The sequence below is a fragment of the Kitasatospora sp. NPDC127067 genome (assembly GCF_042724755.1).
Classification (GTDB): Bacteria; Actinomycetota; Actinomycetes; order Streptomycetales; family Streptomycetaceae; genus Kitasatospora; species Kitasatospora lactacystinica.
Genome location: NZ_JBHXEM010000001.1, coordinates 195,720 through 252,457, shown reverse-complemented (window position 1 = coordinate 252,457; position 56,738 = coordinate 195,720). Strand labels below are relative to the sequence as shown.

Annotated in this window: 48 protein-coding genes (2 of these 48 cut by a window edge); 22 read left to right on the top strand and 26 right to left on the bottom strand. The window is 74.3% G+C overall.

Annotation, left to right across the window (positions count from 1 at the left end):
* The 4 genes from ACFWJ4_RS01080 to ACFWJ4_RS01065 all read left to right on the top strand — a co-directional run.
* Positions 1-121: the 3' portion of a hypothetical protein gene (locus ACFWJ4_RS01080; protein ID WP_380349161.1), read on the top strand. Its footprint begins 5 nt before the window's first position; 121 of the gene's 126 nt are visible here — the last part of the coding sequence; its start codon lies beyond the left edge, outside the window; its stop codon occupies positions 119-121.
* Between the two features lie 82 nt (positions 122-203).
* Complete coding sequence (locus tag ACFWJ4_RS01075) at positions 204-917, top strand: hypothetical protein (RefSeq protein ID WP_380538042.1); 714 nt, start codon at positions 204-206, stop codon at positions 915-917.
* Entirely contained in the window at positions 914-1,867 is a 954-nt protein-coding gene (locus tag ACFWJ4_RS01070) for a DUF6895 family protein (protein ID WP_380538041.1), read from the top strand. The genes ACFWJ4_RS01075 and ACFWJ4_RS01070 overlap by 4 nt, the downstream gene beginning before the upstream one ends.
* Complete coding sequence (locus ACFWJ4_RS01065) at positions 1,864-2,919, top strand: serine hydrolase domain-containing protein (RefSeq protein WP_380538039.1); 1,056 nt, start codon at positions 1,864-1,866, stop codon at positions 2,917-2,919. The genes ACFWJ4_RS01070 and ACFWJ4_RS01065 overlap by 4 nt, the downstream gene beginning before the upstream one ends.
* A 49-nt stretch (positions 2,920-2,968) precedes the next feature.
* Here the strand turns inward: ACFWJ4_RS01065 and ACFWJ4_RS01060 are convergent, their stop codons facing one another.
* Entirely contained in the window at positions 2,969-3,631 is a 663-nt protein-coding gene (locus tag ACFWJ4_RS01060) for a LysE family translocator (protein ID WP_380538037.1), read from the bottom strand.
* A 156-nt stretch (positions 3,632-3,787) separates the two neighbouring features.
* Between ACFWJ4_RS01060 and ACFWJ4_RS01055 the strand changes: the two genes are divergently transcribed.
* On the top strand, positions 3,788-5,134 hold the full coding sequence (locus ACFWJ4_RS01055; RefSeq protein ID WP_380538035.1) for a PLP-dependent aminotransferase family protein: 1,347 nt from the start codon (positions 3,788-3,790) through the stop codon (positions 5,132-5,134).
* Positions 5,135-5,255: 121 nt separating this feature from the next.
* On the opposite strand, the gene ACFWJ4_RS01050 is transcribed toward ACFWJ4_RS01055, so the two are convergent.
* From ACFWJ4_RS01050 to ACFWJ4_RS01040, 3 genes are read right to left on the bottom strand one after another with little or no spacing between them, the layout of a single operon-like run.
* Positions 5,256-6,161, bottom strand: coding sequence for an SDR family oxidoreductase (locus tag ACFWJ4_RS01050; protein ID WP_380538033.1), 906 nt, complete (start codon positions 6,159-6,161; stop codon positions 5,256-5,258).
* Positions 6,158-7,150, bottom strand: coding sequence for an alpha/beta fold hydrolase (locus ACFWJ4_RS01045; protein WP_380538031.1), 993 nt, complete (start codon positions 7,148-7,150; stop codon positions 6,158-6,160). Before ACFWJ4_RS01045 ends, ACFWJ4_RS01050 begins: the two co-directional genes overlap by 4 nt.
* The gene (locus ACFWJ4_RS01040) at positions 7,147-8,721 is read right to left on the bottom strand and encodes a flavin-containing monooxygenase (RefSeq protein ID WP_380538029.1); all 1,575 of its coding nucleotides are present in this window, start codon (positions 8,719-8,721) and stop codon (positions 7,147-7,149) included. The genes ACFWJ4_RS01045 and ACFWJ4_RS01040 overlap by 4 nt, the downstream gene beginning before the upstream one ends.
* 213 nt (positions 8,722-8,934) lie before the next feature.
* Here ACFWJ4_RS01040 and ACFWJ4_RS01035 point away from each other — a divergent pair, with 213 nt between their 5' ends.
* On the top strand, positions 8,935-9,711 hold the full coding sequence (locus ACFWJ4_RS01035; protein WP_380538027.1) for a MerR family transcriptional regulator: 777 nt from the start codon (positions 8,935-8,937) through the stop codon (positions 9,709-9,711).
* A gap of 59 nt (positions 9,712-9,770) precedes the next feature.
* On the top strand, positions 9,771-10,775 hold the full coding sequence (locus ACFWJ4_RS01030) for an ABC transporter substrate-binding protein (RefSeq protein ID WP_380538025.1): 1,005 nt from the start codon (positions 9,771-9,773) through the stop codon (positions 10,773-10,775).
* 88 nt (positions 10,776-10,863) lie between these two features.
* Here the strand turns inward: ACFWJ4_RS01030 and ACFWJ4_RS01025 are convergent, their stop codons facing one another.
* The 5 genes from ACFWJ4_RS01025 to ACFWJ4_RS01005 all read right to left on the bottom strand — a co-directional run bounded on the left by ACFWJ4_RS01025 (position 10,864) and on the right by ACFWJ4_RS01005 (position 18,466).
* Positions 10,864-11,820, bottom strand: a complete 957-nt coding sequence (locus ACFWJ4_RS01025; protein WP_380538023.1) for a CPBP family intramembrane glutamic endopeptidase — start codon at positions 11,818-11,820, stop codon at positions 10,864-10,866.
* A gap of 417 nt (positions 11,821-12,237) precedes the next feature.
* Positions 12,238-13,875: a M4 family metallopeptidase gene (locus ACFWJ4_RS01020; RefSeq protein WP_380538021.1), complete on the bottom strand. Its 1,638-nt coding sequence runs from the start codon at positions 13,873-13,875 to the stop codon at positions 12,238-12,240.
* A gap of 500 nt (positions 13,876-14,375) precedes the next feature.
* Positions 14,376-16,439 carry a serine/threonine-protein kinase gene (locus ACFWJ4_RS01015; protein WP_380538019.1) on the bottom strand — a complete coding sequence of 688 codons (2,064 nt, stop codon included), beginning with the start codon at positions 16,437-16,439 and terminating at the stop codon, positions 14,376-14,378.
* 115 nt (positions 16,440-16,554) lie between these two features.
* Positions 16,555-17,532, bottom strand: coding sequence for an alpha/beta fold hydrolase (locus ACFWJ4_RS01010; RefSeq protein WP_380538017.1), 978 nt, complete (start codon positions 17,530-17,532; stop codon positions 16,555-16,557).
* Between the two features lie 175 nt (positions 17,533-17,707).
* A complete protein-coding gene (locus ACFWJ4_RS01005) occupies positions 17,708-18,466 on the bottom strand; it encodes a dienelactone hydrolase family protein (protein WP_380538015.1) in 759 nt (252 codons plus the stop codon).
* 191 nt (positions 18,467-18,657) lie between these two features.
* Here ACFWJ4_RS01005 and ACFWJ4_RS01000 point away from each other — a divergent pair, with 191 nt between their 5' ends.
* The gene (locus tag ACFWJ4_RS01000) at positions 18,658-19,080 is read left to right on the top strand and encodes a DUF6191 domain-containing protein (protein WP_380538013.1); all 423 of its coding nucleotides are present in this window, start codon (positions 18,658-18,660) and stop codon (positions 19,078-19,080) included.
* On the opposite strand, the gene ACFWJ4_RS00995 is transcribed toward ACFWJ4_RS01000, so the two are convergent.
* Both ACFWJ4_RS00995 and ACFWJ4_RS00990 read right to left on the bottom strand, forming a co-directional pair.
* Positions 19,041-19,442, bottom strand: coding sequence for a VOC family protein (locus tag ACFWJ4_RS00995; protein ID WP_380538011.1), 402 nt, complete (start codon positions 19,440-19,442; stop codon positions 19,041-19,043). The genes ACFWJ4_RS01000 and ACFWJ4_RS00995 overlap by 40 nt on opposite strands.
* 66 nt (positions 19,443-19,508) lie before the next feature.
* Entirely contained in the window at positions 19,509-20,342 is an 834-nt protein-coding gene (locus ACFWJ4_RS00990) for a (2Fe-2S)-binding protein (protein ID WP_380538009.1), read from the bottom strand.
* A gap of 245 nt (positions 20,343-20,587) precedes the next feature.
* Between ACFWJ4_RS00990 and ACFWJ4_RS00985 the strand changes: the two genes are divergently transcribed.
* The 7 genes from ACFWJ4_RS00985 to ACFWJ4_RS00955 all read left to right on the top strand — a co-directional run bounded on the left by ACFWJ4_RS00985 (position 20,588) and on the right by ACFWJ4_RS00955 (position 30,360).
* Complete coding sequence (locus ACFWJ4_RS00985; protein ID WP_380538098.1) at positions 20,588-21,610, top strand: iron chelate uptake ABC transporter family permease subunit; 1,023 nt, start codon at positions 20,588-20,590, stop codon at positions 21,608-21,610.
* Between the two features lie 172 nt (positions 21,611-21,782).
* A complete protein-coding gene (locus ACFWJ4_RS00980; protein ID WP_380538007.1) occupies positions 21,783-23,009 on the top strand; it encodes an acetyl-CoA carboxylase biotin carboxylase subunit family protein in 1,227 nt (408 codons plus the stop codon).
* Positions 23,006-24,973, top strand: a complete 1,968-nt coding sequence (locus tag ACFWJ4_RS00975) for an IucA/IucC family protein (protein ID WP_380538005.1) — start codon at positions 23,006-23,008, stop codon at positions 24,971-24,973. The genes ACFWJ4_RS00980 and ACFWJ4_RS00975 overlap by 4 nt, the downstream gene beginning before the upstream one ends.
* Before the next feature lie 2 nt (positions 24,974-24,975).
* Positions 24,976-26,187 carry an MFS transporter gene (locus ACFWJ4_RS00970; RefSeq protein ID WP_380538096.1) on the top strand — a complete coding sequence of 404 codons (1,212 nt, stop codon included), beginning with the start codon at positions 24,976-24,978 and terminating at the stop codon, positions 26,185-26,187.
* A complete protein-coding gene (locus ACFWJ4_RS00965; protein WP_380538003.1) occupies positions 26,184-28,031 on the top strand; it encodes an IucA/IucC family protein in 1,848 nt (615 codons plus the stop codon). Before ACFWJ4_RS00970 ends, ACFWJ4_RS00965 begins: the two co-directional genes overlap by 4 nt.
* Positions 28,028-29,293 carry a type III PLP-dependent enzyme gene (locus ACFWJ4_RS00960; protein WP_380538001.1) on the top strand — a complete coding sequence of 422 codons (1,266 nt, stop codon included), beginning with the start codon at positions 28,028-28,030 and terminating at the stop codon, positions 29,291-29,293. The genes ACFWJ4_RS00965 and ACFWJ4_RS00960 overlap by 4 nt, the downstream gene beginning before the upstream one ends.
* Before the next feature lie 269 nt (positions 29,294-29,562).
* Complete coding sequence (locus ACFWJ4_RS00955) at positions 29,563-30,360, top strand: inositol monophosphatase family protein (RefSeq protein ID WP_380538094.1); 798 nt, start codon at positions 29,563-29,565, stop codon at positions 30,358-30,360.
* A gap of 127 nt (positions 30,361-30,487) precedes the next feature.
* Here ACFWJ4_RS00955 and ACFWJ4_RS00950 read toward each other — a convergent pair whose 3' ends face one another.
* The 4 genes from ACFWJ4_RS00950 to ACFWJ4_RS00935 form a co-directional block, all read right to left on the bottom strand.
* A complete protein-coding gene (locus ACFWJ4_RS00950; RefSeq protein WP_380538092.1) occupies positions 30,488-31,999 on the bottom strand; it encodes a pyridoxal phosphate-dependent decarboxylase family protein in 1,512 nt (503 codons plus the stop codon).
* Positions 32,000-32,034: 35 nt separating this feature from the next.
* Entirely contained in the window at positions 32,035-33,528 is a 1,494-nt protein-coding gene (locus ACFWJ4_RS00945) for a diaminobutyrate--2-oxoglutarate transaminase (protein ID WP_380537999.1), read from the bottom strand.
* 208 nt (positions 33,529-33,736) lie between these two features.
* Complete coding sequence (locus ACFWJ4_RS00940; RefSeq protein WP_380537997.1) at positions 33,737-34,465, bottom strand: response regulator; 729 nt, start codon at positions 34,463-34,465, stop codon at positions 33,737-33,739.
* Complete coding sequence (locus tag ACFWJ4_RS00935; RefSeq protein ID WP_380537995.1) at positions 34,462-36,432, bottom strand: ATP-binding protein; 1,971 nt, start codon at positions 36,430-36,432, stop codon at positions 34,462-34,464. The genes ACFWJ4_RS00940 and ACFWJ4_RS00935 overlap by 4 nt, the downstream gene beginning before the upstream one ends.
* Positions 36,433-36,629: 197 nt before the next feature.
* On the opposite strand from ACFWJ4_RS00935, the gene ACFWJ4_RS00930 reads away from it, so the two are divergent.
* On the top strand, positions 36,630-38,087 hold the full coding sequence (locus ACFWJ4_RS00930; RefSeq protein ID WP_380537993.1) for a cation:dicarboxylate symporter family transporter: 1,458 nt from the start codon (positions 36,630-36,632) through the stop codon (positions 38,085-38,087).
* A gap of 199 nt (positions 38,088-38,286) precedes the next feature.
* On the opposite strand, the gene ACFWJ4_RS00925 is transcribed toward ACFWJ4_RS00930, so the two are convergent.
* Positions 38,287-39,342: a hypothetical protein gene (locus ACFWJ4_RS00925; RefSeq protein ID WP_380537991.1), complete on the bottom strand. Its 1,056-nt coding sequence runs from the start codon at positions 39,340-39,342 to the stop codon at positions 38,287-38,289.
* 97 nt (positions 39,343-39,439) lie between these two features.
* Positions 39,440-40,006 (bottom strand): RNA polymerase sigma factor, encoded by a 567-nt coding sequence (locus ACFWJ4_RS00920; RefSeq protein ID WP_380537989.1) that lies wholly within the window; start codon positions 40,004-40,006, stop codon positions 39,440-39,442.
* Between the two features lie 361 nt (positions 40,007-40,367).
* Here ACFWJ4_RS00920 and ACFWJ4_RS00915 point away from each other — a divergent pair, with 361 nt between their 5' ends.
* Positions 40,368-40,739 (top strand): hypothetical protein, encoded by a 372-nt coding sequence (locus ACFWJ4_RS00915; RefSeq protein ID WP_359898613.1) that lies wholly within the window; start codon positions 40,368-40,370, stop codon positions 40,737-40,739.
* 137 nt (positions 40,740-40,876) lie between these two features.
* Here the strand turns inward: ACFWJ4_RS00915 and ACFWJ4_RS00910 are convergent, their stop codons facing one another.
* The 7 genes from ACFWJ4_RS00910 to ACFWJ4_RS00880 form a co-directional block, all read right to left on the bottom strand.
* Entirely contained in the window at positions 40,877-41,506 is a 630-nt protein-coding gene (locus ACFWJ4_RS00910; protein WP_380538090.1) for an ATP/GTP-binding protein, read from the bottom strand.
* Between the two features lie 103 nt (positions 41,507-41,609).
* A complete protein-coding gene (locus tag ACFWJ4_RS00905; protein ID WP_359898661.1) occupies positions 41,610-41,957 on the bottom strand; it encodes a DUF742 domain-containing protein in 348 nt (115 codons plus the stop codon).
* A 125-nt stretch (positions 41,958-42,082) separates the two neighbouring features.
* Positions 42,083-42,493, bottom strand: coding sequence for a roadblock/LC7 domain-containing protein (locus tag ACFWJ4_RS00900; RefSeq protein ID WP_359898615.1), 411 nt, complete (start codon positions 42,491-42,493; stop codon positions 42,083-42,085).
* The gene (locus tag ACFWJ4_RS00895; protein WP_380537987.1) at positions 42,490-45,546 is read right to left on the bottom strand and encodes a nitrate- and nitrite sensing domain-containing protein; all 3,057 of its coding nucleotides are present in this window, start codon (positions 45,544-45,546) and stop codon (positions 42,490-42,492) included. Before ACFWJ4_RS00895 ends, ACFWJ4_RS00900 begins: the two co-directional genes overlap by 4 nt.
* A 140-nt stretch (positions 45,547-45,686) precedes the next feature.
* The gene (locus ACFWJ4_RS00890; protein WP_380537985.1) at positions 45,687-46,550 is read right to left on the bottom strand and encodes an MHYT domain-containing protein; all 864 of its coding nucleotides are present in this window, start codon (positions 46,548-46,550) and stop codon (positions 45,687-45,689) included.
* 447 nt (positions 46,551-46,997) lie between these two features.
* Positions 46,998-48,404 (bottom strand): cytochrome P450, encoded by a 1,407-nt coding sequence (locus ACFWJ4_RS00885; protein ID WP_359898621.1) that lies wholly within the window; start codon positions 48,402-48,404, stop codon positions 46,998-47,000.
* 119 nt (positions 48,405-48,523) lie between these two features.
* A complete protein-coding gene (locus ACFWJ4_RS00880) occupies positions 48,524-49,591 on the bottom strand; it encodes an RNA ligase (ATP) (RefSeq protein WP_380537983.1) in 1,068 nt (355 codons plus the stop codon).
* 379 nt (positions 49,592-49,970) lie between these two features.
* Here ACFWJ4_RS00880 and modA point away from each other — a divergent pair, with 379 nt between their 5' ends.
* The 3 genes from modA to ACFWJ4_RS00865 all read left to right on the top strand — a co-directional run bounded on the left by modA (position 49,971) and on the right by ACFWJ4_RS00865 (position 53,033).
* Positions 49,971-50,819 carry a molybdate ABC transporter substrate-binding protein gene (gene modA / locus ACFWJ4_RS00875; protein ID WP_380537981.1) on the top strand — a complete coding sequence of 283 codons (849 nt, stop codon included), beginning with the start codon at positions 49,971-49,973 and terminating at the stop codon, positions 50,817-50,819.
* Positions 50,820-51,001: 182 nt separating this feature from the next.
* Positions 51,002-51,817, top strand: a complete 816-nt coding sequence (locus ACFWJ4_RS00870) for an ABC transporter permease (RefSeq protein ID WP_380349367.1) — start codon at positions 51,002-51,004, stop codon at positions 51,815-51,817.
* A 139-nt stretch (positions 51,818-51,956) separates the two neighbouring features.
* A complete protein-coding gene (locus ACFWJ4_RS00865) occupies positions 51,957-53,033 on the top strand; it encodes an ABC transporter ATP-binding protein (protein WP_380537979.1) in 1,077 nt (358 codons plus the stop codon).
* An 82-nt stretch (positions 53,034-53,115) separates the two neighbouring features.
* On the opposite strand, the gene ACFWJ4_RS00860 is transcribed toward ACFWJ4_RS00865, so the two are convergent.
* Both ACFWJ4_RS00860 and ACFWJ4_RS00855 read right to left on the bottom strand, forming a co-directional pair.
* Positions 53,116-53,775 (bottom strand): response regulator, encoded by a 660-nt coding sequence (locus ACFWJ4_RS00860; RefSeq protein WP_380349370.1) that lies wholly within the window; start codon positions 53,773-53,775, stop codon positions 53,116-53,118.
* 44 nt (positions 53,776-53,819) lie between these two features.
* The gene (locus ACFWJ4_RS00855; RefSeq protein ID WP_380537977.1) at positions 53,820-55,175 is read right to left on the bottom strand and encodes a sensor histidine kinase; all 1,356 of its coding nucleotides are present in this window, start codon (positions 55,173-55,175) and stop codon (positions 53,820-53,822) included.
* A 201-nt stretch (positions 55,176-55,376) separates the two neighbouring features.
* Between ACFWJ4_RS00855 and ACFWJ4_RS00850 the strand changes: the two genes are divergently transcribed.
* Positions 55,377-56,294 (top strand): ABC transporter ATP-binding protein, encoded by a 918-nt coding sequence (locus ACFWJ4_RS00850; protein WP_380537975.1) that lies wholly within the window; start codon positions 55,377-55,379, stop codon positions 56,292-56,294.
* 65 nt (positions 56,295-56,359) lie between these two features.
* Positions 56,360-56,738: the 5' portion of an ABC transporter permease gene (locus ACFWJ4_RS00845; protein ID WP_380537973.1), read on the top strand. The gene runs 371 nt beyond the window's last position; the window shows 379 of its 750 coding nt (coding positions 1-379); its start codon is at positions 56,360-56,362; its stop codon lies off the right edge, out of view.

Sequence of the window (56,738 nt, the reverse complement as noted above, 5' to 3'; positions counted from 1 at the left end):
GGAGGAAGAGGCCGTCGTGTCCGACGCGCCCACGTACTCGCCCGAGGCCGCGGGGCTCCTGCTCCTGCTCGGCCTGGTCCTGCTCTCCCCGAAGGGACCGAAGGAGAAGCCGATCAGGTAGCCGGGGCCCCCGCCCCACCGGGCCGTGCGCCCCTGGGGCCCCCGCGCCCGCCCCGAGTCTCCTGAAGGAGTAGCTCACCACCATGCCGTTCGCCGAAACCCCTCTCCGTGACGAGTACGCCGCGGCGGTCGAGCGGGTGGCCGGCCGGACCCTCGACGCCCTCCGGGGCGCCGGGGGTGCGGCCGCACTCGCGGACCCGGACACCGCCGCGCCCCGCCCACTGCTGGCCGCGGTGCGCGTGCTCGGCGCCGACCTCTTCACCCCGCAACTGCTCGCCGGGGCCGAGCCCGACGGACCCACCGCCGCGCTGCTCGCCGAGGCCCGACGGGCCTTCCCCGCCCCGGCACCGGCATCCGCCGAGGCCGCGCTGGTCATCGCCTGGCAGGACTGGGCGATCGACCGGTTGCTCGCCCGCACACCGTACGGGGACGCCGCACCGGCCTCACCGCCCTCCCCCATGCCCGGACCGGCCGACCTGGGCTGGCAGTCCTGGTCGGTACGGATGGCGCAGTTGTCCGTGCTCGCACTGCCCGGACTGGACGGTCCGGTGCACGACGCCGCCCGCTCCGGAACCCTGCACCTCGCCCACGGCACCGTCCGCTCCATGCTCCGACGGGACTTCACCACCGCCGTACGGCTCGCCCGCTGGCTCGCCTGGACGAGCGCCGAGGGGCTCCCGCCACGGCTCGAGGTCGAACCGGTCCTGGACCGGACCCGCCTGGTCGGCATCGGAGCCGTCCGGACGCGCCTCGAACTCGCCGTCGCCCAGCGCCTGTTGGAGGGAAGCCCGGCATGACCGACACCCAGACGCTCACCATCGCCCAACAGCTCGGCACCCGCGCGCTGTCCTGGCTGCACACCTCGTACCAGGGCAGCTACGGCAAGTTCGCGGACAACAGCGTCATCAACCTCTCCGAACCGGACGACATCTACAAGCCGCTCTGCGAGGTCGCGATGGCCTCCTCCCTGGTGCTGCGCGACGGGGTCGCCGGACCGCACGACATCCATGCCGCGCGCGACCTCCTCACGACCGCCTGGGGCCAGCTGCGCGAGGGCGACATGCTCTACGAGCGCCAGCTGCGGTACGTCACCATCACGGACCCGCTGGAGACGTACGCCCACTTCGCCCGGCTCGGCCACCGGCACGCCGCACTGGAGGAGTTGCTCGAATCACTCAGCCGGCTGCGGGCCGTGCACGCCGTCGAGATCCAGGGCAGCCGGCACCTGGCCGTGGCCAACGCGCGTCGGATCATCGGACTCAGCCACCGGCCGGACTGGGCCGCGCTCGCCGCCCGCACCTGGCTCGGCGCGCTCCCCGAGCCCTGGACCGTCTCCTGGTCCACCGCCTACCAGGTCACCCACACCGTCTTCCACCTCACCGACTGGGGCGCCCGACCCCAGGACCTGCCCGAACCGATGCGGGACTACCTGCACGACTGGCTGCCGGTCTGGCTCGACATCTGGCTGGAGATCGGGGAGTGGGACCTGGTCGGCGAGTTGCTGATCGTCGACTCGTGCATCGGGGAACCCATCACCGGGCGGACCGGCTGGGAGGCCCTGGCCTCGGTGCAGAGGGCGGACGGCCTGGTGCCCCGGGACAACGAACCGATCGAGGACGACGAGGAGTTGGCCATCCGCGCACACGAACACACCGCCGTGGTCGCGGTCGTGGCCTCGACGGTCGCACTCTCCCGGGCACTCGGCGGCGCGGACGGCGCCGAAACCGCTGACATCGCGGCCGCATGAACGAACTCGACACGGCCGTCCGTGCGGCAGTGCGGGCGGCCGCGCCGTACGCGACCGCGGTCACCGTGGCCGTGGCGCGCGAAGGGCATGGGGACGTGCGATGCTTCGGGCGCCTCGCGCGAGGGCGGGCGGCAGCATGCACCCCGGACACCGTCTTCGAACTCGGCTCGGTCAGCAAGACGTTCACCGCGCTGCTGCTCGCCGACCTGGCCACGCGCGGCGAACTCGCCCTCGACGACCCGGTCGAACACCGACTGCCTCCCGACTGGCGTCCGATGACCGTCCGCTCCCCCGAGCCGATCCGGCTGCTGCACCTCGCCACCCACACCTCGGGGCTGCCCGGGTTGCCCCCCGGACTGCTCGCCGGAGCCGTGCCCACCTGGCAGACCAACCCGTACGCGGCGTTCGGCGACGACCGGTTGAGAACCGCTCTGGCCCGAACCACCGTGCGCGGCAGGCCTGGCAGCATGTACCGGTACTCCAACTACGGGGTCGGACTGCTCGGGCGACTGCTGGCCGAGACGGGCGGACTGCCGTACGGGGAGCTGCTCGCCAAGCGGGTCCTGGTGCCACTGGGACTCGATGCCACCACTTGCGCGCCGGACGAACCGGACGAGCCGGACTCGCCGGACGAGCCGAGCCGGGCGACCGGTTACCGGCGTGGACGGGCGATGCCGACCTGGCGGATCCCCGGACTGCCGGGCGCGGGCGCGGTACGGGCCAGCGGAAGCGACCTGCTGCGCTACCTCCAGGCCCATCTCGGCCAGAAGGGCGGCGAGTTGGGTACGCCGCTGGCCGAGGTCCAACGGGTCAGGCTACGGCTTCCGCACTCCCCCGACGAGCTGTGCCTGGTGTGGAACCACCGCCGCTCGGGCGGGCGCGAGCTGTACTTCCACACCGGCGCGACCCGGGGGTTCACCGCCTTCGTCGGGTTCTCTCCAACGGGCGCGACCGCCGTGGCGGCCCTCGCCAACACCGGCCCGAAGCGCGGCGGACGCTTCGTCCAGGCGGGGTACGAGGTGCTGCGGACCGCCACCGGCCATAGCACGTAACACCTCGCACCTCGCACCTGGACCGCTGCGGCCTCGGAGCACCATGGCTTCAGACCGCCACGGCCTTGGCGCGGTCGGCGGCGATGTGCACGGCGAGGCCGGCGAGGACGGTGCCCATCGCGTAGCGCTGGATCCGCAGCCAGCCGGGGCGGCGGTTGAGGAAGGCCGCGATGCCGCCCGCGCTCACCGCGATCAGGCCGTTGACGGTGATCGCGATCGCGATCTGAACCAGACCCAGCAGCAGGCTCTGCACGGCGACGTGGCCGCGCTCCGGGGCCACGAACTGGGGCAGCAGCGAGATGTACATGATGGCGATCTTGGGGTTGAGCAGGCAGGTCAGGAAGCCCATCGCGAACAGCCGACGCGGCGGGTCCGGCGGCAGCTGCTGCGGGGCGAAGACCGCCGTGCCGCCCGGCTTGACCGCCTTCCAGGCCAGCCAGAGCAGGTACCCGGCGCCGGCCAGCTTGATCGCGGTGTAGAGGGCGGGCACCACGGAGAACACCGCGGCCACTCCCGCCGTCACCGCGACCAGGTAGACCAGGAAGCCGGCCGCGACCCCGGTCAGCGAGATCAGCCCGGCGCGACGGCCCTGCGCGATCGAGCGCGAGACCAGGTAGATCATGTTGGGCCCGGGCGACAGCACCATGCCCAGGGCCACGGCGGCGATCCCGAGTACGGCCCGGCCGTCCACGGCCGATGTCAACGCGTCCATGCGAGGAGGCTAGGACGGACCATCGGGTCGATGCAATGATGACTTTGCACTCGGTGCAATGCGGACCGGGCCGGCGCATGGGCTGGTGCTTGGGCTGGTGCTTGGGCTGGTGCGCGAGTCAGCGAGCAACGAGGGACCTCTGGAGGCCGACCGCCGATGGACGACTACCGCCTGATCGCCGACCGGATCGCCGCCGAGATCGCGGACGGGCGACTGCGGCCCGGCCAGCAGCTGCCCACCCAGCGCGCCTTCGCGCGCAGCCGGGGCATCGCCAACTCGACCGCCGGACGCGTCTACCGGGAACTGGCCCGGCGCGGGCTGACCGTCGGGGAGGTCGGGCGCGGGACGTTCGTCCGGGCCGGGCGCGCACCGGACGGCGCCCGGGTGCCGCTCGCGGAGCCGGCCGCCGCCCCCGTGGACCTGGAGCTCAACTACCCCTCCGTCCCCGGGCAGGCCGAGCTGCTGGCGGGCGCCCTGGCGCCGCTGCTGCGTCCGGACGCGCTGGGCGACGCCTTGCGGCCGGTCGGCGCGGCCGGGACGGTCGCGGCCCGGCGGGCGTTCGCGGGCCTGGTGTCGGCCGGCTCCTGGGAGGTCGGGGCGGAGCGACTGCTGTTCGCCGGCAACGGGCGGCAGGCCATCGCCGGGGCCCTGTCCGCGCTGGTGCCGCCCGGGCAGCGGCTGGGCGTGGAGGAGCTGACCTATCCGGTGGTCAAGGCGGTGGCGGATCGGCTGGGCATCGTACTGGTGCCGCTGGCCGTGGACGAGCACGGACTGCTGCCGGAGGCCGTGGCCGCCGCCCACCGGGCCGGGCCGCTGCGCGCGGTGTACGTCCAGCCGCGCCTGCAGAACCCACTCGGCGCGAGCCTGCCGCAGGAGCGGGCGGTGGCACTCGTCGCGGTGCTGCGACGGCTCGACCTGCCGGTGGTCGAGGACGCCATCTGGTCCTTCCTGCGGCCCGAGCTCGCGCCGCTGGCCGCGCTCGCGCCGGAGCGCACCGTGCTCGTGGACAGCCTCTCCAAGCGGCTCGCCCCGGGGCTGACCACCGGGTTCGCGGTCGTCCCGGCGGCGCTGCGCGAGCGGGTGGCGGGGGCGCTGCGCTCGGGCGGGTGGACGCCGAGCGGTTTCGCGCTGGAGGCGGCGGTGCGCTGGATCGGGGACGGCACGCTGGCCTCGGTGGAGACGGCGAAACGGGCCGACGCGAGGGCCCGGCAGCTGCTGGCCCGCGAGGTGCTGACGGGACGACGGCTGCGGTCCGACCCCTGCTCGTACTACCTGTGGTGGGAGCTGCCGACGGGCCGACGGGCGGAGGCCTTCGTCGCGGAGGCCGCGCGTGCCGGGATCTCGGTCACGCCCGCGGCGGCCTTCGCCGTCGACCCCCGGCGCTCGCCCTCCGCCGTCCGGGTCGGGCTCGCGTCCCCGCCGCTGCCGGTGCTCGCGCGGGCGCTGGAGACGCTGGCGGGGATCGCGGAGGGGGCGGGTGAGCGGCGAGCGGCTGACAGCTGACAGATTTCAAAATCTGTCAGCTGTCGTCCGTCATCTGTTCGCTGTCGTCCGTCGGCTGTCAGCAGTCAGCAGTCCGCTGTCCGCCGTAGGCCCTTGGCCCCCAGCCCTCAGTCCTCACCCGTCAGTCGCCCGCGTCGCTCCGGCTCCCCCGGACCGCGGTGTCCGCCGCGCCCCCGGCGCCGACGGCGCGCAGGCGGCTCGCCGCGGTGGCGGCGAGCTGGGGTGCGATCCGGGCCACGTCCCGGGAGCCGACCACCGCGATCAGGGACGGCAGCAGCCAGCGGACCGGCTGCATCCCGCGCAGCCAGGCCTGCGCGTAGACGTGGGCGGACCGGCGGGCGATCCCGGCGACGATCCGGTCCACCGCGGGCTCCAGCGGATACGTCTTGTTCGCCGGCCACGGCAGCCGGGAGCGCATCTGCTTCAGCACGGCGTCCTGGTCGGCCCCGCGCACCATGTCCGTGTCGGTCCAACTCAGGTAGCCGACACCGACCTTGACCCCCTGGTAGGCCACCTCCGCACGGATCGAGTGGGCGAAGGCCTCCACCCCGGACTTGCTGGCGCAGTACGCGCTCATCAGCGGCGCAGGGGTCAGCGCCGCGAGCGAGGCGATCTGGAGCAGGTAGCCGCGGCTCTCGGCGAGCGCCGGCAGGAACGCCCGCGCGGTGGCCACGCTGCCGAGCAGGTTGACCTCGATGACCCGGCTGAACGCCTTGTGGTCGCTGTCGGTCAGCGGACCGCCGATGGCGATCCCGGCATTGGCGACGACGGCGTCGATCCGACCGTAGTGCTCCTTGATCCGCCGGGCGGTGTCCTCCAGCGCGTCGAGGTCGGTGACGTCCACCTCCCAGCTGCTCGCGGACGGACCGCACTGCGCGGCGGCGGCCTTCAACTCCTCCGGCTCCAGTCCCAGCAGGGCGACCTTGGCCCCGCGCCGGGCGAGCTTGCGGGCCAGCGACGCACCGACGCCGCGCGCGGCACCGGTGACGACGACGACCTGCGCGGACAACGGCGGGATGGCGTTCATGCGACGGCGGTCCTCTCATCGACGGAAGCGGAAGCAGCACCGGCGGGAGCACCACCGGCCGAAGCAGCACCGGCGGGCGCGGCCGCCAGGTACGCGGCGGCCATCCGGTGGATCTCGGCGGCGACCTCGTCCGGGCGCTCCAGCGGCGACATGTGGCCGACCCCGGGCAGCAGCAACAGCCCCTGCGGGTCCTGGAGTTCGGCGACGATCCGATGGGCGTGCACCGGCGGGGTCAGCCGGTCGCCGGTGCCGACCACCACCGCCGTGGGCGCGGCGAGCCGGGCGAGCCCGGCGTGGACGTCCAGCCGGTCCAGCACCGCGGCCCAGTTGGCGCGGACGGCGGTCGGGCAGGCGTGCACGATCCGGGCCGTCGCCTCGACCTGGCCGGCGGACGAACCGGGTCCCATGGTGGCGTACTTGAGCGCCATCCGGCTGACCGGCGATACCGGCCCGAGCGGCATCCGGGAGCGCAGCAGCTGCCGGCGCAGGAAGCGCCGCAGGCCCCGGAGCCGTACGGCCGGTGGCAGGACGGTGAGTTCGGCCACGAGGTCGCCCGGCCCGGTGGAGATCAGGACGGCCGCCGCGGTGCGGTCGGCGACCTCGGGGCGGCCGCCGGCGGCCATGATGGTCATCCCGCCCATGCTGTGCCCGGCGAGGACGGCCCGTTCGCCCGCCGGAACGGTCCGCGCGAGTACGGCGGACAGGTCCTCGGCCAGCGCCCGGGTCGAGTAGCGGGCCCGGCTCGGCGGGATCTCGCTGTTCCCGTGGCCGCGCTGGTCGTAGGCCACCACCCGGTAGCGGTCGGACAGTCGGCGGATCACCGGGGCCCAGAAGACGGTCGAGCAGGTCCAGCCGTGGGCGAGCACCACGGTGGGCGCTCCGGGCCGGCCGTGCACCTCGACGTGCAGCCGGATGCCGTCCGCCGAACGGACGCTCAACTCCTCCACCGGAAGCTGCGGTTCGTAGTCCTCGGGCAGCCGGGCGCTCACGCGGAGACCCCCTGGGCGGTGGTGCGGGTGGCAGCCGGTGCGGCGCGCATGATCAGCTCGTACTCGCCGAGGTCGACCTTGCGGGTGGCCCGGCGGAACGAGGTGGTGGAGCCGGGCCAGAGCACGGTGTTCTTGCCGTTCGGGTCGAGGTACCAGCTGAGGCAGCCGCCGGTGGTCCAGACGGTGCGGTCCATCCGGTGCTGGAGTTCGAGGTTCCACTGCCGCTGGGCGCGCGCGGTGGGCTGCATAGCGGCGGCACCGATCGAGCCGAGCGTGGTCAACGCGTCGATCATGTAGTTCAGTTGGGACTCGATCATCAGGATCATCGAGCTGTTGCCGAGGCCGGTGTTGGGCCCGATGACGAAGAAGAGGTTCGGGAAGCCGTGCACGGTCGAGCCGCGCAGCGCCTCCATGCCGTCCTTCCACTCCTCGGCCAGGCTGGTGCCGTTGGCGCCGAACACCCGGGCACCGATGGGCATGTCGGTGACGTGGAAGCCGGTGCCGAAGACGATGGCGTCCACTTCGTGCTCGCTGCCGTCGGCCGCGACCAGGGTGGAGCCGTGCAGTTCGCGCAGGCCGGAGGAGACGACCTCGGTGTTGGCCGCCGCGAGGGCCGGGTAGTAGGTGTTGCTGAGCAGGATGCGCTTGCAGCCGATCCGGTAGTCCGGGGTGAGCCTGGCGCGCAGCTCCGGGTCGCGGACGCCCTGGGCGATGTGGCGCTCGGCGAGCCGCTGGACCAGGCGCAGTAGTCCGGGGCGGCGCACGAAGGCGTCGACCTGGATCTCCCGGAGGGCGAAGAGCGTGCCGCGGCGGATCTTCGTGGTGACCGGCAGGCGGCCGTGCAGCCACTTCTCCAGCTGGGTGATCTCGCGGTCGCGACGGGGAAGCACCCAGGCCGGGGTGCGCTGGAAGACCGTCAGCTTGCCGACCCTGGGCTGGATCGACGGGATGATCTGGGCGGCGGAGGCGCCGGTGCCGACCATCGCCACGCGCTTGCCGGTCAGGTCGAAGTCGTGGTCCCAGCGGGAGGAGTGGAAGACCTTGCCGGGGAAGCCGCTCAGTCCGGGCAGGTCGGGGATCTGCGGGTCGGCGAGCGGTCCGGCGGCGGAGACGACGGCGTCGGCGGTCCACTGGCCGGCCGAAGTGGTGATCCGCCAGCGGGTCTGCTCGCTCTCCCAGCGGGCTTCCAGTACTTCGGTGTTGAAGCGCAGGTGGGGGCGGAGGCCGAAGACGGTGGCGACCTTCTCCAGATAGGCACGGATGTCCGGCTGGCCGGAGAAGCTGCGCGGCCATTCGGGGTTGGGCGCGAAGGAGAAGGAGTACAGGTGCGAGGGAACGTCGCAGGCGCAGCCGGGGTAGCTGTTGTCCCGCCAGGTGCCGCCGACGGAGTCCGCCCGTTCCAGCACCACGAAGTCGGTGATCCCGGCACGACGCAGTCGGACCGCGGCGCCGAGGCCGCCGAAGCCGGAGCCGATCACCGCCACCCGGACGTGCGGGACGGGCTCCTGCGCAGCGGCGGTGTCGGTCGCTGCGGACGCGCCGGAGCGGGGGCGCTTGCTGCTGGGTGCCATGCGGCAAACCTCCTGAGGGTGGGACGGTGATCGTCGCGCTCTCCCGGGGTCGCGGCCCCGGAACCTCCCGGGGGCTCGCCTCCGGGACCCTGCCAATCGCGCCAGTAATCACTGGCATGGTTGGCAGGGTAGCCCTTGCTGACACCGGATGGAAGAAGCACGACGGCTCCGGTTCGGGGAACCTTCCGGGCCGGCGGTCCTATGCTGATCGCCGTGGACAAGGTCAGAGCTGCTGCGGGCGACAGAAAACGCGAGTACCGGGTGGAGGAACTGGCCGAGGCCGCCGGCATCACCACCCGCACCCTGCGCTTCTACCGCGAGCGCAAACTGCTTCAGCCACCCCGCAGGGAGGGCCGCATCGCCTGGTACAGCGAGGAGCACCTGGCCCGGCTGCGGATGATCGGTGAACTGCTCGAACGCGGCCACACCCTGGGCGGCATCGCCGAGCTGATCGGTGCCGGCGAGAGCGGGCGGGACGTCGCCGAGCTGATCGGACTGGAGGCGGCGATCGTCGCGCCCTGGTCCGACGAGACCCCGGTGCGCCTGGACTGGGACGAACTGAAGACCGCGTTCGGCGACCAGCTCACCGAGGAGAACACCGCCGAATCGATCGCCCAGGGCTACATCACCGTCGAGGACGACGGCATCACCCACGTCAGCCGCCGGCTGATGGACGCCACCACCGAGCTGGTGGCGGAGGGGGTGCCGCTCTCGGCCGTACTGGAGGCCAGCCGACGCACCCAGGAACACGTGGACGCCATCGCCGAGATCTTCATCGAGGTGGTCAGCGAACACCTGCTCAGCGCGCTGGCCACCGACACCCCGCTGCCGCCCGGCGCGGCGGCCCGCCTCACCGAGCGCATCCTGCGGGTCCGGCCGCTGGCGCGTACGGTCGCGGACGCCCAGTTCGCCCTCGCGATGGACCGACGGGTGCACGTCGAGTACACCGAACTCCTGCGCCAGCGACGGGAGAACGGCTCCGAGGCGTAACCGGGCCACTGTCCGGGCAGGGATCCCCGCGTCCCGCCCGCACGTTGGAGGTACCGCCGATGCCCCGACCGCTCAGCCGCCGCGCCGCCCTCGGCCTCGCCGCCGGGCTCGCCCCCGGGGTCGTGCTCACCGCCTGCGGGTCCGGCTCCCCGGCGCCGGGTGCCGGCTCGGCAGGCTCGACCGGCTCGACCGGCGGCGGCTCGGCAGGCGGAACGCGGACGGTCCGGCACGCGCGCGGCGAGAGCACCGTGCCGGCGCGGGCGAGCCGGGTGGTGGTCCTGGACACCGACGCGCTGGACTCGGTGGTCACCCTCGGCCTCAGCCCGGTCGGCGCCACCACCGTCGCCGCGGGCGCCCCCTTCCCCGCCTACCTGCCGGCGGAACGGCTGTCCGGGACGAAGCCCGTCGGGGCGATCGGCCAGCCCGGCCTGGAGACGATCGCAGCACTGCGGCCGGACCTCATCCTGAGCAACCAGGTCCGCGACGACAAGCGCTACGACGAGCTCTCGAAGATCGCGCCGACGGTGCTCTCCAGGACCACCGGCCCGACCTGGAAGGAGAACGTCCGGCTGCACGCCGAGGCACTGGGCCGCCAGACCGAGGCCGAGGCCGCGGACGCGGCGTACCGGACCAGGCTGCGGGACCTCGTGACCGCACTCGGCGGGCCGGCCAGGGCGGCGGCCACCCGGGTCGAGATGGCTCGCTTCCTGGCGGGCGCACCGACCAGGCTCTACCTCAACGACACCTTCGTCGGCTCGCTGTTCAAGGACATCGGGCTCGGCCGGCCCGCCAACCAGGACAAGCCCGGCTTCTCGATGGAGATCAGCCCCGAGCAGGTGGACCAGGCGGCGGCCGACGTCATCTTCTACTCCGTGTACGGGGACGCGGCCAAGTCGGACCGGGGGAGGATCACCGAGGGCGCGCTCTGGAAGAGCCTGGACGCCGTACGCAGCGGGCGGGTGTTCGGCGTGGACGACAGCCTGTGGATGCTCGGCATCGGCTACACCGGCGCCGGGCTGATCCTGGACGAGATCCGCAGGGACCTGGCGCCGGCGGGCGGGTGACGAATGACAGATGTCTGATGACGGATAACAGATGATGAAATCTGTCATTCGTCATCCGTCGCCCGTCATCCGCCCGCTGCCCGGGCGGTCACCACTGCCCGTACCGCCCCGGCCGCAGCCGCCCGGTGCATGCGAGGAAGGCCACGAACCCGCCGAGGACGATCCAGCCGGGCCAGCCGGCCAGCGACATGGTGAGCGGGTCCAGCTCGGCGCCCGGGGCGGCGAACTCCCGCACCATCGACACGCTCATGCTGCTCGCGAAGGCGTGCGCCAGCACCGCCGGGACCACCGACCCCGAGCGCAGCCTCAGCCAGGTGAAGACCGGCAGGACGAGCACACAGCTCACCGTCAGCGCGGGCACCGCCAGGTACCAGGGCCGCCCCGGGTACTGGCCGCCCATCAGCAGCGTCGGCAGGTGCCAGAGCGCGAAGGCCGTTCCGGTGAGCACGTACGCCCGGACCAACGACGCCGTACCGCCACCGCCTCCGCCCTCACCCCGGCCGGCGCCCTGCCCCTCGCCCCGGCCGAGTCGCAGCAACCGGGGGAAGAGGAAGCCCTGCCAGCCGATCTCCTCACCGAAGAACAGCGGCAGCGACAGCATCATCCCGATCGAGCCCTGGAGCGCCCACGATCCGATCCGCCCGGCGTCCAGCGATCCGAAGCCGGCGAACGGGTAGCCGCCCGCCACCGCACCGAGCACCAGCGTCGCGGCCGTCAGTCCGCCGAGCACCCCGAGCGGCAGCAGACAGGCCCGTACCGCGCGGGCCCGCGGCCGGGGCCACCGCAGCGCGAGCGCCTCCCGCACCCCGCCGCCGCGCTCGACGAAGCGGACCACGAGCAGGGCCGCCAGCGCCGGGGCCAGCATGGCGGCCCCGATGCAGAGTTGTTCCAGGGCGCCGACCTCCTCACGGGCGTCGGCGCGCCGGTAGCCGCCGGCGAGCAGTGGTGTCATGGCCGCCCACATCCCGGCGTAGGCGAGCACCAGGTAGACCAGCAGGCCGCGCCATCGGACGGCGCTCGACGGGTTTTGCTTCAGTAGCGTCATGCCGGGGACGCTACGGAACCGGGGGTTCGCCCCGAAACCAAGTGCACTGCCGCTCCCGGGGGTTGTCCACTACCACCGCGATGGTCGAGTTTTCTGGGTGTACGGAGGCCCGATGGAGGTGCTACTTCGCGCCCCGCGCTCCGCCGCCCGCCACCATCCGTTCCGCGAACCTCCTCCAAAGCTGCACGAGAAGGAAAATTGACGTATCGTCAGGCGCCATACAGCGGGAGCGACGGTGGTCCGCTCACCGTCGCTCCCGCCGTACTCCCCCGCCGGCCGGCACCCACGGCCCGGCGGGGCCTCGACTCCTTCCCGGGCCCGGGCCTGATCGGTCCAGGCCCGGGCCGGCCCGGTTCCGACCCGGTTCCGGGCTCGGCTCACGCCCGAGGTCTCTCCGGAACCGGCGCCGGACCCGGCTCAGTTGACGTTGACGGCCGTCCAGGTGGCGGCGACGGCGTTGTACTCCGCGCTGCCCGATCCGTACAGGTCCGCCGCCGCGCTGAGGGTGCCCGCCCGGGCGCCCGCGTAGTCGGTGGTCGAGGTGAAGTAGGTGGTCAGCGCGCGGTACCAGATCTGCGCGGCCTTGTCCCGCCCGATGCCCGCGAGCGTGGAGTTGTCGTACGTCGGGCTGTTGTAGCTGAACCCGTTGACCGTCTTCGCGCCGCTGCCCTCGGACAGCAGGTAGAAGAAGTGGTTCGCCACCCCGGACGAGTAGTGCACGTCCAGGTTGCCGACGTTCGCGTCCCAGTAGTCCGCCGAGGCGCCGTCCTTGCTCGGCTGGTCCATGTAGCGCAGCGGGCTGCCGTCGCCGCGCAGGTTGATCAGCTCGCCGATCCAGTAGTTCGGCGGGTTGGAGGGCAGGTTGGCGTACCACTCGACCATCGTGCCCATGATGTCCGAGGTGGCCTCGTTGAGGCCGCCGGACTCACCGGAGTAGTTGAGGTTGGCGGTGGCGGCGGTGACGCCGTGGCTCATCTCGTGCCCGGCCACGTCGATCTCGGTGAGCGGCGCGGTGTCGTTGTTGCCGTCGCCGTACGACATGCAGAAGCAGCTGTCGTCCCAGAAGGCGTTGACGTAGTTGGAGCCGTAGTGCACCCGGCTCAGGGCACCGACGCCGTCGTTACGGATGCCGCTGCGGCCGAAGGTGTTCTTGTAGAAGTCCCAGGTGGTGGCGGCGCCGAACTGGGCGTCCACGGCGGCGGATTCGCGACTGTTGACGGTTCCGTCGCCGAAGTTGTTGCTGGTGTTGGCGAACAGCGAGCCGGTTCCGTCGGTGCCGCCGTTGAGGTCGCTGGTGGACTGGTCGCCGCGGCTCGCGTCCTTGAGCGAGTAGCTCGAACCGCTCTGGGTGGTGGTCAGCGGGACCTGACCGACGAAGACGCCGTTGCCGGTGCCGGCCGCGGTCTCGATCGTCTCGTGCGTGGCGAGGACCCGGCCGTCGGCGGCGTCGGTGACGAGGATCTGGCGGCTCGGGGTGCCGTCGGCGCGCAGGCCCTCGACCGTGGTGCGGTACGCCAGGCGCGGGGTGCCGTCGGTGGCCCAGACCACCAGCTCGGCCCGACCGGCCCGGTGGACCTCGGTGAGCGGCGACTCGTCGGCGTCGGCGCTCACCCCGACGGTGGCCTTGACTCCCGCGGTGACCTGGGCGACGGCCTGGTCGGCGGCGATCTTCGGGGTCAGGCTCGGCAGCGCGATCCGGGCGGCGACCGCCTTGTCGACCGACTTCACCGAGCCGTCGGCCTTCTGGTGGACGACCAGGTCTCCACCGATCACCGGCAGGCCGGCGTAGATGCGCTCGAAGCGCAGGTGGCGGGTGCCGTCCTTGTCCACCACGGCGTCCTTGGCGACCAGTTGCTCCTTGTCGCCGAGCTTGAGCGCCTTGGCCAGCGGGCCGGCCTGACCGGCCGCCAGCTTGAGCGCGGTCGCGTGCTGCTGGGCGGCCTGCGCCTGCGGCGAGGGGGTGGGAGCGGCCTGGGCGGCGGTGCTCACCTGGATCACACCGGTCAACAGGGCCGTGGCCGAGAGCACGGCGACGGCTGCGAGCTTACGCTTCACGAACGAGTCCTTCCGGGAAACCGCGTCAGGGCGCGGTCGCACCGCGTCCCGGGGGCCGGGTCGGCCCTGTGGGGCGGGACGGGTGCTGACGTGCGGGAACCCCGTGCAGTCGAGCGGCTCGCCACCAAGGGGTGGGGGTGGGGCTACCGCCAGGGGGTGACCAGAAGCATGACAATCCAGCAGATGAATTGACAGGTCTGCTTCATTGATTGGCCAGGTCCCGCCATTGGGTAAAGAGCGTCCAATCGGCAGGCGAATCGGGGCAATTCACCGCATCCCGCCAAGGGCTTCGAGCAGAGCGACGGCCGATCGCCTGCACCTACGGGCACTCGCTCACCGAACGCGGGCCCGGGGCACCTGACAGGCCGACCGTCGATCGACTTTTACATGTGTGTAGAAGATTCCATACAGTCCCTTGACACCCGGGTGGCGAGGTTCCGCCACCTGCCCCCCTTGCCCGCCGGAAGGGAGGCTGCTAGGGCGCGTGTCGACCGGGGTCGTCACTGGAGCCTCCACTCCTGGGCGGCGTTGCCGGCGGTGCAGGCGACCATGGTGACCGCATTGCCGGGGCCGTTGTTGGTCATGCAGCTCTGGTTCTGGTAGTCGCCGAGCGTGTACGAGCCGGCCGAACTTCCGCTGCGGACCGTCCAGTTGGTGAGGAAGCTGAACCCGTTGCTCAGCACGACCTTCCCGTCCATCGTCTGGACCAGCTGCGGGCCGCCGTTGTTGCAGGCGTTGAAGAGGATCCACGCGCCGGGATTGGTCGAGCGCACCCAGCCGTACTGCGAGTGACCGCCGACCAGGATCGGGTTGTCCCCGCTCAGGTTGTCGTCGCGCATCCCGATCGTGCGGCCGTCCTTCACGCTGACGATGGTGCTCCAGCTGTTGCCGCCGCAGGACGGCGGCCTGTTCGCACCTGACGAGGTGCTGCCGGTGCCGCTCGTGGTCTGGGCCGGGGGCTGCGGGTTCTGGTCGGCGGGCGGGTTGGGCGGGTTGCCACCGCCGGGCTTGTTCGCCTGATCGGCCGGTGATCCGCCCGCAGCCGTACCCGTACCCGCGCCCGTACCACCGGTCCGGGCGCCGCTCGAACCGCCCGCACCGCTCGAACCGCCCGCACCGCCGCTGCCGCCCTGTCCGGCGGCCGGCACCGGAGGCACCGGGGCCTGCGGCTGGCCCTGGCCGGCGGCGGGTGCCGACTGGTCGGGGCCCGGGGTGGCCGCCGGAGTGTCGGTCGGCGCCGAGGTGACCGGCGCGGCGGTGGTCGCGGGCGCCGAGGTGGCGGTGCCCGGGTTCGCCGGCACGGTGACCACCACGGTCGGCTGGGCGCCGGGCGGCAGGGCCGCGTCGGAGCCGCCCGCCCCGCGGTCGACCAGCAGCACGGTCGCCGTGCCCATCGAGATGACGACGGGGATGACGATGGGCACCAGCAGGGCGCGCCGCGACCGCTTGCGGCCGGGCTCGGTGGGAGCCTGCGGTTCCACCTTCGCGACCTCGTCCGCCGCCGGGGCGCCGCCCGCGGCGGGGACCACCACGGCCCCCGCCCCGGCGCCGCCCTTGATCAGTTCGACAGCACCGCCCTTGTCCGCCGCACCGCCCTTGGCCCCCGCACCGCCGTCGGCCGCCGCACCGTTCTTGTCCGCCGAGCCCGCGCCGGCCCCGAGCGGGATGGTCCCGCTGCCCTCGGGGGCTGCCTTCCCGGGTGCCTGCGCGCCGCCCGCGCCGCCGTCCCTCGCGAGTGCCGCACGGGCCGCTCGGGCCGCCGCCGCCATCGCGGCGGCGTCCGCGTACCGTTCCTCGGGCTTCTTGGCGAGCGCCCTGGCCACCAGCGCCCGCACCGACACCGGGAAGGTGTCCGGCAGTTCCGGCACCGGCTGGTTGACGTGCTTGAGCGCGATCTGGAGCGGCCCGTCACCGGAGTACGGCGGCGCGCCGACCAGCAGCTCGTAGCAGACCACGCCGATCGAGTAGAGGTCGGTGGCCGGACCGAGGTTCACGCCCTCGGCCTGCTCCGGGGACATGTAGAGCGCGGTGCCGATGATCGCGAACGGGGCGGTCAGCTTGGTGCTGGCGAGCGCCCGGGCGATGCCGAAGTCGGTGATGGCCACCCGCCCGTCGACGCGCACCATCAGGTTGGACGGCTTGATGTCCCGGTGCACGATCTCCCGCCGGTGTGCGGCGTGCAGCGCGTCCAGGGCGCCGGCCACCAGGTCGAGGGTGCGCTCGACGCTCATCGGGCCGGTGTCCTTGAGCACCCTGTCCAGCGGACGGCCGTCGATCAGCTCCATGACGATGTAGGCGCAGCGTTCCTCGCCGTCCCCGCCGCTCTCGCCGTAGTCGTGGACGCCCACCACGCCGGGGTGGTCGACCGCGGCGACGAGCTGGGCCTCGCGGCGGAAGCGCTGGGCGGAGGTGTCGTCCTCCAGCAGCTCCGAGCGCAGGATCTTGACCGCGACCCGGCGTGCCAGCACGGTGTCCTCGGCCCTCCAGACCGAACCCATCGCGCCGCCGCCGATCTTCTCGACCAGCTCGTACCGCCCGCCGAGCACGGTGCCCGCCCCGCTCATACCCCTGCTCCCCCCGTGTTCCGTGCCCCGCCCCGACGGGTCATCGGCACACAGTGTGCCAGAGCGGGTTACAGGCACAGTTGATCAGGTCCGGACAGGAATTGAGCACGAATCATCAGTCCATGAGGAAGTATCGGGCGTGATCCGAAACCTCTCGGACGGCCGCGACGACCGCCCGGGGCCGGTCGGCCTGAATGGCGTGACCGGCACCGTGGACCGTGCTGTGGGTTCCCCGGACGGCGTTCCTCGCGATGCCCGCCTGCAGGGCGGTCCAGCGGACGCGCATCGCACCGGGCAGCCCCCGGGTCGCGCTCAGGACCGTCACCGGCATCTCGAACGGTCGTGCGGTGGAGCGGCGTCGCCGGATCTCCGGAACGGCGACGGAGGTCAGCCGCTGCTCGGCGAGGACGGCCCGCCGCTGGTGCCGGTGCGCGATCACGGCCGCCTCGGCCCGGTCGAGCGACGTCGCCGGATCGAGGGACGCCGCCCGATCGAGCGGCACCTCCGCATCGAGGGACGCCGGTGCCGACGCCGTCGGCGCCGATCCCGCCCGGTACAGCCACAGCCGGTTCAGCACCGCCTCGGCGACCCGGATGGACCGTGGCTGGAACTCCTCGTGCGCCGGGTCCACCAGGACCAGCCCGGCCACCAGCTCCGGCCGCTGCCAGGCGAGGAGTTGGGCCAGCTGGCCGCCCCAGCTGTGCCCGATCAGGAGCGCCGGTCCGGCTTCCAGGTGCTGAACGAGGGCGGCCAGGTCGGCGATCTGGCCGTCCAGCGTCGGGGCGGCGGCCCGACCGGGCTCGCTGGCGCCCAGCCCCGCCCGGTCGTACGCCACGACCCGCCCGTACCGGGCGAGTTCGGGCAGGACGGCCGACCAGCCGAGCGCCGTGGTGCCGCAACCCGCGATCAGGACCATCGGTGCGACACCACCCCGACCGGCCTCCACCCAGCGCAACGCCCGTCCACCGCGGTCCAGTTCACCGCTGCGCACTCCGCCGGGCAGGTGCTCGCCGAGCGCCCGCGCGACGGCCTCCTGGACACTCCGCAGATCCGGCCCGGCGGGCTTCGCCCGCTCGCCCTGGCTGGCGTTCATGTGCCGTCCCCCTGGATCGTGGTCCGGCCCCTCCCCCGGGGCCGGTTCCGATGACCGCGCGGACCCGCGCGGACCTGTGTGGACTCGCACGGATCCGCGCGGACCGGTGCGGACCGGTGCGGACTCGCGCCGACCAGTACGTGGCCGAACGGGCGCCCGGTCAACAGGTACGGCCTCAGGCCGGCAGGACCCGCTTCAGCAGGCCGAGCAGCGCCTCCCAGTGCCGCTCGGCGGCCGCGGCGTCGTAGCGGCTGGTGTCCGCCTGGGTGTAGCCGTGCGGGGCGCCGGCGTAGACCTCGGCCCGGTACCGGACGCCGGCGGCGGTGAGGGCCGCGGCGAGCCGGTCGATCTGCTCGGGCGGCAGCGCGGGGTCGTCGTCCGCATGGCCGAAGTACAGCTCGGCGGTGATCCGGTCGGCGTCCAGGTGCGGGCTGTCCGGGCTGTCGGTGGCGAGGCTGCCGCCGTGGAATCCGGCCGCGACGGCGATCCGGTCCGGGTGGCTGGCGGCCGTGCGCAGCGCCAGCAGGGCCCCGCGGCAGTAACCGGTCAGGCCGACCGGGCCGTCCTGGACCAGCGGGGACTCGCCGAGCCAGCGCAGATACGCGTCCGCGTCGCGCGCGGTCGCCTCCGGGGTGAGCGCGTCGAGCAGCGGGACGATCCGGGCGAAGAGTTCGCCGGCCTGGTCCAGGTCGATGAGCTCCGGCAGTTCGACGACCGGCGCGCGCCCCGCCCGGTAGAAGGCGTTGGGGACGAGCACGGTGTACCCGGCCGCGGCCAGCCGGTCGGCCATGCGCTCAAGGTGCGGTCGGAGCCCGAAGGCGTCCATGTAGAGGATGACACCGGGGTGGGCCCGGCCGTCGTCGGGGTGGGCGAGGTAGGCGTCGGCGGTGCCGTCCGCCGTCGGAATGTCCACGAGGGTTCCGCGCACGGGCATGGTCAGGGCGCTCCTTCCGGTTCGTCCGGCAGCGTATCCGGTGGGCCCGTCGCCCGCCCATGCGGTTTTCGCCACACTGCGCCCGCACTGCGCCCACAGCGCGCCGGCATCCTGGGCCCGACCCAGCTCAGCCCGGCCCAGCCCGGCCCAGCCCCGGGAACGCGACGGCCCCGCGGCCGCGTTGAGCGGGCATGGGGTGGATCGTGGGTGTGGCGGCGGCGGTCGTGGCGGTGCTGGGGATGGTGCTGCTGGCGGCGTGGCAGGTTCAGGACGAGTCCTCGTCGCGCCCGCGGCGCCGCGGGCCCGGGGCCGGGATGGGCGCCGGCGGGCTGGACGAGCTGCACGCCCTGTTCAGCCCGGGCAAGCAGGTGCAGATCGAGCAGAAGCGGGAGCAGCTCGTGCTGCGGGACGACGTGCAGGCCGGCGGGCCGCCGCACCTGGGCGTGGACCTGGACCGGGGCGTGGCGGTGATGCCGGGCGGGGCCGCGGGACGGACGCCCCCTCCCGCACCGCGCGAGGAGGGCCCGACGGCTACGGCCGGCCAGGCGCCCCGGACACCCCTGGCGCCGGACGCTCAGGCGCCCCAGGTGCGGGAGCAGAGCACCAGCCGGTAGCCGTCCGGGTCGGCCACCGTCACGCCGTACTCGTCCCAGTACGGGTTGTGGGAATCGACCCGGGTGCCGCCGGCCTCCTCCAGCCGGGCGACCAGGGCCTCGTCCACCGGGGCGCCGAGGTAGACGACGAACAGGTCGTCCACCGTCGGGGTGGGCTCCAGCGGCTGCTCCGGGTCGCGCGTCAGCTCGAAGTGCCAGCTGCCGCCGGACGGGCCGACCATCAGCAGGTCGTGTTCGCCGGACACCCGCTCGGTGCTGCGCCACAGCACGGCGAGGCCGAGGCCGCCGACGTAGAAGCGCTCGGCCGCCGCGAGGTCGCGCGAGGGGCGGGCGATCCGGACCCGCACGGTGGAATCGATCATGTCGGCGACCATAGCCCATGCCACTGACAGCGAACCCCGCGGTGCGGCGGGTTCGCGGACGGTCCGTCAGAGCCGCCGCAGGCGTTCCTCGTCGGAGGTCCGGGGGCAGGTCAGGCAGGCGGTCGCCGCGGGCCCGACCGCGTAGTAGAGGCAGCAGCCGAGCCGGGTGCGGGTGTGGTGGGCGCGCCCGTCGGGGGTGTGCAGGCGGCGGAAGTCGGCGCCGCCGGGGAGCGGCAGGGTGCCACCGGGCAGGACGGCCTCGGCGGCGGCGACGGAGGCGTCCTCCTCGCCGAGCATCCGGCCGAGGTACCAGAGGGCGGAGGCCAGGTCATCCGTCACCATGCCCCAGAGTGCGCGGTCGCGGCGCCGGGTGGGCCCGGCGAACGCGGCGAGCACCGGCCCGAGGTGCGCGACCACGGCGGTCCGCAGTTCGGCGCGCAGTTCGTCGTCGCCGGGCAGGGTGACGTGGCCGGGCAGCGTGACGTCGCCGGGCGTGGTGACGTAGCCGCGCGGGCGCAGGGCGAGCGCACCGGTGGGGGCGTGCAGCCAGAGGTCGGCGGGGTCGACGGCCGGCACTCGGCGGGAGAGGTGCCAGGGGCCGGCGATCAGCAGGCAGGCCGACCAGGCGTAGTGGTGGAGCAGCCGGGAGGCGGTGACGTGCGGTCGCGGGGCGCTGCCGTGCTCGTCGGCGATGCGGGCCTCCGCGCCGGCCAGGACGGCGGCCAGCGCGCTTTCGTCGGCGGCGAGTCGGGCTCCGGAGTGCCAGCCGTCGGCGGCGCGCGGGTCGGGCTCGCCGCTGTCCAGGAGGCGCAGCTCCAGCACTGGGCAGAGCTCCACCAGTCGCCGGTAGTCGGCGACGAGCGCCGGGGCCCCGGCGCTTGCCGAGGGCGCGACGGGCATGGGTGTTCCGGGAACCATTGGCACTCCCGAGATCGATTCTGCATGATCGATTAAGGTGAGGCTCACCTTACAACGCCTCACGGCACCCGGCGACCACGGCCCGACCCGTCGGTCGACCCGTCGACCCCATCGGCCGAGCCCGCCAGAGCTTGACGAACTTAGGCGAACCTAACCTAAGATCTCGCTTCGTGCTGAGACCCGATCCGCCGGCCCCCACAGCCCCGGCGACGCCTCGTTCTCCGGCGATCCGGCAGCCCCCGCTGCTGCTGGGCGGCGTGTGTGCGCTCGTGCTGTGTGCCGCCCTGAGCCTTGCTCTGGGCTCCCGTTCCATTCCGCTCTCCACCGTGCTCGATGCCCTCACCGGTGCCGCCCACGGCGGTGACGCCGACGTGGTGACGGGCCTTCGGGTCCCGCGCACGCTCATCGGACTGGCGGTCGGGGCCGCGCTCGGCGTCGCCGGGGCGGTCGCCCAGGGCGTCACCCGCAACCCGCTGGCCTCCCCGGTCACCCTCGGCATCAACGCCGGGGCGAGCCTCTTCGTGGTCGCCGCGATCTACACGCTGAACCTCGCCCGCCCGGTCGAGTACGTCTGGTTCGCCTTCGCCGGGGCGGCCGTCGCCGCCGTCGCCGCGTACGCGATGTCCCGGCGCGGCGGTGACCTCGACCCGGTCCGGCTCGCGCTCGGCGGCACCGTGCTCACCGTGGTGCTCACCTCGTGGACCTCCGCGCTGATGCTGGCCAGTCACCGCACCCTGGACGAGGCCCGGTTCTGGCTGGCCGGCTCGATCGCCGGGCGGCACCTGGACACCCTCACCCCCGTCCTGCCCTTCCTCGTGCTCGGCCTGGTCGGCGCCCTCGCCGTGGCACCCGCCCTCAACGCGCTGGCGCTCGGCGACGAGACCGCGCAGGCGCTGGGCGTGCCGGTGGCCCGGATCCGGATGGTCGGCGGGCTGGCCGTGGTGCTGCTGGCGGGCAGCGCGGTCGCCGTGGCCGGACCGGTCGCGTTCATCGGACTGGCCGCCCCGCACCTGGTCCGTCCACTGCTTGGCAACGACCACCGCTGGCTGCTGCCCGGCTGCCTGGTCACCGGTCCGCTGCTGCTGAGCGGGGTCCAGCAGACCCCGGTCTGGCAGGGCCTGAACGCCGTCAAGAACAACAAGGTGTTCAACGTCCCGGACGAGACCTGGATGTCCGGCATCGGCGTCCAGGCCGCCGACGCGATGCTCGGCGACATCGCCAAGGCAGCGGGCGTGGACGCGCCGAAGTAACCGTCGACAGCCGGGGCGAACAGATGACGTCCGCCATCCGTCGGACGACCGATGACGGACGACGGACGACGGACGACGGACGACGGACGACGGAATTCAACTGACAGATTTCGAAAGTTGTCAGCTGTCATCTGTTCGCCCTCCTTCCTCCGCCACCCTCCGAGGACCCTCCATGCGCCTCTACCTGCTCGCGCTCAACCCCACCGACTCGGTCACCTCCGGCTTCCTGCCCGCCGCCGCCCGGCTCGGGCTCGACGTCACCGTCCTGACCGACGGCGCCGAAGCCCACCGGCGGGCCTACGCCGAGCTGTCCTTCCCCGTACCCGAGGTCCTGGAGTGCGACGTCCGCGACTTCCGCGCCGTCATCAGCCTCATCTCCCGCCGCACCGCGGCCGCCCCCGGCCACGCGCCCGAGGCGGTGTTCAGCAACAGCGACCACCTCCAGACCCAGACCGCGCTGGCCGCCGAGTACTTCGGCCTCCCGGCCAAGGACTGGAAGGCCGCGCTGCGAGCCAAGGACAAGGGCCAACTGCGCCGCCACCTCGCACTGACCGGCCTGGACACCGTCCGGTCCGCCGAGCTGGCCCCCGGCCAGGACCCGGCCGAGCTGGACGTGCCGTTCCCCTGCGTGGTCAAGCCCCGCGAGGGGGTCGCCAGCGAGGACGTCACCCTGGTCGCCGACGCCGACGAACTCGTCCGGCGCTGCCGGGAGATCCAGTACCGCAGAGCCGGCGCCACCCTGGTCGTCGAGGAGTTCCTGACCGGGCAGCTGTGCACCCTGGAGACCCTCGGCGACGCCCGGCGACGACACGTCCTCGGCGGCTTCCGCACCCGGGTCTCCCCGCCGCCCGACTTCATCGAGGAGGTGCTCACCTTCGTCCCGGCCCACCCCCAGCCGGTGGTCGACCAGGTGCTCGCCCAACTCGACGGACTGGGCGTCGGTTTCGGCGCCTGCCACACCGAGTTCGTCGTCCAGCCGGACGGCCGAGCCCGCATCATCGAGGTCAACTACCGCGCCATCGGCGACCAGTGCGACCTGATGCTGGCCGAGGTCCTCGGCATACCCCTGTTCGAGCTGATCCTCGGTGTCCACCTGGGCCGCGACCTGCCCGCCGATCTCGCCGAGCAGTGCGCCGCCACGCCCCGCCGGGCCCGCAACGAGGTGGTCTGCGCCGACCGCGCCGGCGTCCTCGCCGCCGCCCCCGGTCCGTACGACGAGGAGCGCGACGGCGTCCGGCTCGCCTATCGCCCGCTGCGCCCGGTCGGCGAGCGCCACGAGCACTACCGCACCAACCGCGACTACCTGGGCGTCGTCTGGACGGTCGGCACCGACCAGGCAGCGGTCGACGCCGCCGCCGCCCGCTTCCTCGCCGCCAACCGCTGGGAGATCACCCCGTGACCGCCGGAGACCGACCCGCCACGGCCCGCGGACACCGGACCGTGGCCGGGGCCCACCCCGCGACTCCCGCCGGACAGCCGTCGACCGCGGCCGGCGAGAAGCCGTGGACCGCGGCCGAACAGCTCACCCTGCGCGTGCTCTCCGCCCTGCTGCGCGAGGACGTCCTCGGCCTGCGCACCCACGGCACCGTCGAGGACCGCGCCGACGGCCCCTGGCTGACCGTTCCCGGGCTGCAACTCACCCTGCCCGTAAGCCCGGAGGGCTTCCAGTGCGAGTACGCGGCCCGGCTGCCGCTGCTGGAGCTGGCCGGCCGGCGGCTCACCGGTCCGGACGCCGTCGTGGCAGGGCTCGCCGAGTCCGCCGACGCCGAGGACCGGCCCGGCTGGGCGGCCTTCGCCGAGGAGTGCCGCCAGACCCTCGCCACCGTGGAGCTGCACGAGCGTGTCCGCCCCGAGGTGCACGACCGGCTCGCCGACCTGTACGGCGCGGACCCGGCCGACTGGACCGGCCTCGCCGCCGCCCTCGGCCACGACACCCTGGCCGCCTACCTCGACCACCCGGTCTACCCCACCGCACGGGGCCGCTCCGGCCTCACCGAATCCCAACTCCGGGCCTATGCGCCCGAGTTCCACTCCCCCTTCGAACTCCGCTGGCTGGCCGTCCCGGCCGGCGCGCTGACCGTCCACGGCGACCGGCCGCTGCCGAGCTGGTGGCCCACCCCGGCCTGGCTCGGCCTCGCCGACCGGTGCCCCGGCGAGGGCTGGGCCACTCTTCCGGTCCACCCCCTCACCGTCGGCGCGCCGCTGGACGAGGCACTGGCCGCCACCGGCCTGGCCGGCCGCGCGGTGCTGGCCGAACGGCCGTACCTGACCGTCGTCCCGACGCTGTCCATGCGCACCGTCGCCGTCGCCGAAGACCCCGCCTGCCACCTCAAGCTCCCGCTGGCCACCGCCACTCTGGGCCGCCTCAACCGCCGCACCATCAAGCCCGGCACGCTGCTCGACGGCGCCGCCGGCCAACGGCTGATCGAGGCCGTCCTGGCGCGCGAGCCGCGCTTCGTCGGCCGCATCCTGCACGCCGACGAGCAGTCCTGGGCACACGCCGGACACGAGCTGCTGGCCGTACTGCTGCGCCGCTACCCGGCCGGGCTGGAGCAGGCGTCGACCGTCCCGCTGGCCGCCCTGCTGGCCCCCGCGCCCGGCGGCCGGCTCGTCGTCGACCACCTCGCGGACCGCTACTACGGCGGTGACGTCCTCGCCTGCTACGACGCCCTGCTGCAGCTGCTGCTCGACTGGCAGGCCGCACTGTTCGGCCACGGCGTGGCCCTGGAGTCGCACCAGCAGAACACCTCCCTGGTGCTCGACCGGGACGGCCTGCGGCTGCTCTACAAGGACGACGACGGACCGCGCGTGCACACCGCTCGGATGACCGCCTCGCTCGCCGAACTCGCACCCGACCAGGCGGAGTTCGACGACGCTCGGATCTTCGGCGAGGACGACCGGCCGCTCGTCGACCTGTTCGCCACCATCACCGGCCATCTGTGCACCGGCGCCCTCGCCTTCGGCCTCGCCGACCACGGAAGGGCCGAACTCGCGGACACCCTGGCACTGTTGAGGAAGCGCACGGCGGAGGCCGTGGAGCGGATCGGGCCGGTCGGCGAACCCCTGCGGGCCGCCCTGCTGGACGCCGAGCGGCTGCCGGTCAAGGCCATGGTCACCGCCGGAACACTGCTCAGCAAGCAGCGCTCGGGGGCCGCCGACATCAACAAGCACTACACCAGCGGGCCCAACTACCTGCGCGAACAGGCCTGCGAACCACCGCAGGACCACCTGAACGAGCACGCGCGGAACCATCCGGACGCTCCTCAGGACACCCGTCCGTACAGTCACCCGGACAGCCACCCGGACAGCCGACCGTACGACGGTCCGCACGACCATCGGCACCCGGACGGGACCCCCCGGTGAGCGTGAAGACCCTGCCGCAGCAGTCGCAGCCATCGGCCGACCGCTCCGGCGGGCTCGCCCGACGCCAGGTGCACGCCGTCGCGACCTGCTACTTCGTCGCCTCCTTCGCCGCGCTCGGCCTGCCGCCCTACCTGACCGCGATCCTGCCCGCCCTCGGCGACCCCCAGGCCCGCTGGGCCGGTGTGCTGTACATCGTCCCGACGGTGTTCAGCGCGCTCGGCGCACCGCTGTGGGGCCGGCTGGCCGACCGCTTCGGGCGCAAGCGACTGCTGCTGCGAGCCCAACTCGGCCTCGCCGTCTCCTTCCTGCTGGCCGGGGCGGCCGACAGCCTGACCGCGTTCACCCTCGCACTGGTCCTCCAGGGCTTCCTCGGCGGCACCTTCGCCGCCACCAACGGCTATCTGGCCGCCGCGCTCGACGGCTCCCGGCTCTCCCGCGCCCTCACCCTGATGCAGGGCAGCGCGCGGGCGGCGCTGGTGGCGGCGCCGATCCTGGTCGGGGCGCTCTCCCCGTGGATCGATCCGCACCGCCAGTACCTCGTGATGGCCGTACTCCCGCTCGCGGCAGCGGTGTTCCTCTCCCTGCTGCCCGAACCGGAGCGCGCCGAGGCCGCGGCGGCCACCGCCGGCCGGCCGGCCGAGCGGGTCGCCACGGTGTCGCTGCTGCCGCTCTACGCCTTCGAGTTCGCCTTCGTCTTCGCGACGGTGATCTCCCTCCCCTACCTGATCGCCCTCGCCGAGCAGAGCCTGCCCGGTGTGGACGGCACCACGACCGGCGTGCTGTTCGCCCTGCCGCACCTGTGCTACCTGGTGTTCGCCTCCCGCACCCACACCGCGTTCCACGCCCGCCCGCACACCGGCATCGCGCTCGGCTTCGGCTTCGTCGCGCTCGGCCTGGCCGGGCACACGGTGGCATACTCGCTGCCCGTGTTCATCGCCGTCCGGCTCCTGCTCGGCGCCGGGCTCACACTCGGGCTGGTCTGCCTCGCCGTACTCGCCGCCGGTGCCGCCCGGGGGCGCCCGCCCGGGCGGATGTTCGGCACTCTCGAACTCGTCTCCAAGGGCGGCGCCGCCGGCGCCGTCGCCGCGCTGGCCAACGGGTGGTTCGGCGCCGCCGCCCCCGTGGTGGCCGGAACCGCCGCCGCCCTGCTGGCCGCCGTCGCGGCCGCCACCCTCAGCCTCCCGTCCCTCCGCCAGCGCTGGAGTCGCCGATGACCCCCGAGCAGTCCGCCCACTCGCCCAGGACCGACGAACCCCGCGACACCACCGGCCGGCCCCGCGACACCACCGGCCGGCCCGGCGGCGGCGACGAACTGCCCACCGCCGACGAGGCGGTGGTCCACACCCTGCTGAACTGCCTGCTGCGCGAGGTCTCCGCGCCCGAGCACCAGACCGCCGCCGACAGCGGCCGCCTGCTGCTGCGGCTGCCGCGCCGAGGCGCTCTGCTGCGGGTCGCCCTGCGCCGCACTTCGCTGCTCGGCGCGCACCGCTTCACCGGGCCGGTCGAGGTCGAACGGGACGGCGACTGGGTCGAGTTGGGCTGGCAGGAGCTGGCCGAGTACGTCCAGCACGAACTGGAGCTGCGCACCGGCACGGTGAACGAGGAGTTCCTCGACCAGGTCGCGTCCAGCCACCAGGGCGTCCGCCAGGGCCTGGACGACCGGCCGGCCCCCGGCGCCGACCGCTACCTGGAGTCCGAGCAGGCACTGCTGTTCGGCCACCGCTTCCACCCGGCCCCCAAGTCCCGATCTGCCGCCCGCGGCGACTGGCGCGGCTACGCCCCTGAGTCCCGCGCCGCCTTCCCGCTGCGCCACCTCGCCGTCCGCGCGGACCTGCTGAACGAGGAGTCGCTGGACGGGAGCGCGACCGCACTGCTGGACGGCCTCGGCGAGGTGCCGGACGGCTACCGGCTGCTGCCCGCGCACCCCTGGCAGTACCAACTCATCGGCGACCACCCCCTGTTGCGCGCCGCCCTGGCCCGGGGCGACATCCTCGACCTGGGCCCGCGCGGCGAGCGCTTCACCGCCACCGCCTCGGTGCGCACCCTGCACGGCGCCGACGCCTTCCTCAAGTTCAGCCTGAACGTCCGCATCACCAACTGCCTGCGCAAGAACGCCGCGTACGAGCTCACCGGCGCCGTCGCGCTCACCCGGCTGCTCGCCCCGGCCCTGGCCGACCTCGCCCGGCGCTTCCCGGCCTCGGGCGTGCTGCGCGAACCGGCCTTCCGCACCCTCGCGCTGCCCGGCACCGACGGCCGGCCCGACCGGGCACTGTACGAGGGCTTCGGCCTGATCGTCCGGGAGGGTTTCGGCGGTGTGCTGCGGCCCGGCGTCACCCCGCTGCTCGCGGCCGCCGTCGCCGACGAGCACCCGACCAGTTCCGCGCACATCTCCCGCCTGCTGGGCGCGAGTCCGGACGGCGCAGCGGCGCTCGACTGGTGGCGCGACTACCTGCGGCTGCTCCTCCCGCCGGTCCTGTCCGCCTACTTCGACCACGGCGTGGTGCTGGAACCGCACCTGCAGAACGTGCTGATCGGCGTGGACCCTTCCGGCCACCCCGTCCAGGTGCTCTTCCGCGATCTGGAGGGCACCAAGCTCGTCCCCGAGCAGAACGCCGACATCCTCGCCGCACTCCCGCCCGAGGTGGCCGGCCCGATGACCTACGACGCGCAACGCGGCTGGGACCGGGTGGTGTACTGCCTGCTGGTCAACCACGTCGCCGAACTGCTCGCCGCGCTCGCCGACCGCCACCCCGAGCTGGAGTGCGCGCTCTGGCAGGCCGTCCGGGACACCCTGGAGGAGTACGCCGCCGCGCACGGCTGCCCGCCCCGGCTGCGCGCTCTGCTCGCCGGTGTGCCACTGCCCGCCAAGGCCAACCTGTTGACCCGCTGGGAGCGCAAGGCCGACCGCGAGGCCGGCTACGTCCGGCTGCCCTCCCCGCTGGCCGGCTCCGTCCTCGCCGGGGCCGCCCGCATGCCCGCCCGCACATCGGACCACGCGTCCGCCCGCCCGCCGGCGCACACGCCCGTCCGCCTACCCGCCGGGAGCACCGCCCGATGACGACCGAGACCGCCCGGCCCGCCGAGGCCGTCCGACCCGCCGAGGCCGTCCGCAGCTTCACCGCCGGCCTCACCCACGACGAACTTCCCTCCTATATCTACGACTTGGCAGCCCTTCGGGAGCACGCCGCCGCCGTCCGGGCCGCGCTGCCCGAGCGGGTCGAGCTGTACTACGCCGCCAAGGCCAACCCGGAGGCACCGCTGCTGACCGCGCTGCGCCCGGTGGTGGACGGCTACGAGGTATCCAGCGGAGGGGAGTTGGCCCACGTCCGGGCCGTCGTACCGGACGCTCCTCTGGCCTTCGGCGGGCCGGGCAAGACTCCGGCCGAGATCACCGCGGCGGTGGACGCCGGGGTGCACCGCTGGCACGTCGAGAGCGAGCAGGAGCTGCACCGGCTGGCCGCCGTCCTCGCGGACCGGCCCGGCGCGGCCGTGGACGTGCTGCTGCGGGTCAACCTCGCGATCGAGACGGCAGCGCTCGACGCGGTGCCGCTCGCGATGGGCGGCCGTCCGACACCGTTCGGGCTGGACCCGGACCGGGCCGAGGAGTGCGTCCGGCTGCTCACCGGCGGCAGTCCGTCGGCGCGCCGGCTGCGGCTGCGCGGCGTGCACGCCCACCTGGCCAGCGGGCTCCCGGCGGCGGAGCAGCTGTCGGTCGCGGCGCGGATCGTCGCCTGGTCGGCCGCACTGGCCGAGCGGCACGGCTTCCCCCTGGCGGAGGTCAACATCGGCGGCGGAATGGCCGTGGACTACACGGACCCCTCCTCCCGCTTCGACTGGACGGCCTTCGGCGAGGGCCTGGCCGAGCTGCTCGACGCCCACCCCGGGCTGACCCTGCGGATCGAGCCCGGTCGGGCGCTGACCGCCTACTGCGGCTGGTACGCGACCGAGGTGCTGGACGTGAAGGCGAGCCACGGCGAGGACTTCGCGGTGGTCCGCGGCGGCACCCACCATCTGCGCACGCCCGCGACCCGGGGGCACTCCCAGCCCTTCGCGGTGCTCCCGGTGGACGCCTGGCCGCACCCCTGGCCGCGCCCGGCCGTCACCGGCGGCCGCGCCACCCTGGCCGGACAGCTCTGCACCCCGAAGGACGTCCTCGCCCACGCGGCCGAGGGCGCGGACGGCTTGCGAACGGGCGACCGCGTGCTGTTCGCGATGGCGGGCGCGTACGCGTGGAACATCTCGCACCACGAGTTCCTGATGCACCCTCGCCCGGGCTTCCACTACCTGGGCGGCGATGGACCGGGCCCGGCGGAGGGGTGACGGAGGACGAAGGACGGGCGACGGGTGACGGGTGACGGGTGACGGGTGACGGCAGCCGACGGGTGACAGCCGACAACTGACAGCTGACAGCTTTCGAAATCTGTCAGCTGTCAGTTGTCAGTCGTGAGCTGTCGACCGTCGCCTCCCGGCCGTCGCCTCCCGGCCGTCGACTGCCGGCCGGCGGCCGTCCCACCGCCCCCGGTCCGCCGCCGCCCCGTTCCTCCACTCGTGGGAGAGTGGTATGCAGCGAAGGGAGCGCGAACGTGCTGATGGACAAGGTGGCGGAGATACTCGCCGAGGCGTCGGCCGAGGCGGTGGAGCCGCGCTTCCGGGCGCTGGCCGCCGGCGAGGTGATGGAGAAGGCCCCCGGCGAGGTCGTGACGGTTGCCGACCGCGAGGCCGAGACGATCATCGCCCGCCGACTGCACGAGCTGCTGCCCGTCCCCGTGGTCGGCGAGGAGGCGGTCTCCGCCGACCCGTCGCTCGCCCTGGCCCTTCGCGACGAGCCCGCCGCCTGGCTGGTCGACCCGGTGGACGGCACGGCCAACTTCGTCGCCGGTAGACCCGAGTACGCCGTGATGTGCTCCCTGGTCCGCTCCGGCCGGACCGTCGCCTCCTGGATCTGGCAGCCCTCCACCGCCACCGCCTACTGCGCCGAACTGGGCTCCGGCGCCTGGCGCGACGGCGAGCGCCTGACCCGTCCACCGGCACCCCGGGACGTCGCGAAGCTGCGCGGCTCGGTGAAGAGCCGCTACCTCGACGCCGAGCACCGCCGCCGGCTCCAGGACAACATCGCGTCCTTCGGCGAGATCTCCCCCGGCCGCCACGCCGCCGGGATCGAGTACCCGGACGTCGTCGAGGGCCGCTTCGACTTCATCCTCTACTGGCGCACCCTTCCCTGGGACCACGCCCCCGGCTCGCTCCTGGTCACCGAGGCCGGCGGCGTCTCCGCCCGCCCGGACGGCACCCCGTACCGCCCGGAGGCCCCCGGCTGCGAGGACGGTCTCCTGGTCGCCGCCGACCCCGACACCTGGGAGCTCACCCGGTCGATCCTCCTGGGCGGCTGATCCCGAGGCCCAGCCCGCCCGGAACCCCGGGCCCTGCCCACCCGGAAGCCCGGTCCGACCGGAAGGCCGACCCACCCGGGGGCGCCCGGCCCGCCCAGAGCCGTCCGCCCTACCGCGCCCGTCCGCGCTACCCCGCCCGCTCGCCCGCCACCTTGCGCCCGGCGCCCACCACCTCGCGCAGCAGCGCGCCGACCTCCCCCACCGTGGCGTGGGGGTTCAGCAGCGTGAGCTTCAGCCGGACCCGGCCCGGGCCGTCGCCCGGGAGTTCGGTGCGGCCGACCACCGCCCGGCCGGTGCGCAGCAGCAGGCGCCGCAGCCGGCCGTTCACCTCGTCCAACGCCGCCTCGTCCGTCACCCCGGGCGGCCGGTAGCGGAAGAGGATGACGGTGAGCACGGGCTCGGCGTGGAGTTCGAGCGCCGGGTCGGCGCGCACGGCGTCGGCGGCGGTGCGGGCGAGGTCGTGGCAGGCGTCGACCAGTCGGCCCAGTCCGTCGCGACCGAGGGTGCGCAGGGTGACGGCGAGCTTGAAGGCGTCGGCCCGGCGGGTGGTGCGCAGCGAGCGGCCGAGCAGACTGGGGTACCCGGCCTGCTCGTCGTCGACCGGGTTGAGGTACTCGGCGCGGCGGGCGAGCGAGACGTACGTCTCCGCGCGGCGGACCAGGAAGACCCCGGCCGCGGCCGGCTGCCAGCCGAGCTTGTGCCAGTCGAGCGAGACCGAGTCGGCGCGGGCGATGCCGTCGAGCAGCGGGGCGAGCCGGTCGGAGAGCAGCGCGCCGCCGCCGTACGCGGCGTCCACGTGCAGCCAGGCACCGTAGCGGCCGGCGAGGTCGGCGGCGGCGGACAACGGGTCGACGGCTCCGGTGTCGGTGGTGCCGGCGGTGGCGACCACGGCGATCGGGGTCCGGCCGGCCCAACTGGCCTCGGCCATCGCCCGTTCCAGTTCGTCCTCCCGCATCCGCAGCCCGCGGTCGACCGGGACGGGGATGACGGCCCGCTCGCCGAGGCCGAGCAGGGCGGCGGCGCGCTGGACGGAGAAGTGCGCGGCCTCGGAGGCGAGGATGCACGGCCGGACTCCGGCCGGGATACCGTCCAGCTCCACGATGCCGTCGAGCTTCTGGTCGCGCGCCAGCATGAGCCCCATGAGGTTGGACTCGGTGCCGCCGGAGGTGAAGACGCCGGCGGCGCGCGCCGGGTCGTAGCCGACCAGTCCGGCGATCTCGGCGAGCAGTGCGCTCTCCAGGGCGGTGGCGGCGGGGGCCTGGTCCCAGGAGTCCTGGGAGGGGTTGAGGGCGCTGACCGCGAGGTCCGCCGCGGCGGCGACGGCGAGCGGCGGGCAGTGCAGGTGCGCGGCGCAGGCCGGGTCGGCGGGGTCGGCGGCGCCGTAGGCGAGCAGTTCGGTGAGCCGGGCGAGAGCGCCCGGTCCGTCGTCGCTGGCCAGCGCGTCGTCGACGAGTGCGGCGATCTCGGCCGGACTGCCGGCCGGCAGCGGTCCGGAGCGCATGGCGGTGCCCGTCTCCAGGGAGTCGAGGACGGTGGCCAGCAGCGGTCCGAGCGCGCCCGGCCCCGCGGCGCCGCCCGCCAGGGCGTCCGTCGCGACGCCGTCCCCGGGAAGCCCGACGGGGTCGGTTCCTGGGTCGATGCCGGGGTCGGTGCCGGGGTCCGGCCCGGGGCCGCTCACCGCCGACCCCGAGCCGCCGGCGCGCCCGCGGACGCACCTGCCACCGCCTGCCCCGACCCGCTCGGCGACCCGCCCGCCGACCCGTTCGCCGACCCGTTCGCCGATCCGACCGGCCGCCCGGTCGTGGAGGCCGCCGCGATCGCCTCCGCCAGCCGCTCCAGGACCGCCGCCACCTGCTCGTCCGTGATGGTGAGCGGCGGAAGCAGTCGCAGCACCGCGTCGTGGCGTCCGCCGAGCTCGACGATCAGACCCCGCGCCAGGCAGGCCTCCCGGACCCGCACCGCGAGTGCCGGGTCGGCCGGCCGGGCGCCGCAGGCGTCGGGCTCGGCCGCCGGGTCGACCAGTTCGACTCCGAGCATCAGCCCCCGGCCGCGCACGTCGCCGATCACCGGCAGTTCGACGGCGAGTTCGCACAGCCGGGCCGTCATCCGCTCGCCGACGGCGGCGGCCCGCTCGGCCAGCCCGTTCGCCGCGACGTGGCGCAGCGTCGCGGCCCCGGCGGCCATGGCGAGGGTGTTGCCGCGGAAGGTGCCGGTGTGGGCGCCGGGCCGCCAGCCGTCGTAGTCCTCGCGGTAGACGACGACGGCGAGCGGCAGGCTGCCGCCGATGGCCTTGGAGAGGACCATGGCGTCCGGGACGATGCCGCTGTGCTCGATCGCCCACATCGCGCCGGTGCGGCCGACTCCGGTCTGCACCTCGTCGACGATCAGCGGGATGCCGCGCTCGGCGGTGATCCGGCGCATCTCGCGCAGCCAGCCGTCGGGCGCGGGGACGACCCCGCCCTCGCCCTGGACGGCCTCCAGGATCATCGCGGCCGGCGCGACCACGCCGCCCGAGGGGTCGTCCAGCAGCCGCTCCACGTAGGTCGCGGCGAGGTCGGCGCCCGCGTCGCCGCCGACCCCGAACGGGCAGCGGTAGCCGTAGGGGAAGGGCAGCCGGGCGACTTCGCCGCCGCTCGGCAGCGGCTCCTTGACGGCGACGTTGCCGGTGAGCGCCAGGGCGCCGGCGGTCATGCCGTGGTACGCGCCGGTGAAGGCGAGCGCGCCGGAGCGGCCGGTGGCGGTCTGCGTCAGTTTGAGGGCGGCCTCGACGGCGTCCGTCCCGGCCGGTCCGCAGAAGTGCACCCGGGCGCGGGCGGCGAACTCCGCGGGCAGGCTCTCGAACAGCGCGCTGGTGAAGTCGTCCTTCTCCGCGGTGGCGAGGTCGAGCAGGTGCAGCGGGGCACCGCTGTCGAGGGTGCGGCGAATCGCCTCCAGCACCACCGGGTGGTTGTGCCCGAGGGCGAGCGTGCCGGCGCCGGAGAGGCAGTCGAGGTAGCGCCTCCCGTCGGCGCCCTCGACGGTCATGCCGTGGGCGCGGACCGGGACGATCGGGAAGGAGCGGGCGTACGTTCTGGCGGCGGACTCGCGGACGCGCTGACGGCGCAGGATGGCTTCACCGGCGGCCGGGGCTCCGGAGGCGGCCTGGACGGGTACGGCAGCGAGTGACACGAGAAACCCCCAGGGGAAGTTAGGTTAGCCTAACTTTACTTCCCTTGACCTGGAGGAACGCCCCGGGGCCTCCGGAACCACCCGAGTGAGTGAACCTCCCCCGGTTCATCCAACGAGCATCGCGTGGAAGGGTCACGGCCCGGGGCCGGGCCCTCGCCGACCGTCCGCCCCCGACCGCCGACCCGTGCCGCCTCACCCCCGGCGGCCGTCAGGCCCGCCCCCTCCAGCGGTAGCAGAGCTCCGGCCGCCCGACACTCCCGTACTGGGGCTCCCGCACCGCGCACCCGGTCTCCACCAGGTGCTCCAGGTAGCGCCGCGCGGTGATCCGCGAGACCCCGGCGGCGGCGCCCGCGGCCGCGGCCGACAGCCCGGCGGCCGCCTCGCGCAGCACCGAGGCGACGGTGTCCAGGGTGGGCGCGCTCAGCCCCTTGGGCAGGGTGCTGCGCTCCGGCGTGCGGAGCAGGGCGAACGCCTGGTCGACCTCCTCCTGCCCGGTCGCCTCGCCGGTGCGCCCGAGGCTGTCGCGGTAGCGGGCGTAGCGCTCCAGGCGGTCGTGCAGGGCGGCCGCGCTGAACGGTTTCAGCAGGTACTGCACGACACCCGCGGAGACCGCCTGCCGGACCATGGCGAGGTCGCGGGCCGAGGTCACCGCAATGACGTCGGTGCTGTGACCGGCCGCGCGCAGCGTGCGGCAGAGCTGGAGCCCGTGGCCGTCCGGGAGGTAGAGGTCGAGCAGGGTGAGGTCGACGGGCGTGCCGGCGGCGCGGGCCCGGTCCAGGAAGCGCAGCGCGTCGGCGCAGCTGTGGACGGTCCCCGCGGCGTGGAAGCCGGGCTCGCGCCGGACGTACAGGGTGTGCGCGGCGGCGGCCACCGGGTCGTCCTCGACCACCAGGACCGAGATGCCCGCCGCGGCGGGGGTGTCGGCGGTACCGGTCACACCAGCGCCCCTTCCTGCTCCCGGCCGGGGGACTCCCCCGGCCGTCGGGTGGACTCCCCCTGGTCGCCGACGGCCTCTCCCGGCCGTCCGGCCAGCGGCAGTCGCACCGTGAGCACGGCACCTCGCTCCCGCCCGACCTCGACGGTGCCGCCGTTGCGCCGGGCGGTCTGGGCGACCAGCGCCAGCCCGAGCCCGTGCCCGCGGCCGTCCTGCTTGGTGCTCCAGCCGCGCCGGAAGACGTCCTCGACCGCGCCCGGGTCGATGCCCGCACCGGTGTCGGCGACCCGCAGCAGCAGGAAGTCACCGGCCACCGCCGCCGCGCCATCGCCGCTGACGCCACTGCCGTCCCCGCCCCCGCTCCCGCTCCCGGTCCCGGTCCCGTTGCCATGGACGCTGCGGCCCGGCTCTCCGCAGTCCCGGCCGCGGGCGACCCGCGCCGTGACGGTGACCTCCGGCGGGACGGGGCTCTCGGCCGCACCGGCGATGGCGGCGTCCACGGCATTGTCGATCAGGTTGCCGAGCACGGTGATCAGGTCCCGTGCGGGGAGCCCGGGCGGCAGCACTCCGTCGTCGATCCGGCTGTCCTCGGTGAGGGTCAACTCCACTCCTCGTTCGGCGGCCTGCGCCGCCTTGCCGAGCAGCAGGGCGGCCAGGACCGGTTCGCTCACCGCCGCGACCACCCGGTCAGTGAGCTGCTGGGCGAGTTCGAGCTCGGCGGTGGCGAACTCCACCGCCTGTTCGTGGCGGCCGAGTTCGATCAGCGAGACCACCGCGTGCAGGCGGTTGGCGGCCTCGTGCGCCTGCGCACCGAGCGCCTCGGTGAAATCGCGAACCGAGTCCAACTCACCGCTGAGCGCCTGGAGTTCGGTGTGGTCCCGGAGGGTGACCACCCGGCCGAGCCCGGTACCGGTGCCGATGGTGGAGGTGTTCAGCACCACGACCCGCTCGGCGGTCAGGTGCACCTCGTCCCGGACCGGCTCCTCCCCCAGCACGGCCGCCACCAGCGCCTCCGGAAGCCCCAGCTCCGCCACCGGACGGCCGTCCAATTCGCCTGCCAGGCCGAGCAGTTCCCGGGCCGCGTCGTTGCACAGCACCACCCGGTGCGAGCGGTCCAGCAGCACCAGTCCCTCGCGCACCGCGTGCAGGGTGGCCTGGTGGTACTCGTAGAGGTGGCTCAGCTCGTCCGGCCCCATCCCGTGGGTGTGCCGCCGCAGTCGGGAGTTGGCGAGATAGGTGCCGACTCCACCGACCGCGAGCGCGGCCACCGCCACGCCGACCAGGGCGAGCAGCGGGCCGCTCAGCTGCGCGGAGATCGACTCCACCGTGAGACCCGCGCTGACCAGCGCGACCACCCGGTGCCGGTCGTCCCACACCGGGGCGACCACCCGCACGGACGGGCCGAGCGTGCCGGTGTACGTCTCACTGCGGGTCTGCCCGGCGAGCGCCCAGTCGATGTGCCCGAGGTAGGTCCGCCCGATCTGCTCTGGCAGCGGGTGGGTCCAGCGCACGCCGTCGGTGTCCATGACGGTGATGAAGGAGACCCCGGTGTCCGCCCGCACCTGCTCCACGTACGGCTGGAGCACCGAGGTCGGGTCCGGACCGGTGACCGCGGCCCGGACGGACGGCGAGTCCGCGACGGCATGCGCGACCGCGGTGACCTGGCGGCGGGCGGCGTCCTCGGCGCGATCGGCGGTGAAGAGGTACGCGAGCACCGCGCCACCGGCGACCACGGCGGCGACGATCACCACCTGGACGACGAACAGCTGCCCGGCCAGACTGCGGACCAGGCGCCGGGGCAGGCGTCGGACCAGGCATCGGACCAGGCTCCGGGACAGCCCGCGGGGCAGCCGGCGGGACAGCCGGCGGGCCGGATGCCGGGGTGGACCCGGAGGCAGCCGCCGGGCTCCGCGGCCCGTCGGCCGGTGCGAGCGGCGGCGCGGGGCGGTGGGGGCGGTGCGCTCGGACATGCCTGCCAGTGTGCACCACGCCCCCGGACACCCCGGGGCCCCGCCCGGCCCGCACCGTTCGCGGGCCCGCCGTCCGGGCCCTCCGCCGCATTCGTGAACTCTATGAACGCAAACGTGACCTCCGTCACTTCGGGGCCCATAGTCGGAGCGGCCCATCCCCCCGGGGCCACCAGGACTGCACGGCAAAGGAGCCGCAGATGTCGATCGCTGGAGCCGCCCCGGCGGCGGGACCCAGACGCAAGGACCGGACCCACTACCTCTACATCGCGGTGATCGCCGCGGTGGTCGCGGGCGTCGTGGTCGGTCTGGCCGCTCCCGGGTTCGCCGTGGAGCTGAAGCCGGTCGGCACGGGCTTCGTCAACCTGATCAAGATGATGATCAGCCCGGTGATCTTCTGCACCATCGTCCTGGGCATCGGCTCGGTGACCAAGGCCGCGAAGGTCGGCAAGGTCGGCGGCCTCGCCATCGGCTACTTCCTCACCATGTCGACCGTCGCGCTGGCCATCGGCATGGTCGTCGGCAACCTCCTGGAGCCCGGCGGCGGCCTGCACCTGACCGCCGCGCTCGCCAAGTCCGGCCACGCCCAGGCGGCCGCCGGCGGCGCCCAGTCGACCACCGACTTCCTGCTCGGGATGATCCCCGAGACCCTGTTCTCCGCCCTCACCCAGGGCAAGGTGCTCCAGACCCTGCTGGTCGCCCTGTTCACCGGCTTCGCGCTCCAGGCGATGGGCGCGGCCGGCGCGCCGGTGCTGCGCGGGATCGAGCACGTACAGCGCCTGGTCTTCCGGGTCATGTCGATGATCATGTGGGTCGCGCCGATCGGCGCCTTCGGGGCGATGGCCGCCGTCGTCGGCGCCACCGGCACCGCCGCGCTGAAGAGCCTGGCCGTCATCATGATCGGCTTCTACGTCACCTGCGTGCTGTTCGTCGTCGTGGTGCTGGGCACACTGCTGCGCCTGGTCGCCGGGGTCAATGTCTTCGCGCTGCTGAAGTACCTCGGCCGCGAGTTCCTGCTGATCCTCTCCACCTCCTCGTCCGAGAGCGCGCTGCCCCGCCTGATCGCCAAGATGGAGCACCTGGGCGTCAGCCGCCCCGTCGTCGGCATCACCGTGCCGACCGGCTACAGCTTCAACCTCGACGGCACCGCCATCTACCTGACCATGGCCTCGATCTTCATCTCCGAGGCGATGGACAAGCCGATGTCGCTCGGCGAGCAGCTCTCACTGCTGGTCTTCATGGTGATCGCGAGCAAGGGCGCGGCCGGGGTCACCGGCGCCGGACTGGCCACCCTCGCGGGCGGACTCCAGTCGCACAAGCCCGCGCTGGTGGACGGCGTGGGACTGATCGTCGGCATCGACCGCTTCATGTCGGAGGCCCGCGCGCTCACCAACTTCGCGGGCAACGCCGTCGCGACCGTGCTCATCGGACACTGGACCGGCGAGCTCGACGCCGAACGTGCCCGGCGGGTGCTGGCCGGCGAGCTGCCGTTCGACGAGCTGACGCTGGTCGACGCCCACGCCCACGGTGCGCCCGCCGGGCCCGCCGGCGCGGCGGACGGCTCCACGACCGACGCCCCCGAGGACGTCCCCGCCCAGGGAACCGGCCACGGAACCCCGCAGGGAACCCCTCAGGGGACCTCGCCCGTCGGCGTCTGAGCCCGGCGGCACCCCCGCACTCCCTGGTCCGGCGCCTCCCACCAACCCCCGGAATCGGCGCCGGACCAGGGTTTCGTCTTTCCGCCCGGCTTCCGTCCGGCTTTCTGTCCGGTGGCTGTCCGGTGGCTGTCCGGCCTTCGGCCCGGTTTTCCGTCCGACGGCTGTCCAGCAGCAGTCCGGTGGCAGTCCGGCCGGCGCGTCACAACTCCTGCGAGCCGCTGACCACCCAGGCCACCCCACTGGCCGGGTCCTCCAGCGCGATGTGCAGATGGTGCAGTCCGGCCGACGGTTCCTGCCAGGTGAAGCAGCGCATCCGGGCCACCAGCGCGTTCACTTCGTCCCGGTCCGTCCCGCCCGCACGATCCGCGCCGTCCGTCCCGCCCGCACCGTCCGTACTGCCCGCACCGCCCTGACCGCCCTGACCGCCCTGACCGTCCGCCCCGGCCATCGCCGCCAGCGCCCGCCACAGCCCCAGCCTCCCGTGCGCACAGCCCCGCGACCGCCCCACGGCTGCGGCCCGCACCAGCGCCGGGTAGGCGAGCGCGAACGGCAGATAGCCTCCGACCACCCGCCGGTCGCGGGCCAGCAGGGCGGCCGCCGCCGGGGCCTGGCCGCGGACGCAGGCCGTCTGCGCCCACGGCGCGAGCGCGCCCAGCCCGGCCAGCGCCCGGGCGACCCGTGGTCCGGCCGGTCGGCCACCCGGCTGCGCCACCGGGGGCAGTTCCACCTCGCCCAGGCCCTCCCGGCTGGCCGGCAGGGTCAGCAGCGCACTGCGCGCGCCCCCGCCGGGCAGGTACTCCCGCACCCGGGCCGTCTCGCCCCAGCCCGCCGCCTCCCACGGCTCCAGACGCAGTGGCACGCCCTCCGGATCGGGCTCGGCCGCGTGCGAGAGGTCCTCGCCGAGCAGCGCCCGGGTGTGTGCGACCAGCCGTCGCACCGGGGCCGGACCTAGCAGCGGGGCCAGCCGCAGCCAGGAGTGCCTGGTCGCCAGCACCTCCCAGAGCGGACCGGCGTCATGATCGGCCACCCCGGCGGCCGTCCCCGCGCCACCCTCCCGGTCGAACAGCCGGACGGCCAGCTCGGGCGGCGCCGCGTAGGCGATCAGATGGCCGAGCGGAGCCGTCAGCGCCGCCGCGGCCTCCTCCCCCGCCTCCGCCACGGCAGCCGCGCGGCCCTGCCGGTAGGCGGCGAGCAGCTCGGGCCAGCGGCCGTCCTCGGCCAGTGCGCGCAGGCCGCCGTCCTCGTACGTGATCACGATTCGCAGGGTACGGGCCGGGGCAGCGCCCGAGCCGACTTGCCGACGGTTCGGTGCGTCGGGGTGGCGCGGCGATCACCCGCCCGCCGCCGCGCCCTCAGCTCCGCTCCCGCTCCCGCGCGTGTTCCCGATCGTGCTCCCGACCACGCTCCCCGTCACACCCCCCGTCACGCTCGCGCTCCCGCTGGACGACGGCGCGCAGCCGACCGTGGGCGCGGCGCCGGGTGACCGCCAGCGTGCTGCGGTGCAGCCCGAGCAGCTCGGCGGCCTCGTCGACGCTGTAGCCGTCGAGGTCGACCAGCACCACCGCACGGGCCTGCTTGACGGTCAGGAAGCCGAGCAGCCGCATCACCTCCCACCGCGCCTGCAACTCGGCCATCCCACCGGCCCGGAGGTCGGGCAGCCCCCGGTCCCGCTCGCCGATGTCGCCCGTCTCCGGCACCTCGGGCATCGACACCCGCCGGCGCTCCCGGCGCCACTGGTCGCGCAGGATGTTCACCATCGTGGTGAACGCGTAGGCGTACGGCTGCGGATGGCCGAGGAAGCGCTCCGGCCGACGGGCGATCCTGAGGTACGCGTCGTGGACGACGTCCCCCGCACCGGCCGGACCGCCGGCGAGCGTGGCCGCCGCCTGCTGGAGTCTGGGCAGCAGATCCGTGAACACCTGGTTGAATTCGGCCGATTGACCGCCGCTCCCGTTGGGACCGAAGTCCCTTTCCCGTCCGCCGCCGCCCTCATTCCGACCGCTGCAATCCGCCATGCCGCTCTCCCCGGAAATCGGCACTCCGAGAACCCGGTCAGTCCTGGCCGCAGGAACCATGAGCCAACCGGATTACTTGTGACACAGGTCACATCATAGTTCGTCGTCTCACTGTGCGCAGTCATTCGTGTGCAACACGTCACCAGTCGTACGGGAGGCGGGAATTCACCTCCGCTCGGACCGCGCGATCCGCGTTCGGACCGTGCGGACATCCCGACGGCCGGGACACCCGCCCGACGAGAACCCCTCAGCAAGGAGAACCACCGTGCGAGGCTGCATCGCCAGGAAGATCGCCACGTTCGGGCTGGCCGCCACTGCCGCCCTCGGCGCACTCGGGGCCACCGCCCTGCCGGCCGCCGCGGCGACGGCCGGGACCCGCTCCGTCACCCCCGGGGCCGCCGAGGCCTGGAACACCATCACGTCCGAGGCCTACCACTGCGTCATCACCGGCAACTACGGCTGGCGCTGGGAGGGCTACTGCAACGTCTACTCCGGGCGACTGCGCACCATCACCTACTGCGCCGACGGCTCGCACACCACCGGCCTGTGGATCGGCGCGCGACCGGAGGCCTGGGCGGTCTGGGGCAAGTGTCCCGGGTCCACCTGGACGCGGATCGTGTTCCAGTGGCACAGCTGAGGCACGGTTGAACCGCTGACAGAACCGGCGGTCGACGGCTGACAGATGACGGCTGACAGATTTCGAAAGTTGTCATCTGTCATCTGTCAGCCGTCATTTGTCCGTCGCCCGCCCGCTGCACCTCCGCCGCCACCGTCTCAGCCCACCGGCGAGGCGTCCGCGAGCAGCCGGGCGGCGTGCACCCGGCCCGCGTGCTCGACCAGGTTGATCAGCACCTCCTTGCCCGAGGCCCGGCGGCGAGCGTCGCACAGCAGCACGGGCGTCCCGGCATCCAGGTCCAACGCGCGGGCGACGTCCTCCGGGCCGAACTCCCGCGTCCCGGCGAAACGATTCACCGCGACCACGAACGGGATGCCCCGGTGCTCGAAGAAGTCGACGGCCGGGAAGCAGTCGGTCAGCCGGCGGGTGTCGGCGAGCACCACCGCGCCGAGCGCCCCCTGGGCCAACTCGTCCCAGAGGAACCAGAACCGGTCCTGCCCGGGGGTGCCGAAGAGGTAGACCGCCAGCCCCTCACGGATGGTGATCCGCCCGAAGTCCATCGCCACCGTGGTGGTGGTCTTCCGCTCCACACCGTCCAGGTCGTCCACCTCGCGCCCGGCCTCCGTCAGCCGCTCCTCGGTGCGCAGCGGCCGGATCTCGCTGACCGCGCCGACCAGCGTCGTCTTGCCGACCCCGAAGCCGCCCGCCACCAGGATCTTGAGCGCGAGCACGGTGCCGTCGGGATCCTCGGCGTCGAACGGGTCCGACCCGCCGTACGGATCGGACAGGCCGAGGGGGTCGGACGGTACGCGCGGTGCGGACGGTACACGCGGTGCGGACGGCACGCACGGGGCGGACGGTACGCGCGGTGCGGACGATGCGGACGGGTGGTCAGAGTGCGCGGAGTCCACGGATGACCTCCTGGAGGATGCGCTCGTCGGGGAGCAGGGCGGGCGGGACGGGACGGCGGACCCGGATGAGCCCGGCCGTCAGCAGATCGCCGAGCAGCACCCGCACGACACCCACCGGCAGGTCGAGGTCGGCGGCCAGCTCGGCCACGGACAGCGGGGTGCCCCGGCACAGCGCCAGGATGTGCGCCTGTTCCGGGCCGACCGGCGGCTCGGGCACGCCGGGCAGGAGCGTCGGGTCGGGCGGCTCGGTGACCACCACGGCGATCAGGTCGAACTGCTGCTCCCCGGCCCCGGTGCGCCCCCGGGTCATCGCGTACGGGCGGACCATCGGCCCGGCCTCGTCGTCGTACCAGCGCGCCCGGTGGGCGGCAGCGAGCGGGTTGCGGGGCTGCCCGTCGGGGTCGGCCCTCGGGTGCTCCGGATGTCGCCCCCGGTACGGGCGGGGCACCGGATTCACCGGCCGCCCACCGCCCGCGGCGGGGCGCCCAGATGCTCCCCGACCCGGCGGACCAGCCTGGCCATCTCGTAGGCGATCAGGCCGAGGTCGGCCCGGGAGGTGGCGAACACGGCGAGGCAGGTGCCCTCCCCGGCCGCCGCGACCAGCAGGTAGCCGCCCTCCAACTCGACCATGGTCTGGCGGACTTCGCCCGCACCGAAGTGCCGGCCGGCTCCCTTGGCCAGGCTGTGGAATCCGGAGGCGACTGCCGCCAGGTGCTCGCCGTCCTCCCGCGCCAGTCCGGCCGAGGTGCCCATGGCCAGGCCGTCGGCGGAGAGCATCACGGCGAAGCGGAGCTCGGGGGCGCGCTGGACCAGCTCGTCCAGGAGCCAGTTCAGCGCTCCCGCGCGGTGGGTGGTGGCGATCACGGACGCTCTCCTTCGGATCGGGACGGGGATTGGGGGTGGTGCGCCCGCGGCGGCTGCGGAGGGTCGGCGGACTGCCCGTCCCGCCGGCCTTCCGGGTGCAGACCGCGCGCCCATCCGTTCTGGAACGCGGACATCGCCGCCCGCGCCTCCTCGGGACTGCGGCCCGCCGCACCGAAACCGTCGCCGGAACCCGGCCCGGCGGAGGCGAAGGCGGAGGACGAGGCAGCCGTACGGCGCCTGTGCGCAGGCGGCCGGGCCGGGGCCTCGCGCAGCTGCGGTGCGAGGCTCGCCTGGCGGGTCCGGCGCGGCAACTCCTCCGGCCCCTGCCCGAATTGGTGACCGCCCGAACGGACACCGTCCGAGCCGGAACCGTCCGTGGCCGGTCCGGGTACCGGCTCCGCGAGGGAGCCCTGACCGTACGGCTCCGCGCCGTACGGCTGCGGCGGCCCGGACTGCGGACGGGCGGCCACACCCGCGCGCCCGTCCGCAGCCGGACCGGCCTCCCGGGCACCGGAGGCCCGGAAGGGGGTGCGGCGCACCGGCCCGGGGGCACTGCCCCGGACACCGAACGGCAGCAGCGCCCCACCCTCCGGCGGCGGCCCACCCGCCGCCGGAAGCCCGTCATCCGTCCCGCCCTGCGGGTGTTCCCGGTGCCCCGGGTCATCCCGGCGCCCGGGGTGCCCCGGGTGTCCCGAGACACCGGTCGGGAGACCCGGCGAGCCACCGCCCGGGCCACCGCCCGGACCGCCCGCCGGCCGCTCCGCGTGGCCGTGCTCCGGGGTGAACTCCCGCTCCGGGACAGCGCGGTGATCCGCCCGATCGGCGAACACCGGCTCCACCGGCCCCGGGCCGACCGCCGCGGCACCCGACGCGGCGATCGGGGCGGCATCAGACGCCACCGCGCCACCCGACGCCGTGCCGCCCGATGCCGCCGCCGAGGGCAGCGGAGGCGCGACCGGCTCGAAGCCGTACCGCACGTCCTCGGCCCCCACTGCCGCCGCCTCGTCGGCCAGCAGCGCGGTCGACAGCAGGACCACCGCCGTGGTGCCGCCGTACGCGGAGGTGACCAGCGAGACCTTGACGTCCTGCCGCCGGGCGAGCCGGCTGACCACGAACAGGCCGAGCCGGTCGCTGTCGAAGAGGTCGGTCTGCTCGGCGGCGGCGATCCGGCGGTTGGCCGCCGCCAGCACCTCCGGGCCCATGCCGAGGCCGCGGTCCTCGATCTCCAGCGCGAAGCCGTTGCCGACCCGTTCGCCCCGGATGTGCACCCGGGTGTGCGGCGGCGAGAACCCGGTGGCGTTCTCGACCAGTTCGGCCACCAGGTGGGTGAGGTCGGCGACGGCGTGGCCGACCACCGCGGCGCGCGGCAGCGGGTGGACCTCGACCCGGGCGTACTCCTCGACCTCCGAGACGGCCGCGCGCACGACGTCCACCAGGGGGACGGGACGGCGCCAGCCCCGACCGGGGGCGGCCCCGGAGAGGATGATCAGGCCCTCGGCGTGGCGGCGCATCCGGGTGGTGAGGTGGTCCAGCCGGAACAGGTCGGCGAGCTCGGACGGGTCCTCGGTGCGGCGCTCCATCGCGTCCAGCAGGGTGAGTTGGCGGTGCACCAGGACCTGGCTGCGGCGCGCGAGGTTGACGAACACCCCGGAGACTCCGGAGAGCACCTCGGCCCGCTCGACCGCCGCCGTGACCGCCGCCCGCTGGACGGTCCCCAGCGCCCGGTGCACCTGGCCGATCTCGTCGCCCCGCCCCACCGGTCGGGGCGCCTCGGCCTCGATGTCCACCTCCTCACCCGCACGCAACTTCCGCATGGTCGCGGGGAGTTTGCGGCCGGCCAGCTCAAGTGCCGAGTTGCGCAGGCCGATCAGCTCGGTGACCAGCCCGCGCCCGATCTGCACCGAGATCACCAGCGAGGCCACCACGCCGACCAGACCGAGCAGCACAGCCATCCCGGCCGGAGTGAACAGGCCCAGCGCGTACGGGTCCTGTCGCTCGGCGGCGAGCCTTCCGGCCCGGTCCTCGACGCCCCGCAGGGCGCCGGCCACGTTGCCCGCGACCATCGCCCAGCGGTCGGCCGGCACCGCCGCGACCGCCGCCCGACCGTCGGCGGCCGTCCGCACCCTGTCCTCGTACCCGGCCAGCTCGCGGTGGTCCTGGCCCCCGGTGACGGCGAGCAGCTCCGCCCGGTCGACGGAGCGCAGGTCGGCGGCGGCGCCCCGCTCGAACTCGCGCCGGGCGAAGGCCGCGCCGGAGAACTCCCGCAACTGGTCGTCGCCGAGCCCGCCCGACAGCTGGGCGGCGCGCAGCAACGCGTCCTCGCGGGAGAGCAGTTCACGGGACCGGGCCAGCTCCAGCAGCACCCGCGCGTCGGCGGCCGCCTGACGCTCCTGGAAGGGAGCGACGGCGCCGGCGGCGGCGAGCGCCCGGTCCACCGCCTCGCCGTACGCCGCGTACGCCTCGGGCCAGCCGACGCTCCTGGCCAGGACCCGGTCGCGCAGTGCGGGCAGGGCCGCGAGCGAACCGCCGAGGGCGTCCAGCCGGGCGGCCGCCTCATCGCCCAGGCCCTGGGCGTCGGCGCGGTTGTAGCCCCGGTCGGGTCGGCGGGGGTCCGGGAAGAGCGGGGCGAGCGCCCGGTCGGTGGCCGCCGCCGCCTCGCGCAGGGCGCTCTCCCGGGCGGCGGAGGGGGCGGTCGCCGGGGTCGCCGCCGGGGCTGCCGGGGCTGCCGGGGCCGCTGGGGCCGCCAACAGCTGGCCGACGGCGATGCGTTCGGCCTGCAGCCCGGCGACCGTCTCCGCGACCGGCGTGAGCAACGTGCGCTGGGCGTCGCGCTGGCGCATCAGGCCCCAGACGCCCTGGGCGGTGGTGACGGTGGCGAACCCCCACAGGGCGATGACGGAGACGACCGGGACCATCAGCAGGGCGATGATCCGGGCGCGAACGGTCCGGGGGCGCAGCCCGCGCAACCACGGGCCGGGGCGCGGCGGACGGGCGGGCGGCCCGGCATGGGCACCCCGGCGGGTACCGGGGGCGGTACCGCGGTCTTCTCGCATGGGTGAGGAGCCTTTCGGGCGGGGAGGGCGGAGGCCGGGTGGGCGGAGGCCGGGTGGGCGGAGGCCGGGTGGGCGGAGGCTGCGGGGCCGGACCGGGAGCGAGCGGGCGGTGCGAGGGCGCGAAGGTGCGAGGGCGCGGCTCAGGCTGCGCGGTCGTGCCGGTCGGCGTCGCGCCGCCCGTCCGCCGCCGGGGCGGGCTCGTGCCACGCGCGCTCGGGGTGCGGGGGCGCGGCGGGGACCTCCTCCACGGCCAGTTCGCCCGCCTCCCGGTAGCCGGCCCGCTCCTGGGCGGTCGGTGAGAGTGCCACGAAGGCCGAGGCGAGGAAGAGGAACGAGCCGAGGCCGACGGCGAGCGGGAAGACGAACTCCATCGGGCTGACCCCGCCGAGAACGGTCCTGGTCGGCTCCAGCCGGACGTGGACGGCGGCCATGCCGGTGTAGTGCATGCAGCTGACGGCGAGGCCCATGGCCATCGCGGCGGCCGCGGCCGTGTACACGTTGCGGATGGTGACGGCGGCCCAGAGCGCGGCGGTCGCGGCGCCGACCGCGATCAGCACGGACAACGCGACCGTCCCGGCGTCGTAGTGCAGGCCCCCGTGCATCCGCAGGGCGGCCATGCCCAGGTAGTGCATCGCGGCGACGCCGAGACCGGTGGTGACGCCGCCGGAGAGCAGGGAGAGGCCGCGGTGCCGGCCGTAGCAGACCACGGTCAGGCCGAGGCCGGTGACCAGCACCGCGACCACGAGGCTGAGGACGGTCAGCGGCACGTTGTAGCGCAGCTCGGTGCCGTCGACGGTGAAGCCGAACATGGCGACGAAGTGCATGGTCCAGATGCCGGAGCCGATCGCGGCGGCGGCCGTGATCAGCCAGTTCCGCCGGGCCGGACCACTCGCGGCCAGTCCCCGCAGCGTGCAGCGCAGGCCGAGGGCGGCGCCGGTGCAGGCCATCAGGTACGAGAGGGCGGGGGTCAGCCAGCCGAGGCTGAGGTGGTTGAGAGTGCCCATGGGACCTCCGGTCGACCGGTCGGGCCCGGGGCGGTACGCGGTGCGCCCGGGCGCCCCGGGCCGGGCGGACTGCACACGAATGGCATATGCCAACCGCATGTGCGCTTCCGGCCTGGGGTGCGTGGGACGCTACCGAGGGGCCGGAATCGGTCAGACAAAGATCTGAAAAGCTGCCCGCAGGGAGCGGTTGATGTGTTCCGATGGCCCTGTCGTCTACCCAGAGGGCGGCCAGCGCGGCGGACGGCGTGCGGGAAGCTGCGCACAAGCGACAGCGGACAGATGACAGAGTTTGAAATCTGTCATCTGTCCGCTGAACTCTGTCGGCTGTCGGCTGTCGGCTGTCGGCTGTCGGCTGTCGGCTGTCGGCTGTCGGCTGTCGGCTGTCGGCTGTCGGCTGTCGGCTGTCGGCTGTCGGCCGCACGCTGTCAGACTGTCAGCCGTCGGCCGTCAGCGGCTCGCCGTCACCCGGATCCGCATCGGGCTCGCCGCCCGCAGCGTGATCCCCTGGGCGAGTGCCACCCGCCGGTCCACCGCCTCCACCTCGAAGTCCCGCAGCAGCACCCCCAACGCCAGCACCGCCTCCAGCATCGAGAAGTGCTGCCCGATGCAGGCCCGCGGTCCGCCCCCGAACGGGAACCAGGCGTAGCGGTGCCGGGCCCGTTCCGCCTCCGGGAGGAAGCGGTCCGGGTCGAAGCGCTCCGGGTCCACCCAGTGGTCCGGGTGCCGGTGGGTGACCAGCGGCGCGACCACGACCTGCGCCCCGGCCGGGATCACGTACCCGTCGATGACGGTCTCCGCGACCGCCCGCCGCCCGCCCAGGGCCGCCGACGGGTAGAGCCGCATCGCCTCCTTCAGCACCCGGGTGATGTAGGGCAGCGCCTCCAGGTCCGCCGCCGTCGGCGCCCGCCCCGCCAGGACGGTCCGTGCCTCCTCCCGGGCTAGCCGCCGCTGCTCGGGGTGCATCGCCAGCAGGTGCAGCGCGAAGGCCAGCGCGGTGGCCGTGGTCTCGTGCCCGGCGAGCAGGAACACCAGGACCTGGTCGCGGAGTTCGGCCGGGTCCAGCCGCCCGCCGTCCTCGTCGCGGGCCCGTCCGAGCAGGGTGAGCAGGTCGTCCGCGTCCTCGTCGCCGCCGCCCCGCGCGGCCCGTTCGGCGATGATCCGGTCGCAGACCCCGTACAGCGCCCGCTGGGCCTCGGCCCCGCGCCGGTTGGCCGGGGTCGGCCAGGTGCGCGGGAGGCGGACCGGGGCGTAGCCGCGCTCCTTCACGTACTCGCCGAGCACCGGGAAGCTGCGGTGCACCACCGCTATCGCCTCCTCCACGTCGGCACCGAAGAGGATCCGCGCGACCGCCCGCAGGGCGAACCGGGATGTCTCCTCCGCCGCGTCCACCACCCCGCCGGGCACCGCCCGCCAGCGCTCGGCGAGCGACTGCGCCTCCTGCGCGAGCGCGTCCGCGTAGCCGTCCACCCGGCGCCGGGTGAACAGCGGCTGCACCATGCGTCGTTGGCGCTGGTATTCGGCGTCCTGGCTGGTCAGCAGCCCGTTGCCGACACTGGTCCGCAACTCGTCGTAGAAGGGGTCCTCCTTGCGGAAGTTGGCCGCCTCGACGGCCAGCACCTGCCGGACGCCCTCCGGCGAGAACACCCCGTAGAAGTCGGCGCGCAGCCCGGGCGGCCCGGCCTGGAAGCGCACCACGTCGCCGTGGTCGCGGCGGGCCGCGAGGTAGCTGCGCAGCGGGCGGCGGGTGAGGTCGAACAGTGAGCCGACCAGGCGGTTCCCCGCCGGGACGGGTATCGCGGAGGTGGGGGCGGGCGCGAGCCCGGGGGCCCGAACGGGGACGAGTTCGATGGTCATCGGCACTCCTTCTGTACAGGGGTGTGCCCGCCGCCGCTTCCGACGGGCGGTCAGCACCGAAAGAAGCCGTGCCCGGACCCACCGACGGGCCGACCTGCCCGGCCGGATCCGGACCCGTCTCACTCGTATTCGGTGCCCCCCTTGCGGGTCAGGTAAGCGTCGCTGACCACCTTGGCGATCGCCCGCCCGCCGAGCACCGGGCTCCAGCGCTCGGTGACCGGCCGCACCACCACGCCCTCGCGCAGGTGCAGTTCACGCCCGGAGACGCTCTCCTTGCCCCGGGCGAACCCCAGGACGGTCTCCGGGTCGAACGGCCCGCGCCACAGCTCCGGCACCAACGGCAGCTCGCCGTCCAGCAGTTCGGCCGCCGAGAACCAGTTCAGCTGCCCGTCCACCACGGCCGAGACGTCGAAGGCGGCGTAGCCGGGCCGCTCGGTGCGCGCCGAGGAGCCGTAGCCCAGGTCCTGCACGCCCTCGCCGAAGACCTCGCCGAAGACGCCGACCCGCTCGGCTCCGAGTCGCTCCGCCAGCCGGGCGGCGGCCGCCGGGATGCCGTAGGCGCACACCGCCCGCCAGTAGAGGTTGCGCTCGTCCTCGACCAGCGCCAGCCCCTGCGCGCCGATGCCCTTGGACGACACCTGCACCTCGCCGGTGGCGGCGACGTACGTGACCAGGCAGCAGCTGCCGTGCAGCTTCTCGGTCAGCACCACCGGCTCGCCCGGCTCGAAGGCGTCGGGGTAGCGCTTGAGGTTCTCGATGTCCACCCAGGGCAGCAGGTCGGGCGCGCTGACCACGTCGCCGCTCATCGACGTGGGCACCGGCGGCTGCCACTTGACGACCCCGAGCAGTTCGGCGAAGTCCTCACCGCGCTCGGCCGCGGCGGCCAGGTCGGTGCCGGCGAGTGCGGCGGGTCGGCAGACGATGCCCTGGGACAGCTCGCCGCGCAGCCGTACCGCCTTCACCCGGTTCGCCCGGGCACCGGCCAGCTTGCCGGTCAAGCCGAGCTCCTCGATCAACTCATCGGGCAGAACGGACTGTTCGGGGATGTAGACGGCGTGGTCCCCGGTCCGGTACATGCCCTTGGCGACCACCGCCCGGTAGAGGCCGACCTGCGCGAGCTCCAGGGCATCGGCGTTCGGGTGCTCCAGAACGGTCAGCTTCTCCGCGGTGACGCGCAGCGTGGACATGAAAGGACTCCTCCCCTTGGTTCGGCCGCGGCGGTGCTTGCGACCAACCCGGCCGCGTGTACGGACGGCCACCACTCTGTCCGTTCGACCACCTACGGCGCGACGCAATTTCCGCGCGCCCCCTTCCGGCCCCGCCGGCATGACCCGCGCGACCCGCCTCACACCCGCACGACCCACCCCGCCAAGTGCCCCCGCCATGTGACCCCCGGACCCGTTTGAGCCTTCCCACAGCAGCCCGGAGGCCCGCGCCGGCTCCCGCCTGTGCAAATCGACAGGGGATTTATCGCTCGCATATGCGGCACTATGATCGCCGTAATGGCCGCAGCTGCGGCCAGTCCCTCGCGCCCCTTCCGGCGCGCACCCTGGAGGGGAACCACCGATGAGCACCCGCACGCCCACCACCCGCAGGCTCGCCGTCGCCGCCGCCGCGGCCCTCGCGCTCACCCTCGGAGTCACCGCCTGCGGCAGCGACGGCGGCAAGTCCTCCGGTTCCACGGCCTCCTCGGCCACCTCCCCGGACGCCTCCGCCGCCGGCAGCGGCGTCCCGAAGGCCTCCGGCACCGTCACCGTCTTCGCCGCCGCCTCGCTCAAGGAGACCTTCACCGAACTCGGCAAGAAGTTCGAGGCCGCCAACCCGGGCGCCAAGGTCACCTTCAACTTCGGCGGCAGCTCCAGCCTCGCCACCAGCATCAACTCCGGCGCCCCGGCCGACGTGTTCGCCGCCGCCAGCCCGGCCACCATGAAGACCGTGACGGACGCGGGCGGCGCGAGCGGACAGCCGACGACCTTCGTCAAGAACACGCTCGCCATCGCCGTCCCCAAGGGCAATCCCAAGCACATCGCGGGCCTCAAGGACCTCACCGCCTCCGGCGTGAAGGTCGCCCTGTGCGCAAAGGAGGTGCCGTGCGGCGCCGCCGCCCAGACCGCGCTCAAGGCCGCCGGCCTCGACCTCACCCCGGTCACCCTGGAGCAGGACGTCAAGGGCGCGCTCACCAAGGTCGAACTCGGCGAGGTCGACGCGTCCCTGGTGTACCGGACCGATGTCCAGGCCGATGCTGCGAAGATCGACGGCGTGGACTTCCCCGAGGCCGCCAAGGCCGTGAACGACTACCCGATCGCCGCCCTCGCCAAGGCCCCGAACAAGGACGGCGCCGCCGCCTTCGTCGCGTACGTCCAGTCACCCGAGGCCAAGCAGGTGCTGACCGCGGCGGGCTTCCAGGCACCGTGAGCGACCGCACCACCGGCTCCGGGCCGAACCGCCCGGACCAGGACCACCCGGAGCAGGACCACTCGGAGCAGGACCACTCGGACCAGGGTCACCCGACCCGTACCGCCGACGGCGACCCGGCGGAGCCCTCACAGGCAGGACCCGCACAGGCAGGACCCGCGCAGGCAGGACCCGCGCAGGCCCTGCCGCGGCGGCGCCCGCGAAGCCGCCGGCCACGCACGCACCGCGTCCCGGTCACCCTGCTGCTCCCGGCGCTGCTCGGACTGGCCTTCCTGATCCTGCCGCTGGTCGGTCTGCTGATCCGGGCCCCCTGGAGCGGACTGTCCGAGCAGCTCACCAGCCCCGCCGTCTGGGACGCGCTGCGCCTGTCGCTGATCAGCGCGACCGCGGCCACTGCGGTGTCGCTGGTCCTCGGCGTCCCGCTGGCCTGGCTGCTCGCCCGCACCGAGCTGCCGGGCCGCCGGATCATCCGGGCGCTGGTCACCCTGCCACTGGTGCTGCCGCCGGTGGTCGGCGGTGTGGCGCTGCTGCTGGTGCTCGGGCGGCGCGGCATCGTCGGCTCCTGGCTGGACTCGGCCTTCGGCATCACGCTGCCGTTCACCACCACCGGGGTCGTGATCGCCGAGGCGTTCGTGGCGATGCCGTTCCTGGTGATCAGCGTCGAGGGCGCGCTGCGGGCCGCCGACCCCCGCTACGAGGAGGCGGCCGCGACCCTGGGCGCCTCCCGGCTGACCGCGTTCCGGCGGGTCACCCTGCCACTGATCGCCCCGGGGATCGCCGCCGGTGCCGTCCTGGCCTGGGCACGGGCGCTCGGCGAGTTCGGCGCGACGATCACCTTCGCGGGCAACTTCCCGGGCCGCACCCAGACCATGCCGCTGGCCGTCTACCTGGCCATGGAGTCCGACCCGCAGGCGGCGATCGCGCTGTCGCTGGTGCTGCTGGTGGTCTCCGTCGCCGTCCTGGTCGGCCTGCGCGACCGCTGGCTGTCGACGCCGTGACCCCGCCCGCGCGCTCGGCCTCGGACACCGTTGCGGACGCTCCCCCGGACCCAGCGGACCCAGCGGACGCAATGGACCCGAGGGACCCGATGGACCCGCTCGACCTCCCGGGCACTCTGGACACCTGGACGCCATCCCGATGAAGACCGACAGCCGCCCCGGCCCCGCCCTGGACGCCCGCCTGCGGGTCGAGCGCGCCGCATTCTCCCTCGACCTCGCACTCACGGCCGCCCGCGGCGAGGTGGTCGCGCTGCTCGGCCCCAACGGCGCCGGCAAGTCCACCGCCCTGCGCGCCCTCGCCGGACTGCTCCCGCTCACCGGCGGCCATCTGCGCCTGGACGGCCGCCTCCTGGAGGACCCGGCGCAGCGTGTGCACACCCCGGCCGAGGAGCGTCCGGTCGGGGTGGTGTTCCAGGACTACCTGCTGTTCCCGCACCTCAGCGCGCTCGACAACGTCGCGTTCGGCCCGCGCTGCCAGGGCCGCCCCAAGCGCGAGGCGCGCGCGGAGGCGGCCGGCTGGCTGGAGCGAATGGGCCTGGCCGACCACGCCTCGGCCCGTCCCGGCCGGCTCTCGGGCGGCCAGGCCCAGCGGGTGGCGCTCGCCCGCGCTCTCGCCGTGCGCCCCCGGCTGCTCCTGCTGGACGAGCCGCTGGCCGCTCTGGACGCCCGCACCCGGCTCGACGTACGGTCCCAACTGCGGCGCCATCTGGCCGAGTTCGAGGCGGTGGCGGTGCTGGTGACGCACGACCCGCTGGACGCCATGGTGCTGGCCGACCGGCTGGTGGTGATCGAGGACGGCCGGCAGGTGCAGTCCGGCAGCCCGGCGGAGGTCGCCCGGCACCCGCGCACCGACTACATCGCCCGGCTGGTCGGGCTGAACCTGTACCAGGGCCGGGCCGAGGGCACCCGCGTCACGCTCCCGGACGGGGCGGTCCTGGCCACCGCCGAGGAGCTGGACGGCCCGGCCTTCGTCGCCTTCCCGCCCTCCGCCGTGACGCTGTACCGGGAGCGCCCGCAGACCAGCGCGCGCAACCTGTGGAAGGCCGAGGTCACCGGGCTGGAACTGCACGGCGACCGGGTCCGCGCCGAGCTCGCCGGCGACGTGCCGATGGCCGCCGACCTCACCCCGGCCGCCGTCGCCGAGCTGGAGCTGACGCCCGGCGCCGCGGTCTGGGCCTCGGTCAAGGCCACCCAGACGCACGCCTACCCGGCCTGACGCCCCACGGCGATCTCACTCCGGCGCCCCCGGCGCAGTCACCCCGACGCGGTCATTCCGGCGCGGTCTCACCCCGACGCGATCACTCCGCCGGCTCGACGAACCCCGACTCGTACGCCGCGATCACCGCCTGGGTGCGGTCCCGCGCGCCCAGCTTCGCCAGCACGCTGCTGACGTGCGTCTTCACGGTCTGCACGCCGAGGAACAGCCGCTCGGCGATCTCCCCGTTGCTGAGGCCGCGCGCGACCAGCCGCAGCACCTCCGCCTCGCGCTCGGTCAGCGCCGCCCGCTCCATCGCCGCACGGGCGGTCGGGTTGCCGTGCCCGGCCGCCAGGCGGCGGATCGCGGCCGGGAACAGCAGCGACTCGCCCGCCGCCACCAGCCGTACCGCCTGGGCGATCTCGGCCGGGCGGGTGCGCTTGAGCAGGAAGCCGTCCGCGCCCGCGCGCAGCGCCTGGTAGACGTAGTCGTCGTTCTCGAAGGTGGTCACGACCAGGATCCGCGGCGGGCGCTCACCCGGTGCGCCGGGGCGCAGCAGCTCACGGGTGGCGGCCAGGCCGTCCAGCACCGGCATCCGGACGTCCATCAGCACGACGTGCGGACGCAACGCGCGGGCCAGGGCGACCGCTTCCGCGCCGTCGGACGCCTCGCCGACCACCCGCAGGTCCCCCTGCGCCTCCAGGACGGCCCGCAGACCGGCCCGGACCAGTTCCTCGTCGTCGGCGAGCAGGATGTCCGTCATCCCGGCGGCTCCTCCGGCCGGACCTGCCATCGCAAGATCGTTCGTCACGAGCCCAAGCGTAGGGGCAGGCGCACGGCAAGCACCCACTCCCCGCTCCCCTCCTCGATCGGCCCGGCCGTCCCCGTCGCGGTCCCTGCCGCCGTTCCCACCACTACCCTGCCCGCCACCGAAGGCCCCGCTTCCGCCTCCCCGCCGAGCAGCGTGGCGCGTTCGCGGATTCCACGCAGTCCCTTTCCGCCCTTGCGCGTCGCACCCCGGCCCGCCCCGCCTGCCCCGCCCGCCGGAAGCCGCGCCGCTCCGTTCGCTGAACGTCCGGCGCCGGGCAGCCGGTTGGCGCAGCGCAGCTCCAACCGGCCGTCCCGCACGGCGATCCGGATCTCGATCGGCTCGCCCGGTGCGTACTTGAGCGCGTTGGTGACGCCCTCCTGGACGATCCGGTACGACTCGCGGGAGAGCACCCCGGGCAGGGTGCCGGGCTTCACGTCGACCCGCGCCTCCACCGGGCTGCCGGCCGCCCTGGCGGTGTCGAACAGCGTGGGCAGCTGGTCGATCCCGGGCTGTTCGGTGGCCACGCCGTTCGCCCCGGCCGGGGTCTCGCGCAGCAGCACGAGGGTGCGTTCGAGGTCCTCCATGGCCTGCCGACCGGTCTCCTCAATGACTTCGAGCGCCTTGGCGACGAAGTCCCGGTCCCCGACCTCGCGCGCCGCGCCCGCCTGAAGGACGGTCACCGTCAGGGCGTGGCCGATCGAGTCGTGCAGCTCGCGGGCCAAGCGGTTGCGTTCCAGGAGCCGTTCGGCCCGCAGCTCCGCCTCGGCCAGCCGCTCGGCCGGGGAGGAGCCCAGCAGCCGTATCGCCATGGCGAGTTGGAGGCGGCCCGCGCACACCAGGAACCAGCCGAAGCCGAGGACCGCCAACGGTACGAACGGGAGGTACCGGAGAGCGTCCGGGCCGGTCAGCCGGTCGAAGGCCCCGGTGATCCCGAAGACCAGCGGGAACCCGACCGCCGAACCCAGCGCGACCCGCCCGATCAGCCAGCCGGCCGTCCGCCGCCGGTCGGCCCAGGTGCGGGAGGGCTCGGCGGCGATGTCCTCCTCGCGGTCGGGCACCAGCAGCAGCCGCGCCTGCACTCCCTCGGCCCGGCGCGCAGCCGGTATGAGCGCGGCCAGCGCGAGCAGCACGACGTCCACCGAGACGCCCGCCATCAGGATCTCGCCGAGGCCCTCGTGGTACGTCCCCGGATAGACCATCAGCACGATGCCCGCGAAGAACCACCCCACCAGCAGGTGCAGCATCCGTGCGTACGTGGCGCCGGCCACCAGCGGCGCGAAGAGCCCGGACACCGCGCTCAGCGGCGCCGCGGTCACGGACACCGCGCTCTTCAGCACTGCGATCTTGGACATCGGGCCATCCTGCCAGTCCGCCCCCGGCTCCCGGCTCCCGCTCCGGTCGCCCGCGATCTCCCTCCCGGGAGGGAGCCGGCTCCCCGCCCCGGCGGGATCCGCCGCACCGGCCCGCTCCGGTCGAATGGAGCCACCGCCCGGGGCCGACCACAGCGAGCACCGGCGGATACCGCCAAGACGACGAGACGAGGGGAGCGGGCCGTGATCGAGATCCAGGGCCTGACCAAGGAGTACGACGGCCGGCGCGTCGTCGACGACCTGACCTTCGAGGTGCGACCCGGCGTGGTGACCGGCTTCCTCGGCCCGAACGGCGCCGGCAAGAGCACCACCATGCGCCTGGTCCTCGGTCTCGACCGGCCGACCGCCGGGCACGCCCTGGTCGACGGCCGCCCCTACGTCGAACTGCCCGACCCGCTGAGGACGGTCGGAGCGCTGCTGGACGCCCAGGCACTGCACGGCGGCCGGACCGCGCACGGCCACCTGCGCTGGCTCGCCGCGACCAACGGGCTGCCGGCCCGCCGGGTGGACGAGGTGCTCGGCCAGGTCGGTCTGGCGGACGCGGCCGGACGGCGGATCCGGGGCTTCTCGCTGGGCATGCGCCAGCGTCTCGGGGTGGCCGCCGCACTGCTCGGCGACCCGCCGGTGCTGCTGCTGGACGAGCCCGTGAACGGCCTGGACCCGGAAGGCATCCGCTGGATCCGCACGCTGCTCCGCGATCTGGCCGCCGAGGGCCGGGCGGTGCTGGTCTCCTCCCACCTGATGACCGAAATGGCGCTCACCGCCGACCACTTGGTGGTGATCGGGCGCGGCCGGCTGCTGGCCGACGCCGCCACCTCCGAGTTCATCGACCGCCACGGCCGGACCCGGATCAGGGTCCGCGCCGTCGACCCGACCAAGCTCGCCGCCCTGCTCCGCGACCCCGGACACGGCCTCGACGCCATCGAAGTCGCCGGCGGCGCCTGGGAGGTGAGCGGCACCGATCCCGAGCGGATCGCCGCGCTCGCCGCCGCCGACGGCGTGGTGCTGTACGAGATCGCCGTGCAACAGGACTCCCTGGAGGAAGCGTTCATGCGGATGACGGCCGACAGCGTCGAGTACCGTGCGGAGGCCGCCGCGTGAACGCCTCGCCCCCTGCCGTGACGTCCGCCGCGACACCCTCGGTGGCATCCGCCGCGACATCCGTCGTGACGTCCTCCGGGTCCCCTGCCGTCAACGCCCTGCGCGCCGAGTGGATCAAGCTCACCACGCTCCGCTCGCTCTGGATCACCCCGCTGCTCGCCCTGGCGCTCACCGCGGGCGTCACCGCCGCCGTCGGCGCGGCCCTCGGCGGCAAGGACCACAACATCACCGACGACCCAGGTGCCGGCGACTTCTACGGCCTCAACTTCGGCCAGGCGGCGCTGACCTGCTTCGGCATCCTGCTGATCGGGCAGGAGTTCAACACCCGCATGATCGGCACCTCGCTCACCGCCGTCCCGCGACGCGGCCGGCTCTACGGCGCCAAGCTCACGCTCGGCGCACTGGTCGGCCTGGCGGTCGGCGCCGTCGGCACGGCGAGCGCCT

What these genes read in the sequence shown, in the direction of transcription:
- ACFWJ4_RS01030 (WP_380538025.1), top strand. Translation starts at nt 9,771, where the DNA reads ATGCCCCGACCGCTCAGCCGCCGCGCCGCCCTCGGCCTCGCCGCCGGG.
- ACFWJ4_RS01060 (WP_380538037.1), bottom strand. Translation starts at nt 3,631, where the DNA reads ATGGACGCGTTGACATCGGCCGTGGACGGCCGGGCCGTACTCGGGATC.
- ACFWJ4_RS01000 (WP_380538013.1), top strand. Translation starts at nt 18,658, where the DNA reads ATGGGGTGGATCGTGGGTGTGGCGGCGGCGGTCGTGGCGGTGCTGGGG.
- ACFWJ4_RS00930 (WP_380537993.1), top strand. Translation starts at nt 36,630, where the DNA reads ATGTCGATCGCTGGAGCCGCCCCGGCGGCGGGACCCAGACGCAAGGAC.
- ACFWJ4_RS00990 (WP_380538009.1), bottom strand. Translation starts at nt 20,342, where the DNA reads ATGCCCGTCGCGCCCTCGGCAAGCGCCGGGGCCCCGGCGCTCGTCGCC.
- ACFWJ4_RS01005 (WP_380538015.1), bottom strand. Translation starts at nt 18,466, where the DNA reads ATGCCCGTGCGCGGAACCCTCGTGGACATTCCGACGGCGGACGGCACC.
- ACFWJ4_RS01015 (WP_380538019.1), bottom strand. Translation starts at nt 16,439, where the DNA reads ATGAGCGGGGCGGGCACCGTGCTCGGCGGGCGGTACGAGCTGGTCGAG.
- ACFWJ4_RS00935 (WP_380537995.1), bottom strand. Translation starts at nt 36,432, where the DNA reads ATGTCCGAGCGCACCGCCCCCACCGCCCCGCGCCGCCGCTCGCACCGG.
- ACFWJ4_RS01040 (WP_380538029.1), bottom strand. Translation starts at nt 8,721, where the DNA reads ATGGCACCCAGCAGCAAGCGCCCCCGCTCCGGCGCGTCCGCAGCGACC.
- ACFWJ4_RS00980 (WP_380538007.1), top strand. Translation starts at nt 21,783, where the DNA reads ATGCGCCTCTACCTGCTCGCGCTCAACCCCACCGACTCGGTCACCTCC.
- ACFWJ4_RS00855 (WP_380537977.1), bottom strand. Translation starts at nt 55,175, where the DNA reads ATGTCCAAGATCGCAGTGCTGAAGAGCGCGGTGTCCGTGACCGCGGCG.
- ACFWJ4_RS00890 (WP_380537985.1), bottom strand. Translation starts at nt 46,550, where the DNA reads ATGGGCACTCTCAACCACCTCAGCCTCGGCTGGCTGACCCCCGCCCTC.
- ACFWJ4_RS00905 (WP_359898661.1), bottom strand. Translation starts at nt 41,957, where the DNA reads ATGGTCCGCCCGTACGCGATGACCCGGGGGCGCACCGGGGCCGGGGAG.
- modA (WP_380537981.1), top strand. Translation starts at nt 49,971, where the DNA reads ATGAGCACCCGCACGCCCACCACCCGCAGGCTCGCCGTCGCCGCCGCC.
- ACFWJ4_RS00955 (WP_380538094.1), top strand. Translation starts at nt 29,563, where the DNA reads ATGGACAAGGTGGCGGAGATACTCGCCGAGGCGTCGGCCGAGGCGGTG.
- ACFWJ4_RS00960 (WP_380538001.1), top strand. Translation starts at nt 28,028, where the DNA reads ATGACGACCGAGACCGCCCGGCCCGCCGAGGCCGTCCGACCCGCCGAG.
- ACFWJ4_RS00865 (WP_380537979.1), top strand. Translation starts at nt 51,957, where the DNA reads ATGAAGACCGACAGCCGCCCCGGCCCCGCCCTGGACGCCCGCCTGCGG.
- ACFWJ4_RS00895 (WP_380537987.1), bottom strand. Translation starts at nt 45,546, where the DNA reads ATGCGAGAAGACCGCGGTACCGCCCCCGGTACCCGCCGGGGTGCCCAT.
- ACFWJ4_RS00995 (WP_380538011.1), bottom strand. Translation starts at nt 19,442, where the DNA reads ATGATCGATTCCACCGTGCGGGTCCGGATCGCCCGCCCCTCGCGCGAC.
- ACFWJ4_RS01010 (WP_380538017.1), bottom strand. Translation starts at nt 17,532, where the DNA reads ATGAACGCCAGCCAGGGCGAGCGGGCGAAGCCCGCCGGGCCGGATCTG.
- ACFWJ4_RS00880 (WP_380537983.1), bottom strand. Translation starts at nt 49,591, where the DNA reads ATGTCCACGCTGCGCGTCACCGCGGAGAAGCTGACCGTTCTGGAGCAC.
- ACFWJ4_RS00965 (WP_380538003.1), top strand. Translation starts at nt 26,184, where the DNA reads ATGACCCCCGAGCAGTCCGCCCACTCGCCCAGGACCGACGAACCCCGC.
- ACFWJ4_RS01075 (WP_380538042.1), top strand. Translation starts at nt 204, where the DNA reads ATGCCGTTCGCCGAAACCCCTCTCCGTGACGAGTACGCCGCGGCGGTC.
- ACFWJ4_RS01065 (WP_380538039.1), top strand. Translation starts at nt 1,864, where the DNA reads ATGAACGAACTCGACACGGCCGTCCGTGCGGCAGTGCGGGCGGCCGCG.
- ACFWJ4_RS00885 (WP_359898621.1), bottom strand. Translation starts at nt 48,404, where the DNA reads ATGACCATCGAACTCGTCCCCGTTCGGGCCCCCGGGCTCGCGCCCGCC.
- ACFWJ4_RS00860 (WP_380349370.1), bottom strand. Translation starts at nt 53,775, where the DNA reads ATGACGGACATCCTGCTCGCCGACGACGAGGAACTGGTCCGGGCCGGT.
- ACFWJ4_RS01050 (WP_380538033.1), bottom strand. Translation starts at nt 6,161, where the DNA reads ATGAACGCCATCCCGCCGTTGTCCGCGCAGGTCGTCGTCGTCACCGGT.
- ACFWJ4_RS01055 (WP_380538035.1), top strand. Translation starts at nt 3,788, where the DNA reads ATGGACGACTACCGCCTGATCGCCGACCGGATCGCCGCCGAGATCGCG.
- ACFWJ4_RS01070 (WP_380538041.1), top strand. Translation starts at nt 914, where the DNA reads ATGACCGACACCCAGACGCTCACCATCGCCCAACAGCTCGGCACCCGC.
- ACFWJ4_RS01025 (WP_380538023.1), bottom strand. Translation starts at nt 11,820, where the DNA reads ATGACGCTACTGAAGCAAAACCCGTCGAGCGCCGTCCGATGGCGCGGC.